Consider the following 55,690-nt stretch of genomic DNA (forward strand, 5'->3'; position numbering starts at 1 on the left):
CGGTCGATGCCGTTGCCTGGATCGGCCCCCATGACGACGAAAGCCTGGCGCTTTATAAGGTTGCGCGGAACTACTATTTTCCGGGGTGGTGGGCAGGCACCTTGCAGTTGTCCTTGTATGTGAACCAGGACGCCTATGATGAATTGCCCAAGCCGTATCAATCGGCGTTGGCGCTGGCGTGCCGGATGGCGACGGGCAATATGATCGCCAAATACGATGCCGGCAACCCGGATGCGCTACGCCGCCTGGTGTCGCGTGGCGCGCAACTGAAGGCGTTTCCGAAGCCGGTGCTGCAAGCCTGCTATGACGCCTCGTTGGCCGCCTATAAAGAGTTGAGCCTCAAAGACCCCATGTTCAAGAAGCTCTACGAAAGCATGGTCGCCTTCCGGGATAAAGAGGTGCCGTGGTTCCGTGTTGCCGAAGGCAGTTTTGACAACCTGATCGCAACGCTGGGCCAGCCGGGCGCCTGAACGCCACCGGCACGGCGGATATACTGATTTGAGACGTCGCGTTGGGCGACACAAGTGACGAGTTTCATGCGCACACGCATCAAGATCTGCGGATTGACCCGCGAACAAGACATCGAAGCCGCCGTCTCGGCCGGCGTCGATGCGATCGGCTTCGTTTTTTACGCCAAGAGCAAGCGCTGCCTGACGCCGACGCGCGCCGCGCAACTGCGCCGCACGGTGCCGGCGTTTGTCGACGTGGTGGCGCTGTTCGTGAACCCGGACCCCGCTGACGTGCAGGCGGTGCTGGATCAGGTCGGTCCTGAGCTTCTACAGTTCCATGGCGATGAAACCCCGCAGGATTGCGCCCGCTACGGTCATCGTTTCCTGCGCGCGTTCCGTGCCGGTGCGCCGGGGTTGGCCACTGCGGAAGATCTCGCCACCAGTTGCCGCGCCTACGGTGAAGCGGCGGGCTGGTTGTTCGACAGCTACAGCGCCGGATACGGTGGCAGCGGCCACGGCTTCGACTACGCTTTGCTGGACGACGTGCGCGCGGACCCCGTGTCACGCCCGCTGATCCTCTCAGGCGGATTGACCGCCGAAAGCGTGGGTCAGGCCGTCCAGTTGATCAGGCCTTGGGGGGTCGATGTCAGCAGTGGCGTCGAGGTCGAGCAAGGAATAAAAAGTTCTGCTAGAATCTCGTTCTTCGTTGAAGCGACGCAAGAAGCCGATACGAAATTGAAGGCAAGAAAGTAGTGCGGAAGTGAATGAACTGAAGTGAATTTATTGCGGCAGCCGGCGCGAAAGTGCATTAGAACTGCATTGAAGCCCAACGCAATAAAAACAGCGAAAAGTCCTTTAAGACGATTTGCACAGTTCAAAAAAGCACTATATAATTCTTCTTCTTTGCAGGCGGTTAGCTCAGTTGGTTAGAGCGCCACGTTGACATCGTGGAGGTCGTTGGTTCGAACCCAATACCGCCTACCAGATTCCTGCAAAGCAGTGCCAGGCACTGCTCCGAAAGCCGCATAAGTCCATGACTTTGCGGCTTTTTTGCATTCTGCGCCGCCAGCAGCTGCCTAGGGGGGGGCCAGGGATCCAAGAGCAGGAATGAGGGTAGGGCCGAACGGAATAAGAGTACGCCCCCAAAGGTACGCCCCCAAAGGTACGTCCCCGAAGGTAGGCCCCAAAGGTAGACCCTCAAAGCCCTCATTTCACCGCCTTGGCTGCGCAATCATCGAGATAATCCGACCACCACGGCATTAACTGCCGACGCTTGTCCAAATACTCGGCGTGGTTATAAGCACGGCGGATCAAGTTGCGCTCCTTGTGCGCAAGTTGGCGCTCTATAACTTCCGGCCATGCGCCGCTACGTTCATTCATGATGGTCGAAGCCAGGCCGTGGAAGCCGTGGCCAGTTTGCTCACCCTCGAACCCCAAAATCTTGAGTGCCTTGTTGATGTTCTCGGCGCTCACGGGCGTATTCGCCGGATCTCGTAGACCTGGGAACAGCAGCCGATACCGGCCTGTGTATTTGTCCAACTCGTCCAGCAGTGCCTGCACTTGCCGCAACAACGGGACAAAGTGGTCAGCCCCAATTTCTTTTGATATCAGGGCGCCTTTCATCCGGGCCACCGGTATCCGCCATCGGGCTTCGCCACGGAAAAATTCAGCGCGCATTTGGGACCATTTCTTGCTATGGACACTTGCGGCTATGTGGCCGAGTTAGATGAAGAACATGACGACACCCCTTCCCAACCCACCCGACGATCCTCGGAGCATGGATTCTCCAAAAACGACGGATCACGCCGGGCAAACCATTGATGAATCGCCACCCGTTGATGAGGACGAGGAGCCCGGAGAGTCAGACGAGCTGGATCCGGAGGAGCCAGTTGGTACCCCTGCATCCAACCAGCCGGTGCCGTAATTAGTTGTCCAATTGTCGGCTCGTACTGGGGCCGTCGCCTTACCGCGTCGATCGCAGGAGGATCATATGGCTAGCAACAAGACTGGTGACATTGAGCGTATCCATGATTTGCTCTACCAGGCACTGGAAACCGAACTGGGAGGAATTAACGTCTACACGGCGGCTCTGTCCTGTGCGACAAATGAAGATCTGGCGAAAGAGTGGGAAAGCTATCTCGGCGAAACCAAGACTCATCGGCAGGTATTACTTACCGTGTTTGAAGAACTCGGCCTTGATCCGAATAAGCGGGTGCCCAGTCGGGAAGTGGTGAAGCATCATGGTGACGCTCTTGTGGCGGCCATTTCTTTGGCGAAATCGCACGGTGACCCGGCAGCAGCTCAGGTCGTGGCCGCAGAATGTGTCGTCTTGGCCGAAACGAAAGACCACCAGAATTGGGAGCTGATTGGTCTTGTCGCTGACAAGATCAAGGGCAAAGAAGCCAAAATTCTCAAAAAAGCCCATGAAGCGGTGGAACAGGATGAGGACCACCACCTCTATCACACAATGGGCTGGACAAGAGAGCTTTGGATTGAGGCTCTAGGCTTCCCAGCAGTCCTTCCACCGCCCGAAGAAGTCAAGAAAGTCGAGACGGCTATCGGTGCGGCCCGCGCCGAACAGGCCCGGGACAAGATGCTTTAAGACAGCTGGTTCTCCGCTTCTTGCGGATCGGCCCCACTCTGGGGCCTTTTTTGTGGCCATGGCGTGTTGCATTATGGACGCCTAGCTGGTGGTGATGCGGTCGGCTATTGTTTTCCCGGAGGCTTGACTGCGGCGGCATCCTCTTGCGCAGCTCATCCCGGTCATAAACAAACGCCCCTATACGGGGCGTCTTGATGCAAATCAGTTGCGCAAGCGTTGGGCTACGCGCGGCACATATCTGACCGTGCCGCCCGGTGGCTTCCAGGACTTTTTCTCTGCCATCCATCCGGCCTCCCAAGCCTCTACCTTTTCGCGCCATTCAACGATCGACTCCCCGGTGTGTCCCGGCATCACGTCTGCCCGATAGTAGGGGCAATCCCACAACGTCAAACCTTCGCGCGCGGCATGGGCGCCCAGCCTTTGGATGTCATCGCGGTGCATTGCAGTACCCTCCAAAAGTAGATGATGGGGGAATCAGTATTCCGCAACTTTGTGGGTGTTTGCAATAGTGTTGCGGCACTACTTGGAGTAGCTTATTTTGCGGGCGGTCCCCGAGTGATCCCAATCTTGTGACATTTTTTCATCGGTACTACATGTTTGGGAAATTTCCGACATTGCTCTCGGGGGTGGCCGATAGCGGACTGCGGCTAGATGCGTAGGATGTGGCCATTCCCACTCAACTGACAGACCAAGCCATTGCATCATTGCGCTCGCATTCGTGAATGCAGCCTTGCACAAGCTTAGCCGCGTACATCTTCCCTATGTCCATCTGCTTGTCCAATCTAGCCAGAATTCTGGCTTTTGCGCTTCTTTGCATCACGTGGAAATCAGTCGACGCATTCTCCTATCCCGTCACAACGCATTTGGCAGTCGCTGGCGACGGGAGTAGCTTTAGCGTTGAAGTGACGACCTCGTTCCAGGAAGTACATACCGTTCCGGACCTGACTTTTGTACCCAAGGGATACATCATGCAGCCGGCCTCTTGGGTAGCTAATAGTCCGAGCCATGTATGGGCTGTCACGCCGGTCAACGATTGCAGTTGGTATTGCATTCGATCCAACGGGGAAGCAATAAGCGCATTCGCTAGAAGGTGGCGCAGCATGAGTTGGGTGTCTAGCGAAGTGGCGCCGCATTTTCCCGGCGACATGGTCTGTTCCGGCATCATCATTCGAGGCGACGAGGGAACCGGGTTAGTCAGCCAACTGTTTTTCGTGCCTCCGCAGACTAGTACCTCATGCACAATGTCCACGGCAAGGTGCACACTTGATCATGGGATGCTGACGCTCGCTCATGGGAGAATTTCAGACAGCCAAGCGCAGGGTCATAGTGCAAGTGCGATCCTGAAAATCACCTGCTCAACTTACATATCAGGAAAGGTGACACTACGGTCTGGCGCCGACAGTGAGCGAATCGCATTAGATAATGGTGGTAAGAGCCGCCTATATGTCGCCAATCAAGCAATGGGTTCGAAGCTGCCACTACAGCAGGGTTTGAATACGATTGAACTGACGGACAAACTTGAAATTGACAACGGTACGAAGCTTGGTCCGTTTCGGGGCAGTGCCGTCTTGGTCCTTGATATGTACTAGCACCACACCGTTCCCCAAAAAAAATCGACAGGATGACGTCCCTGCGATTGTCCTTGCCGGGCACACTGAACTCTTCAGCTGTAGCTCGGCGTCTTTCAAGGCCTGATAGTGGCTATACAGAGAGCCCTCCAGAGAGAATTTCAGTTTCGGCCAGAATCAGCGGGGTTATCCCTTCGAGAAAATGCTTGTGGTACGTCGATAGTGCATCAACGGTCTCGGGCGGGGTGTCGCGGTGGCGCCTAGTGTCCATGGCATGAATCTATCCCGCGGTTTGGCAGTCCGCAATGGACTTGGGAAACTTCTCAGACGAACTTACCGGATCCAAAAAAATCTGGAGAAATAAAGGGTAGTGGGGCGGCCAATTGTCGGTTCTTTATATTCACCAGCCCATTGCCAGTAAGTTGCGCAAGTGTGATCGTCCGAAACGCTCAAGCCGCCACTGCATCCCTTCCCATGCTTGGGAAATTTCGCACAGGGTTCTCCGGCGTGCCTGATAGGCATGCCCGGCCAGATGTGTAGCATGCGGTAGTCGTCCAACTCCTACAAACGTGGCCATTGCATCAATGCATTCGCTTCTGCGATTGCAGGTTCGTGCCTGGCTGGTTGCGCATCCCTATGTCCATACGCTTTCCTGTACCAGCTAGAATTCTGGCGGCCTGGCTCCTTTGCTTTACCACGCAATCCGCATACGCATTCGTCTATCCCATCACATCGAGAGTCACAAGCGACAAAATGGGCAGGCAGATAACCGTCTACACCCAGCGGGGGGAATTGACGACCAAGCCAGACAACACCAAGGTGCCGATGGGCTTCATCATGCAGCCAGGACAATGGCACGCCGACCGGCCAAGCGAAGTCTGGGCTGCGCTGCCGGAGTGCGGCAGCGGAGCCCAGTTTTGCGTGGTATCTAACGGCGAACTGATAGGGGATTTGGCTCGCCGGTGGACCACCATGATGTGGGTCTCGCAAGTCGTCGTACCCTATGTTCCTGGTGACAAGATTTGCTCTGGGGTCATCATTCGCGGTGAGTGGGCAGAGGGGCTGGTCTCTACTATGTTTTTTCAGCCGCCACCAGCAGAACACGCATGTGTCCTTACCAAAGCGGCATGCCAGTTTGAACATACACAGGTGACGCTGGCGCACGGGAATTTCTCGGAGAGGCAGGCAAATGGCCATAGTGCAAGCACGAAGCTGAATATCACCTGCGATTTCGTCGTCCAAGGAAAAATGACGCTTCGATCTGGCGCCGACTCGCAGCGGGTGGCACTGAACAATGGCGGTAAAAGCCGTTTGTATCTTTCCGGCATGCGGTTGGGTTCGACGCTGCGATTAGCGCGAGGTCTGAATAGTCTGGAACTGACGGATTCGCTTGAGTTCAATGGGACCACGAAGCTTGGCCCATTCAAGGGCAGCGCTGTTTTGGTCTTGGACCTGGACTAGGCAGACGAATAGGGAGTGCCGGGTGTCATGAGCGCGCACGTTCGCATGATGAACGGCCTACATTGCGGCCACTATGATTCCTGCGCGTGGTTGAGGGGGCATCTGCTATCTTTGGGCTGTCTCCAACACGTCCAGAAGCATGCAAAAACTCTCAATAGCTATCCTGCCGCTTTGCTTCCTGGCGCTGGCGGGTTGCGTGGCCAAGCCGCCGCCCGCCGTCCAAACGCAGGCGCGCGTGGATGAATTGCCCATGTACGGCGGGATGGACCGGTCATCCGCCGCTGAACTCCAAGCCAGCGACAAGAAGCTGATTGCGGATGCGACGCAAGCATTCGGCTCCGCCGAAAAAGCCTCGAAGGCCTGGGTTGGTCAGGGCTACCGCTTCTATCAAGCCGACCAGCTTGGCATGGCGATGCGGCGATTTAATCAGGCGTGGCTGCTGAATCCCGATAATCCCGAGGTATATACAGGCTTTGCTGCGGTATTGCATGACCAGGGAAAATTCTGCGAAGCCATGAGCATGATGGATCAGGCTGTCAGCCATGACCCTCCCACGACTCAGGGAATTTATGCGGATGCCGGGCGCATTGCTGCTCGTTGCGCGGCCGAAGACAAGACCTTGCCTCCCGAAGCCAGGGTTGCGGCCACAGCGCGGTCGGACGAGTGGTACCGGAAAGGGGAGGCCGTGGAGCCGGACAAGGGCTATCTGTATTCGTCCTGGGCAACGGCCTACTACTGGCGCGGCCAGTACGACGAAGCGTGGGCGATGGTCGTCAAGGCGCACGCGGCGGGCGGTACGCCGGGGCCAAGATTCCTGAACATGCTGCGCGCCAAGATGCCCGAGCCTCGGACTTAAGCCTTGCGCTGCATCAGCCGATCCGGCTCAAGCCCGGCATTTGCGATATTCTGCTGACCATCATGATCAAAGCGCTATGGTTGGCGTTGGGCTGCGTGATGCTGGCATTGGGCGTCATCGGCGCATTTCTGCCGGTCATGCCGACGACGATTTTCTTGATTCTTGCCGTGGGCTGCTTCTCGCGGTCTTCTCCACGGCTGGAAAAATGGCTATTGAATAGTCCCACCTATGGACCTGCGCTGCGCACCTGGCGGGAACAGGGCGCCGTGTCGCGCAAAGGCAAAACCTATGCCTGCCTGGGCATGGCGGTGGGTTATGGCCTGTTTTGGTGGAGCGCGCATCCGTCGTGGCCGCTGGCCACGGGCGTAGGCCTGTTTTTCCTGGCCAGCGCGGCGTACGTACTCAGCCGGCCCGCACCGAAAGCGGTTGATGCCGAAGGCGCTGGTGACGCGCATCCCCACGAATGACGCCACGGGTCGGCCGGCAGTCGGCAGGACGAGATCGAACGTTTATTCAGCCCGGGTTTAGCCATTGTTTAGCCAACATTCAGGCGGTTGATACGCCCCTGAAAGACTCGGGCCGGGCGTAACGCGCAGAAACGGTTGCGTCGGAAATCCACGGTCGGAATGGACGCCTTCTCTGATGTAATGGGCCGCAGCAGGGCTATTCAAGCCGCCGCGCGTCGTTGCCGTCGCGCCATCAGCCAGCAAGGATCATTCATGGCGAACAAGCGTCGAGAACTTCTATTTGCCGCCATGTCCGGTGCGGCGTTTGGGTGGACCAGCCCATCGGCCGCGGCGGCCAGCGCCTCGTCGCCCGTCCAGGAAACCCTGGATCTTTGGCCCGGCAATCGGCCGCCCCAAGGGCGCGGGCCCGATGGCCCCGAGAAGGTCAGTGCCAAGGGATCGGTGACGCAGGTATCTCGGCCCCGCTTGGTCGTCTATCGGCCAGCACAACCCAATGGCACGGCGGTGATGGTGATTGCCGGAGGCGGTTATGCGCATATCGAGCGGGGGACGGAAAGCACGCCCGCCTGCCTGTGGCTTCAGGCGCAAGGGGTGACGGCGTTTGAATTGATCTACCGGCTGCCGGGCGAACATTGGCCGGCAGAAGCTCCGTTGCAGGATGGGCAGCGCGCCATGCGGGTGATCCGTTCGGTGGCGGGGCGGTTCGGGCTGGATACCGGGCATGTCGGCGTCATCGGGTTTTCGGCGGGCGGGCATCTGGCGGGCTTCACGGCAGCGACGGCTACCGTGCCGCGCTATGCGCCGGTGGATGCCGCGGACAGCCTATCGTCGCGTCCTGATTTTGCCGGGCTGATTTATCCGGTGCTGACGTTCATGCCGCCGTTTGACCACACGCACGCGCGGCGGGAAATCGTGGGCGAACATCCGACAGCGGCGCAGAGCGCCGCGTTCTCAGTGGACCATCTGGTGACGGCACAGATGCCACCCGTATTTCTGGCGCAGGCGCAGGACGATCCGATTTCGCCCGTGGACAACAGCCTGCTGATGTTCAACGCGCTGCGTGCGGTGGGCGTGCCGACCGAGATGCATATCTTTCCCCAAGGCAAGCATGGCTGGGGTTTGGGCAAGCCCGACACGTTGGTGCATGCCTGGCCGGGGTTGTTTACCCAGTGGGCCGCATTCAACGGATTCTTCGCTGCGGCCAACTGAACGCGGTATACGGCCGGGCGCAGCCGTATACCGACCAGGCCGGTTCATGCGCCGGCTAATGCGAATGCCGGGGATCACCCCGAGTTTCGATGACCTTCAAATACAGCGTTGCGGGTTCCAGGCAGCCGCCCGTGGATAGCTGACCGACCAATTGCCGGTATAGCTCCTGCCAGGGGGTTTGCGAGGCGGGTGGCTGGTAGGCGGGTTCCTGTTTGCGCCTTTCCATTTCTGCATCATCCACCAACGCAATCACGCTGCGTTGATTCAAGTCGACGCGGATCTTGTCGCCGGTGCGCAGCAGTGCCAGGCCGCCGCCAGCGGCAGCTTCCGGTGACATGTTCAGGATGGAGGGACTGGCCGAGGTGCCGCTTTGGCGTCCATCACCCAGGCAGGGCAGGGAGTCCACGCCGCGTTTGATCAGGTGTGATGGCGGGGCCATGTTGACGACTTCGGCGCTGCCCGGGTAGCCCAGCGTGCCGGCGCCACGGATGACCAGGATGCAATGCTCATCGATGTTCAACGTGGGGTCTTCAATGCGCGCGTGGTAGTCCTCGGGGCCATCAAACACGATGGCACGGGCTTCGAAGGCGTTCTCCGAACCGGGTTCCGACAAGTAGGCGCGGCGGAACGATTCGCCCACCACCGACATCTTGATGATGGCGCTGTCGAAGAAATTCCCCGATAGCACGATGAAGCCCGCGCGGTGTTTCAGCGGAGCGGCGCAACTGCGGATGACGTCGGCATCGTGGGTCTTGGCGCTTGAGGCGATGTCGCCAATGGTCTTGCCCGACACGGTGGGACAATTGGCGTGCAGGCGTCCGGCCGCCAATAGTTCATGCATGACCGCCGGCACGCCACCCGCGCGGTGAAAGCCTTCGCCCAGATGTTCTCCGGCCGGCACGCAGTTGACCAGCAACGGCACGTCTTCGCCGAGCCGTTGCCAGTCATCCAGGCTCAGGTCGATGCCGGCATGGCGCGCCATCGCGATCAAATGGGGCGGGCAGTTGGTGGAGGCGCCCAGCGCGGACGCCACGACGATGGCATTTTCAAATGCCTCCCGTGTCAGGATGTGGGAAGGGCGCAGGTCTTCACGGACCATGTCGCAGATGCGCATGCCGGTGGCGTAGGCCATTTGAGCGCGTTCGCGGTACGGGGCAGGAATGCTGGCGCAGGTGGGCAGCGACATGCCCAGCGCCTCAGCCAGCGAATTCATCGACAAGGCGGTGCCCATCGTGTTGCAGTGGCCAACAGAGGGCGAGGACGCGGTGGCCAGCGTCATGAAACCCTCGTAGTCCAGCTTGCCAGCCGCCATCAGATTGCGTGCATGCCAGATGACGGTGCCGGATCCGACGCGCTGGCCGTCGTGCCAGCCGTCCAGCATCGGGCCGCCCGACAGCACGATGGCGGGCAGGTCGACCGTGGCGGCGGCCATCAGACAAGCGGGCGTGGTCTTGTCGCAGCCGGTGGTCAGCACCACGCCGTCCAAGGGATAGCCGTGCAGGATCTCAACCAGGCCCAGATAGGCCAGGTTGCGATCCAGGGCGGCGGTGGGCCGCCGGCCTTGTTCAGCCAGCGGGTGCACCGGAAACTCCATCGGGATGCCGCCCGCGTCGCGGATGCCCGCTTTGATGCGTTCCGCCAGCGCCAGGTGGTGGCGGTTGCAGGGCGCAAGATCGCTGCCTGTCTGGGCGATGCCGATGATCGGCCGTCCGGATTGCAGTTCTTGGCGCGTCAGGCCGTAATTAAGATAGCGCTCGACGTAGATGGCCGTCATATCGGCGTGCGACGGATCGTCGAACCATTTCTGGCTGCGCAACTTGCGGGGTGTCTGAGACATGGGGGCTCGCTTGCTTCGATGGGACCGCGCTAGTTGCGCGCTTTCTGGATCTCGTCGTTCAACTGCTTGATGAGCTCGGGTCCGAGTTCCTGCGTGTACTTGTCCACGACGGGCTGCACCTTTTCCCGCATGCGCGCCACTTCCTCGGGGCTGACGGTATTGATCTTCATGCCGGCCTGTTCAAGCGTGGTCATGGCCTTGGCGGAATCGGCGCGGCTGTCCTTGCGTTCAAAATCGCGCGATGCCGCGGCGGCCTGACGGATCAGCTTTTGCTCGTCGGGAGACAGGGTGTCCCACCATTTCTTCGAGGCCAGCACTACCCACGGGGTGTAGACGTGGCGGGTGATCGTCAGGAAAGGCTGCACTTCGTAGAACTTGCTGCTCTGGATGGTGGTGATGGGGTTTTCCTGGCCATCCACCGTGCGGGTTTCCAGCGCCGTGAAGAGTTCCGAGAACGGCATGGGAACGGCGTTTGCGCCCAGCGTGTTGAAGACGCCCAGCGCGATCTGGTTCTGCATGACGCGCAGCTTGATGCCTTGCAGGTCCTCGGCGCGGTTGATGGGACGCTTGGAATTCGTCATGTTGCGGAAACCGTTTTCCCAATAGACCAGGCCGATCAGGCCACGGGCTTCCAGTTTTTTCAGCAGGTCTTGGCCTAGTTGTCCGTCCAACACCGCATCGGCTTCCTTTTCGCTGTTGAACAGGAAGGGCAGGTCGAACACACCGAATTCCTTGACCATGCCGGCCAGCGGCGCGGTGGAACCCACCATCATTTCCTGCGCACCGCCAGCCAGCGCGCCTTGCATCTGTTCGTCCGACCCCAGATTGGCCGAGCCGAACGTCTTCATCTTGAGTTTGCCGCCGCTGATTTTTTCGAGCTCTTGTGCCAGGAAGCGCGCGGCGCGGCCCTGGACGCTTTCGTCGTTCAGGCCATAGCCGAAGCGGATCAGGCGGGGTTTGACATCTGCGGCCGCGGCGACGCCGGCAACGGTGCAAGACAGTACGGTCGCCAGCACCAGCAAACGAGTTTTGAGTCGGGTGATCATGGTGTTCCTCCTTGGGGTTTCTCTATGCCGCTAGTGCATCCAGCGTGCGGGTACGGTGATCAGTTCAGGGAAGATCACCAGCAGGACCAGCAAGACCGTGTAGGCCACCACGTAGCGCCACACGCCCTTGCAGATGGTTTCCATATTGATGCGGGCCACGCCGCAGACCACGTTCAGCACCGTGCCGACGGGCGGGGTCAACAGCCCCACGCTGCCCACCATGACGAACATGACGCCGAAGTAGACGGGATCGATGCCGGCTTTGATGACGACGGGCATTAGCACCGGGCCCAGGATCAGGATGGTGGGCGTCAAGTCCATGACCGTGCCCACGAGCGTCAGCAGGATCAGCAGCGCGAACATCAACAGCTTGGGCTGGTCCATCACGGGTTCCAGCAGGGCGATCAGGTCCTGCGGCATGTCCGCCAGCGTGATCATGTAGGACGAGACCATCGCAGCCGCCACCAGGAACATGACGACGGCCGTCGTGCGCGCGGCGTTGGCGAACAACTGCGCCAGGTCGCGCAGGCCGATCTCGCGATAGACGAACAGGCTGACCAGCAGCGCGTAGACGGCGGCCACCACCGCGGCCTCGGTGGGCGTGAAGATGCCGCCGCGCAGGCCCCCGATGATGATGACGGGCAGCATCAGGGCCCAGAGCGATTCACGAAGCGCCTTCAGGCGGTCGCGCCACGGCACGCGCGGCGACGGTTTGATGCTGCCGTGCTTGCGCGCCACCCATGCCCAGACGGCAATCAGCGTCAGGCCCATCATCAGCCCGGGGGCGATGCCTGCGAAGAACAGCTTGGTGATCGACACGTTGGTCGCCACGCCGAAAATGATGAAAGAGATCGAAGGGGGAATGATGGGGGCGATGATGCCGCCGGCGGCGATCAGCCCGGAAGCCTGGCCCGCTTCATATCCCTTTTCGCGCAGCATCGGGATCAGCAACGATCCCAGGGCGGCGGCATCAGCCACGGCGGAACCCGACAGTGAGGCGAGCAGCACGCTGGCGAAGATGGCCACATAGCCCAGGCCGCCCTGGATATGGCCGACGAAGGAGTTGGCCAGATTGACGATGCGGCGCGATATGCCGCCAGCGTTCATCAGTTCGCCCGCCAGCATGAACAGCGGCACGGCCATCAGCGTGAAGCTGTTGGCGCCTGACAGCATGTTTTGCGCCAGGATCTGGGTATCGAAGAAGTCCAACTGGAACATCATCGCCAGCGCGCTGAGCAGCAGCGCGAATGCGATGGGCATGCCCAGGGCGATCAGCCCCAGCAGCACGAGCAGGAAAATGGTCAGGATCATTCAGGGCATCCGGGGGAGGGGGTGGGGTCAGGCCAGGAAGTCTTGGGGTTCAGACCAGCGGGTCTTCAGGGCTGGACTCCATCGGCAGGGGGCCTCCCGCCAGCACACGGACCAGATCGACCACCGTCAGGATGCCCATGGCCACCGCCGCGTACAGCGCCGCCGTGTTGAACACCGCCAGACGCATGCCCGTCACGGGCAGCACGGTGTCCATGCCGATGACGGTTTGCACCCAACTGCCTTCTGCCATCAGCCACAACACCCACAGCACCAGTAGCTGGCAGAACACATGGGACACGCGGCGAGCCGCCGGCCCAAAGCGCTCCACCAGCATGGTGACGCCGATGTGCTGGTGCTCGCGCAACGCAATGACGGCACCCAGGAAGATCATCCAGACGAATGCCAGGCGGGACACTTCGTCAGACACGTTGATGCCGGAATTGAACAGATAGCGCAGCGTCACGTTGCCGAACAGCAGCACGACCATCACGATCAGACAGGCCACCATCAGCCAGGTCTGCAATGCGAAACACCAGTCGGCGGCGCGGGCCAAAGGCGTGCCGCCTGGCCGGCCCGAGGGGCGAGCTTGCATCGTTGTCTCCTATCCGTTTCCCGGAATTTTCTGGATTATGCTTTGGCGAATGTTAGCGCTAACATTTTGGGTTTGGCAACCCCCCGTTTTTTGCGTCAGACTACGCGCTTCCGACTCCATCGCGAGGGCCAATGTCCGTCCGTAAACCCCGAAGCACCCGTGCCGGCCGCGTCACCATGCAGGATGTCGCACGCCGCGTGGGCGTCAGTGCCATTACGGTGTCGCGCGCGTTGCGCACGCCGGACAAGGTGGCCGAAGCCTTGCGCCTGCGCATTGCCCGGGTGTGCCAGGAACTGGGATACGTCCCCAATCACGCGGCCAGCGCGCTGGCGTCGGCCCGATCGCAAACCATCGTGGCGTTGATCCCGTCGTTAAGCAACGTGGTGTTCGTAGACATCATCACCGGGATCAAGGACGTGCTGGACCGCCAGGGCTATCACATGCTGATTGGCGTCACGGGGTATTCGCCGGATGAAGAAGAGGCGCTGCTGCGCAAGTACCTGCAACATTCGCCCGACGGATTGATCTTGACCGGCATCGACCACCATCCAGGCGTGTGGGATTTGCTGCGTGCGCAGCAGATCCCGACGGTTCACACGATAGAAACCCTGCCCGGCGGCGACGATATGAGCGTCGGATTTTCGCAGTTCGATTCCGGCTATGCGGCGGGCAATCATCTGGTGGAACAAGGCCGTCGCCGCATCGGCATCGTTGGCGCGCAGTTGGATCCGCGTTCCCTGCGGCGCTGCGAAGGCGCCCGGCAGGCGCTGCGGGATGCGGGTTGCTATGACCCCGCGCTTGAAATCATGACGCCTGAAAAGTCGTCGATCAGTCTTGGGGCGTCTTTGCTGGAAGACCTGCGCACCCGTCATCCCGATTGCGACGCGGTCTTCTTCTGCAACGACGATTTGGCCCAAGGCGCGGTGTTTCAGTGCGGGCGCCTGGGCGTGCGCGTGCCAGAGCAGATGGCCATCATCGGTTTCCACGATCTGGCCGGTACCGCCTGGACGACGCCGCCCCTGTCGACGATTGCCACGCCGCGCTACGAGATTGGCGCGACAGCGGCCACGTTGCTGATGCGGCATCTGGCGGGCGACATGGTCGCCGAGCGGCACGTGGACCTGGGTTTCACTCTGGTTCGGCGCGAAACCAGCTGACCCGCGCGGTCACGTCACGTCACGCGGCGCGGCGCATGGCCAGGAATACACCCGCAGCCATGATGAGGACCATGCCCGCCAGCGCCAGGCCATCAGGCGGGCGCTGAAACCAAAAGGTGCTGAATAGCACCGCCAGCAGCAGCTGAAAGTAGTTCAGCGGAGCCAGCGTGGCGGCCGATACCCGTTGGAACGCGGCAATCAACAGAATCTGTGCCAGGCCGCTGCACGCGCCCAGGGCAATGATCAAGGCGGTGTCGGTCAGGTTGGGCCACGGATCGGGCAAGAAAAACGGGGCGGGCAGCGCGGTGACGATCAGGCAAATGATCGCGGTGTAGGCATATTGCACCGGCCCTGGCACTTTGCCGGACAGCTTGCGTGTCAGCACCTGGAAGATGGCGTAGCTGACGGCGGATACCGCCATCAGCACGGTGCCCAGCAACGGCAGGTCCGAACCCGGGCGCACGATCAGCAGCATGCCTGCAAATCCGGTCGCAACCGCCGCCCACTGTACTGGCCGCACGCTTTCACCCAACAGCCAGGGAGACAAGGCCACCATGATCAGCGGCGACGTGAAATAGATGGCCGTGGCTTCGGACAGGGGCATCCAGATCAACGCGGTCATGAAGCACGAGGCCACCGTGGCCAACATGATGCCGCGCAGCACCAGCAAGGGCTTTTCGGGCGCGTCGCGTAATCGCATGCCCCGGCCGTGCCGAAAGAGCATTGCGATCGCCAGGATGATCACGGCCAGGTACCGCATCACATTCAGGAAGGGCGCGGGGTAGCGCTCCAGCATGTGCTTGGATCCGGCGTCAAAGGTGGCGAACGCCACCAGCGCCGCGAAGAACAGCAGGATGCCGGCGTTGCGGGTGGCGGTGGACGAGGGCAGGACGGCTGAGGGAACGGAGGACATGGTGGAAGCCGTGCCTCAGGCGCCGGCCTGTCCCATGCCTTGCAGAAATGCGTCCAGCGCGGGGCCGATCGCCTGCACCATGTAGCCGCCTTCCTGCACCACGACGGTGGGCACGCCCAGACTGGCGACGCGCGCGCCGATGTCGCGGTAGGCGTCGATGTCCAGCTTCAGCACGCTGATGGGGTCGTCTTTGTATGTGTCGAAGCCCAAGGCCAGCACCAGCGCTTCGGGCCTGTAGCCGGACAGGGCGGTTAGCGCCGTGTCCAGCGCGGCCAGGAAAGGATCGTTGCCGGAGCCGTGCGGCAATGGCAGGTTCAGGTTGTAGCCTTCACCCGGGCCTTGTCCTCGCTCATCCGCATAGCCCGTGTAGAAGGGGTAATAGGCGCTGGGGTCGGCATGCAGCGATACCGTCATGACGTCGGCGCGCTGGTAGAAAATGTTCTGGGTGCCGTCGCCGTGGTGCGCGTCCACATCCAGTACCGCGACTTTGGACCAGGTCTGCAAGAGCCGGCTGGCTGCGGCGGCGCTGCTGTTCAGATAGCAGAAGCCGCCGGCTCGGTCGCGGTGTGCATGATGGCCCGACGGCCGACACAGGGCATAAGCCATGCCGCCGGTGTTGGCCACGTGATCGGCAGCCGCCACCGCGCTATGGGTGGAGCGTAGCGCCGACCGCCAGGTCTGGGGGCCAATGGGGCAGGACAAGTCGCTCAGGTAATAGCCCGTCTGCGCCACGATGGACGGCGACGGGCATGGCCCGCGGCCCGCCTGTTCGATGCGGCCGTTGTAGTAGGGAGACAGGTTGGGCAGCACTTCTGGGCCCGGGTCCACGCCGGGCGCCTTGAGCGATTGCCAGCGGCTGTAGGCGGTTTCCAGATAGTTCAGGTAGTCGGCGCTGTGTATGTTTTCCAGCGGCTTGCGGCCGTAGTCGGCCGGCGCTTCGACTTTGATGCCCCTGGCCGCCAGCGCGCCTTGCAGGCTCTCTGCCCGTGATGGCAGATCGGTGGGCGCGCTTAGGCGGCCCAACCGCATGAACTGCTGCGGGGTGTGCAGCAATTGTTCTTCCGAGAAAAACGCCTTCATGATGATCCTCGCTGACGCTTCAAGCCTGCTTGAGTTCGATCTCGACAAAAACGAATTCGGTGTCGCTGGGGTTGATGACGTTGTGCTCGACGCCAACGGGACGATAGTAGGCGATACCCGTGGTCAGCTGGCTTTCGATCTGGCCGTTGGGCGTGTCCAGCAGCAACGGGCCGGTGGTTTGCGGCACCACCACGTAGTTCATGCCGTGGCGGTGCCAACCCGTTTCCCCTCCCGGCGGAAAGCGCCATTCAGTGACGGTGACGAGTTCATTGTCGATCTGCACGGTGGGGACGGCTGCGGGGCGTTGCACGGTGGTCTCTCCTGATGTTGTCATGACGTTCTGTTGGGGTCAGGCCATTGTGGCCTGGGTTGGATCCCAGTGCTGGCCGGGCACGGCGGCGATGAGTTGCCGCGTGTAGGCGTGTTGCGGGTTGTCGAAGATCTGCGTGGGGGAGCCGTACTCGACGACTTTGCCACGATGCATGACCAGCACGGAATTGCAGATCTGCGCGGCCACGCGCAGATCATGGGTGATGAACACCAGCGCGATCTTCAGGCGCTGCTGCAAATCATGCAGCAATTGCAGTACCTGGGCTTGCACGGACACGTCCAGCGCCGACACCGATTCGTCCGCGACCAATACCTTGGGTTCAAGCGCCAGCGCCCGTGCAATGCCGATGCGTTGTCGCTGGCCGCCCGAGAACTGGTTGGGATAGCGGTCGAAGGCGGACGGGTCCAGCCCCACCAGGGCCAGCAATTCGCGCACCCGGGCCTCAGCCTGGGCACGCGGCATGCCGTTGGCGACAGGGCCGTCGCTGACGATGCGTCCGACGGTGTGGCGCGGGTTGAGCGAGGCGAACGGATCTTGGAAGATCATCTGGATGTCGTGGCGCATCGGCCGGAAACGCGACTCCGACATGGCGGCGATATCCTGCCCGTTGAAGATCAACTGGCCGCCATTGATGCCCACCAGTTTCAGCAGGCATTTGCCGATGGTGGACTTGCCCGATCCGGATTCGCCCACGATGCCCAGCGTTTCGCCGCGCCGCACGGTGAAGCTGACGCCGTCCACCGCATGCACTTCGCGCTTGCCGCCCAGCCAGCCGTGGCCGATCACGTACGTCTTCTTCAGGTCTTTGACTTCAAGCACGGGCGTGTCGCTTTCGGAGGCGATGCGTTCTTCGCCACGTCGGTGCGGCACGGCGGCGATCAGGCGTTGGGTATACGGGTGGCGTGGGCGGTTCAGCACCTCATCGGCGGGGCCCTGTTCCACCAGCACTCCCTTTTCCATGACGGCGACGCGGTGGGCAATTTCGGCCACCACGCCGAAGTCGTGCGTGACGAACATCACGCCCATGCCTTTTTCCTTCTGGATGCGGGCGATCAGCGCCAGGATCTGTGCCTGGGTGGTGACGTCCAGCGCGGTGGTCGGCTCGTCGGCGATCAGCAACGCTGGCTCAAGCGCCAGCGCCATCGCGATCATCACGCGCTGGCGCTGCCCGCCGGACAGCCGGAACGGGTAGACGTGGTACAGGGTGGCGGGGTCCGGCAGGCCCACGAAGGCCAGCAGTTCCAGTGTGCGCTTCAGGCGTTCGGCGCCCGGGTAGGCGTTATGCACGCGCATCACTTCGCTGATTTGTTCGCCCACCGTCATCAGCGGGTTGAGCGCCGACAAGGGCTCTTGGAAGATCATCGCCATGTCCTTGCCGCGCATGGCTTGCAAGGTGGCTTCGTCTTGTTGCAGAAGGTCCTTGCCGCGGAACAGAATGCGGCCTTGCTGCGGCGTCAGGTAGTCGGGCAGCAACCCCATGATGGCATTGGCGCTCATGGACTTGCCCGAACCGGACTCGCCGACGATGCACAGGATTTCTCCCGCGTTGATGGTGTAGGACACGTCCTGCACGGCAAAGGGGCGGTCGCCGCCGCGGGGCAGGGCGATGCTCAGGTTCTGGATGGAAAGCAGAGGCGTGGCTTCGGTCATGTCGGCCTCCTATTCGCCGCGCTTGCGCAGTTGCGGGTTCAGGGCGTCGTTCAACCCTTCGCCGATCAGGTTGATGGCCAGCACGGTCAGCAGGATCGCCACGCCTGGCCAGACGCTCATCCACCAGGCTTCGCGGATCATCGTGCGCGCGGCGCCGATCATGAATCCCCAGCTCATCAGGTTGCGGTCGCCCAGCCCCAGGAAGGACAGGGACGATTCCGTCAGGATGGCCGTCGCCACCATGAACGAGGCCGACACGATGATGGGCGACATGGCGTTGGGCAGGATCTGGGTGCTGACGATGCGGGCAGGCGTCTGGCCGATGACGATGGCAGCCTGCACGAATTCGCGTTGCTTGAGCGTCATGAATTCCGATCGCACCAGGCGGGCGGCCGGTGGCCAGGACACCACGGCGATGGCCGTCATGATGGAATAGACCGACGGGCTCAGGATGGCCACCAGCACGACCGCCATCGCCAATTGCGGGATGGTCTGGAAGAACTCGGTGAAGCGCATCAGTGCGTCGTCCACACGGCCGCCGCAGTAACCGGCCACCGACCCGATCAGGATCCCGAACAGCAACGCCACGGCGGTTGACAGTAGACCCACCATCAAGGACACCCGGGCGCCCCAGACCAGGCCCGCCGTGATGTCTCGGCCCAGCATGTCGGTGCCAAAGGGGTAGTCGGCGTTGGTAAAGGGCGGAATCAGCGGGTCAGCCACCATCATCCAGGGGGAATCCTGATACAGCAGGGGCGCGGCCAGCGCCACGACGACCACGATCAGCATGATGATCAGGCCAGCCACCGCGCCGTAATTGCGCATGTACCGTTGGGCAAATGACTTCATGCGGCGGCTCCTTGCTGCGCACCGGCGCCGATGCGGGGATCTATCAGGCGGTACAGCACATCGGTCAGCAGGTTGAACACCACCACCATGATGGACGTGACCAGGAATATGCCCAGCAGCAGTTGGTAATCGCGTTGCAGCAGGGCGTCGAACATCAGGCGGCCGATGCCGGGCCATGCGAAGACGGTTTCGGTCAGCACGGCGCCGCCCGCCATCTGGCCCAGCTGGATGCCAGCGAAGGTGATGACGGGCAATAGCGCGTTGCGCAGTACGTGGGCGCGGATCACGCGGCTGGGGCTGACGCCCTTGGCGCGCGCGGTCTTCACGAAGTCCATGCCGATCACTTCCAGCATGGACGCGCGCGTCAGCCGCACATACACCGCCATGAAGAAGCAGCCCAGAGTGACGGTGGGTAGCACCAGGTGTTGCGCGATGTCCGCCGCGCGGGCCAGGCCGGTCAGTCCGGAGCCCACGGTTTCCATGCCGAAGGCGGGCAACCACCCCAGCACGACCGAAAACAGCAATATGCCCATCAACGACAGCCAGAACAGCGGCGTGGCATACAGCAGCAGGGCGCCCGTCATGACCGAGCTATCGATCCAGCGGCGCTTGTTGCGGTAACGAGCCTTGGCCGCGACGACGCCCAGGAACACGCCCAGCACGATGGAAAAAACGAAGGCGCAGGACATCAGCAGGAAGGTCGCCGGCAGGCGTTCCACGATCAGGTCCAGCACTGGCACATGGTTGCGGTAGGAAAAGCCCAGGTCCAGCTGGACGACGCCCTTCAGGTACAGCATCAGCTGTGTCAGGATCGGCTTGTCCAGGCCGAAGGCCACGCGCAATTGGTCAACATAGGCGGCATCGCCCGCGCCGGCCTGACCCGCGAGCACGGCGGCCGGGTCGCCGGGCGCCAGGCGGATCAGGAAGAAATTGATGATCACCACACCCAGCACGACCACCAGGGCCTTGCCAATGCGGGAAACAAGGAAAGACAGGAATTTCATGCTGTGGGTCCTCTCAGGACGGGCGTGGACTGCGTGAGCAAGGTCCGTTCGCACGGCCGGGATCCGCCGCCGCGGGGGGCTCCGCGGCGGCGTTTTGTTGCATTTACTTTTCGATGTAGACGTCGTCGAACGATTCGTTCAAGCCAATGGCGGTCTTGACCAGGTTCTTCACGTTCGTGCGATACAGCGTGGGGAATTCCATGTCCACCAGGAAACCGTTGGCGACCTCATTGACCAACGTCGTCTGAAGCTTGGTGTAGAGCTCCTGGCGCTTGGCGGGATCGACTTCGGAAGCGGCGGTCTCCCACTGCTTGTCGGTCTCTGGGTTGCTATAGCCCTGCACGTTGGCGAAGGGCGAACCCTTGACGATGTTCGACGTGATGTACAGGCGCTGCACGCCCAGAGCGGGGTCGCCGTACTGGTAGGTGAAGGTCGTCGTCATGTCGAAATCCCAATTGCCCGTGCGGCTGGCCCAGCCGCCCGCGTCGGTCGACTCCAGATTGACCTTGAATCCCAGTTGCTCCAAGGCCTGCTTGGTGTATTCGCCCAGGCGATCCCAGGTCGAACCGTAGGGGAAGCTCAACTGGCGGATCGTATAGTCCTCGGGTTTGATCCCCGACTCCTTGATCAGCGCGCGGGCCTTCTTCATGTCGAACGGCATGGCCGGCATGTTCTTGTCATAGAACATCTCGGTCGTCACGAAGGGGCTGGTCGACACCTTGCCCAGGCCGAAGAAAATATTGTTGACGACCATGTTGCGGTTCATCGCCGCCATGACCGCCTGGCGCACCTTCAGGTTGTCGAAGGGCGGCTTGCGCATATTGAAGATCAGATAGGCCTGCGGCGAGAACATTTCCCAGCCCGCAGTGGTGTATTCCACCTTCGGCAAGGCGCGCAGGCGCTTGATGTCAACGTTGTCCACGTCGCCACCGCGCAACACATCCACGCTGCCACGTTCAAACGCCACCGCGCGCGAGGCCGCATCGGGGATCACGTTGAACACCAGTTCGTCCAGGTACGGCATGCCCGGCTTCCAGTAGTCGGGGTTGCGCGTCAGCTTGATGTATTCGCCGCGCTTCCATTCCTTGAACATGAACGGCCCCGTGCCCACCGGCTTCTGGTTGGCCGGATTGGTCATGTAGTCGGTGCCGGCGTAGAGGTGCTTGGGCATCATCGGCGCAAAGCCGGGTTCAAACATCAGCATGAATGCCGGGAAGGGCGTCTTCAGTTTGATGACGACAGTCTTGGCGTCGGGCGCCTGCACCGAGTCGACGAATTTATTCAGGATGACGCGGGCGCGAGCATGCGTCTTGGGCAGCATGTCCGCCAGCGAGAACACCACGTCTTCCGAGGTGAACGGTTTGCCGTCGTGCCACTTGACGTTGTCTTGAAGATGGAAGGTGTAGGTCAGGCCATCGGCGGCGGCTTCCCAGGATTTGGCCAGGCCCGGTTGCGGCTTCAGGTCGGTGGAGTAGGTCAACAGGCTTTCGTAAATCTTGCCGGCGACGAATTGCGTGGGGCCCTGTTGGTTGATGGCCGTGACGATGACGGGCGGCTCAGGCTGAACGATCATGTTCAATGTGCCGCCCTTGGTCTGAGCCAGGGCTTCTGTGGCGGGCAGCGCGGCCGCCAGGACCAATGCGCTGAGCTTCAAGGAGAACCATTTATTCGATTTCACTGCGAGCCTCCGGGCTGGAAAGGGACTGACAGGTGACCGCCGTTGCGCGGCGGATGCCGGGCAATAACAAGCAAACCTCGTGCCACCTGCATTTCTCAGGGGTACTACGGGTGAAGCCGCTACAACCATGCTTCATACAGGTGCTGGGTAAGGCGGCCGCGCACCATTGCGGCGAAATCGGTGGTGCTAGCGCGTGCTGTTGGCCCGCGCCACCATGGCGTCCAGCAGGACATTGCAGCCGGCTTCCAGATGCTCGGGCTGCGCGTCTTCAATCTCGTTGTGGCTGATGCCGTCCTTGCAGGGGACGAAGATCATCGCCGTGGGAGCGACTGCGGCCATGTAGACCGCGTCATGCCCCGCGCCGGTCACGATGTTCATGGCTGGCAACTGGCGGCTGGCGGCGCCCTGGCGAACCTTGTCCACCAGGTCGGCATCAAAGGGCGTGGGGCGGAAGTACTGCACGTCCTTCAGATCCACCTGCACGCCGTGCGCAACGGCGATGTCGTCGCAGGCGCGGCGCCACGCCTGATCCATGCGCGTGAGCGTGACTTCGTCTTCGTGGCGCAGATCGGCCGTGAACCGGACCTGGCCAGGAATGACGTTGCGCGAACCCGGATGGGCGTGGATTTCACCCACGGTGCCGCGCCCGTGCGGCTGGTGTGAATTCGCGATGTTGATCACCGCCTGCAACAGGAAACTGGCGGCGAACAGGGCGTCGCGGCGGATTGCCATCGGTGTGGGGCCCGCGTGCATTTCCATGCCTGTCACGGTGATGTCGTACCAGCGCAGGCCCAGCGATCCCGTCACGACCCCGATGACTTTTTCTTCATGTTCCAGGATCGGCCCTTGTTCGATATGCGCTTCAAAGTAGGCGTCGACGGGCCGCCCGCCAACGGGGTCCGCGCCCGCGTAGCCGATGGCCTGTAGTTCGTCGCGTACCGTGATGCCCTGCGCGTCGCGGGCGGACAGGGCGGTGTCCAGCGGAAACTTCCCCGCGAATACGCCGGACCCCATCATGACGGGCACGAAGCGCGATCCTTCCTCGTTGGTCCAGATGGCCACTTCCAGCGGCGCCTCGGTCTCGATGCCGGCATCGTTCAGCGTGCGCATGACTTCAAGTCCAGCCAGCACGCCGTAACAGCCATCGAACTTGCCGCCGGTGGGCTGGGTGTCAATGTGGCTGCCCGTCATGACGGGAGGCAGCTCGTTGTTGCGGCCGTTGCGCCGCGCGAAGATATTGCCCACCTGATCCACACGTACCGTCATGCCGGCCTCGCGCATCCAGCCGGTGACCAGATCGCGGCCCTGGCCGTCCAGCGCAGTCAGCGCCAGACGACAGTTGCCGCCCTTGGGCGTGGCGCCGATCCGCGCCAGATCCATCAGTGATTGCCACAGCCGCTTGCCGTTGATGGACAGGGAAGACGATGTCATGGGTAGCCTCGAAGGTCGGTGAAGGAATCGAAGTCTTCGCGCAAGCGCGCCAGGATGCCCAGCAAGTGCGTGTGCATGGCATGGCGCGCACGGATCGGGTCGCGCGCCGCGATGGCGGTCAGGATGCGCTGATGTTCGGCGTGGGCCGCGGCCCACGCCTGCGTGGTGACGAAGTAATCCTGCATGCGGCTGTACACCGGGCTGGCTTGGCTCAGGTTCCACAAATGGGCCACGGCCGAGGCCAGCGCGGCATTGCCGCAGGCGGTGGCGATGGCGCTGTGGAACTCGCGGTCGTGCCGGCCAGGGGAATCGGTCAAGGACATGTCCGCATGCGCGTCGCGGATGGCGGCGATCTGCGCTGGCGTGGCCTGGTGCGCGGCAAGCGCTGCGCATTCGGGTTCGATCAGCATTCGGGCTTCAAGCAGGTCGAAGGGGCCGATATCGTCCCGTTCCGCGGCACCCAGGCCGGCTGGGCCAGCAAGCGGCGGAAAGCCCGCGCCGTCGGGGGAAATGGTGACAAACACCCCCGAGCCGACGCGCACCTCCACATATCCCTCGATCTCCAACGCGATCAAGGCTTCGCGGATCGACGCCCGGCTCACCTGCAATTGTTCCGCCAATTCCCGTTCCGAAGGCAGCCTGGCGCCGCGGGCAAAATCGCCCGCCCGGATGCGGCCGGCGATCTGGTCGGCAATCATCCGATATAGACGGGTAGCAGCGACAGCCTGGAAGGTGCTCATGGTGTGATGGGCGGGATCATGGCCTGGTGGTCAGGCCACCAATATAGGCATGCTGTCATTGAAATAGAAGGGAAATATCGGGAATTCAGGGAAAACGATCTCAGGGATTCCACGTCTTCCTATCAAGTGGTCAGGCCAGTTAGGAACGTGTGGCGTGTCGCCCGCGCTTTACAGTTTTTGAACAATTGCCGAACAAAACCCTCGGCCCTGCCTTCCTGCCCAAATCGATAATTCCCCGGCCCAATGTCGGGCAGGCAAGGCGGCCCCGCCAGAGATGATGGTGCGGGCGCGGGGAGATGCGGGTGGGGATGCGTGCGACAAGAGCGATCCGGCGGGATGGGTGGCGGATCAGCGTGGGATTGCTGGTGTTCGCGCTGTTGTGGCTGCTGTTGCTGGATCGTGGAACGCTGGCTCCACCCACCGACAATATCGAGCAACTGACCTGGGTGCGCAGCCTGGAATGGGGCTACTACAAGCACCCACCCTTGCCAACGTGGCTGCTGTGGCCGGTGGTGCGCGTTATGGGGTGGTCGCCCTGGGCGACCTATGTCGCCGGCGCGTTGTGCACGCTAGGGGCCTTTGCACTGTTATGGCGTTTCCTGCGCGAACTGCGCGGCCGCACCTACGCCGTGACCGCCTTGTTGGCGGGGTTGTGCGTCACCTTCTATAACGGCCGGCTGTACTTCTACAACCATGAGATCGTGCTGATTCCGTTGGTGGTCGGCTGCGCGGTGGGGTGCTGGAAGGCCTACACCACGCGGCGCATCGGCTGGTGGATTGTGCTGGGCATCTGCCTGGGGCTGGGGGCATTGGCCAAATACCAGATCGTGGTGGCGGGCGTGGCGGTGCTGGTCTTCTGGCTTAGTCAGCGGGGCTGGCGCGATCCCATGCAGGTGTTCGGTCTGCAAGTGGCGGGATTGACGGCGCTGGCGGTGTTCTCGCCGCATCTGGTCTGGCTGGTTGCCCACGACTTTGAATCCTTGGGCTATGCCATGTCGTCGTCATTGGCGGCCAGTTTGACCTGGCCCGCCCGCGTGCACGAGGTGGCACGGTGGTGGGGCGACCAGATGCTGAATCGCGCCATGCCTGCATGGGTACTGCTGGCGGTGTTGTGGCTGCTGGCACGGTGCAGGCAGTCCGCACCAGTCCACCCCGGTGTACCGGCGGGCGCACCCGCCGACCCAAGCCGCGCGTTTCTGTTGATCTTTGGCTTTACGCCATTGGTCTTCGTCAGCGTCATGACGCTGGCCACCGGGTCGCACATTCAACTGCATTGGGGCACGCCTTATCTGTTGTTCGTGGTGCCCGCGGTGATGGAGCTTTGGCGGGGTTGCGCAGGGTGGAGACAGATCAGGCCGCGCGAAGCCGTGGTGGTTTTCATGCTGATTCAAATGCTGCTGATGGCGCGCGTGGAATTGACCTCGCCTACGGGGGCGGGCCTGGCGCGGCGAGCGGCGGATTGGCGGTACTTCGATTCCCAGGCATTGGCGCAGATCCTGCATGACCCCGCAATGCGCGAGCTCGGTGGGCCGATCAGGGTGATATCGGGGCCTTGGGCCGAAGCGGGGGCGCTGGCTTTGCGGCTGCCCGAACAACCTTTTGTGCTGATTGACGGGCAGCCCTGGACCAGTCCCTGGGTGCCCGCCGGGCTGGCGAGGGCGTGTGGGGTGCTGGAACTGAGCCTGAACAACCGTCTTGAAGGTTTTGCGCCGGTTGGCGCGGCATTTCCCGCGCTGTACTGGCGGGTGCTGGCGCCCGGCGGGGCGTGCCAGACGGGTGGGTAAGCGTGGCTTACTGCGCGTCGCTGCCGGGTTCGGGTGTTTGCGTGAAGGCGCGCACCAGGCGGGCAATGCCGTCCAATTCGTCGCGTGCGCCCACGACCCATTCCGGCGTTTCAAACGGGCTGTCGGATGGCGCCTGATCCATGCCGGCCTTCAGGTCGTTCAGCAGTTCCAGCGCCATGTCGGTCGCCTGGGGGCTGCTGCGGGTGGAAAGAGCGATGGCAATCGCCAACGCCTGGCGCATGGCCAGCAAGCGGCCGTCCAGTTCAGTGTCCATGAGGTGTGTCCTTGTTTCGCATCGTGAATGAATGCATTTTAAGGGTCGTACCGCCGTGCGCATGCGCTGGGGGCAAGGTTTGCGCAAGATCAAGGTGGCCGGGGCGGCACAGGCGAATAATTCAGGGTATGCAAGCCGCCCTACGCCCTCTCGTTTCAGATTCGCCGGCTCCTGCCGCCGCCGAGCCCTTTTTTCCGCCCCAATTGCTGGCCAGGCTGGATAAGAACGGGCCGCGTTACACCTCTTATCCCACGGCTGATCGCTATCACGGCGGCTTCGGAGAAGCGGACTACCGTCGGGCCTTGCAGCAGCGGCGCGCGACAAGCCCACAGGAACCCTTGTCCCTGTACGTGCATATTCCGTTTTGTGAATCAGTCTGCTACTACTGCGCCTGTAACAAGGTGGTGACGCGCCATCATGAACGGGCGGCCCGCTACCTCGATGCGCTGGCGCGAGAAATCGCGTTGCATGTGCAGGAACTAGGCTCGGGTGTGCCCGTGTCGCAACTGCACTTCGGCGGCGGTACGCCCACCTTCCTGTCCGACGAGGAATTGAGCCGGCTGATGCAAGACTTGCGGGAAGGCTTCCGCTTTGAGCCGGACGCGGAAATCTCGATTGAAGTCGATCCACGCACCGCCACCCCCGCGCGCTTGGCCCATTTGCGCCAATTGGGCTTCAACCGGCTGAGTTTCGGGGTGCAGGACTTCGACGAAAAGGTGCAAGTGGCGGTGCATCGCGTGCAGTCCTTCGACGACGTTCGGACGTTGATGCAAAGTGCCAGAGCGCTGGGCTATGACTCGATCAATGTGGACTTGATCTACGGCCTGCCTTTGCAGACAACCGAATCGTTTGCGCGCACGATTGCGCAGGTGGTGACGCTGCGGCCTGACCGCATCGCGTTGTATGCCTACGCGCATCTGCCGGAGCGCTTCAAGCCGCAGCGTCGCATCAATGAAGCGGACTTGCCCGATCGCGCGACTCGTGTCGGCTTGCTGAGCTCGGCCATCGACGGCTTTTTGCAGCAGGGTTACACCTATATCGGGATGGACCATTTCGCGCTGAACACGGATGCGCTGGCCGTTGCCAGGCAGCGGGGCGAACTGCACCGCAACTTCCAGGGCTACAGCACGCAGCCCGATCGCGATCTGGTTGCGCTGGGTGTGTCGGCGATTGGCCGTATAGGCAATACCTACAGCCAGAATGCCAAGGTGCTGGACGAGTATTACGCCGCCATGGAAGCAGGGCGCTTCGCGGTGGAGCGCGGGCTGGCACTCAACGCCGATGACTTGGTGCGGCGCGAGGTCATCATGGACATCATGTGCCAGGGCCGCGTGGATTTTGCCAGGATCGAAGAACGCCATGGCCTGCGCTTCGGCGACTATTTCAGCCGCGAATTGCTGCAAATGGCCAACCTGGCCGAATTGGGCCTGGTGAACCTGCGCACGAGCGAAGTCCAGGTGACCGGGCTGGGTTGGTACTTCGTGCGGGCCGTTGCCATGGCCTTTGACGGGTACCTGGGCAGTGTCAGCAGTGGCGCCAGCTATTCCCGCATTATCTGATTCTGAACCTTGAGCCCTGAGCCCTGAGCCTTGAGCTCAGAGCTCTGGGCTCTGGGCTCTGCGCCTTCGCCACCGCGTGGGCGTCCGGTCATTCGGCGAATTTTTCACGCAAGTACAACGCCAGCGACAGGTCGTCCACCAGTTGCAGCTTGCGCATGGCGCGGCGCTTGTGCGTGCTGATGGTCTTTTTGCTGCGCATCAGCCGTTCCGCGATTTGCGTCACGGACAATCCCTGGCTGATATGGCGCAGGATTTCGACTTCCGATGTGGTCAACAGCGCGTGCGGGTGTGTGGGCTGAAGGGGGGTTATCTTGCCCTCAACCACCGACAGGAAGGCATCCTTGCCGCTCAGCACGCCGCGGATCATGTCCGGCAGCAGATACATGCCCCACTGTTTTGCCAGATAGCCGTTAGCGCCCGCGCGAAAGGCGGCATATTGTGTTTCGTGGCGGTTGCCGGCTGAAAACGTGATGATCGCCAGCGTAGGGTGGTAACGGCGCAGACGGCGCAGAAGATTGACGCCATCCCAGGGTTCCTGCGGCAGGTAGAAATCAATCAGGGCCACGTCACAGGGTGAATGGCTTAGCTTTTCCAGCAGGGAGCGGGCCGATGTTTCCCGATGGATCACGCGGAAATCCGGCCGACTTTCCAGGAACGCGGCGACGCCCAGCGCCACGACCGGATGGTCGTCCAGAACGGCCACCCGGATGACCGGAGGCGGGCGCGACAGCAGCAGGTGCCGACGGGCGCCAGGGCGATCACCGCTGTCGGCGCCCCGTGGGGGAGCTGAAAAGAATGACGCCTTGGTCACAGGCGTTGAAACAGGTTTCATCGATGCCCCACCAGCCGGTAAAAGGAACGTAGGCGACGATTTCGGCCGGTTGAAGGCGAAATCGGGCGCAAGCGTCGCCGTTAGTCTGAAATTTGCGAGGGCAGATTACGTTTTCGTATGGCTGTAGGGTGCGGAAACGCGCCAAAATCAGACCGTTGCACCCTTGGCCTGATAATGAGCACACGCATGCCCAAGAAGATTCTGGTGTTAGGCCGCGATGGCCAACTGGGCTTTGAGCTAAGGCGCAGCCTTGCGCCCCTGGGCGATGTCGTGGCGGTGGGCCGGAGCGAATGCGACCTGATCTATCCGTTGCAACTGGCGCGGCTGGTCCGTCGGGAAAAACCCAACGTCATCGTCAATGCCGCCGCGCTGACGGCGGTGGAGCGCGCTGAGGAAGATGTGGTGCGAGCCATGCGGATCAACGGTGAGGCCGCGGGTGAGCTTGCGGCCCTGGCGGCAAGCCGGGGTGCGCTGATTGTTCATTACTCGTCCGACTACGTGTTTGATGGCACCAAGCCGGAACCCTATGTGGAGACGGACGTGCCCGCGCCCTTGAATGCCTATGGCCGTAGCAAGCTGGCAGGTGAGCGGGCCGTTCAGGCCATGAACCCGGCCCATCTGGTGTTCCGCACGTCGTGGATATACGGCGTGTTCGGCAACAGCTTCCTGAAATCCATGTTGATGGCCTTGCGTCAGCCGGAGCCCTTGCGCGTCGTCAGCGACCAATATGGCGCCCCGACCGGGGCGGCATTCATTGCCGACGTGACGGCGTTGGCCGTGGCGCGCTATTTATACGAAGAGGCCAGTTTCCCGTTCGGGCTGTACCACTTGGCGGCTGCGGGCCGGACGACCTGGCACGAATACGCTTGTTATGTGGCGCAACAGGCGCGGACAGCGGGCCTGCCCATCACGCTGACGCCGGCTGACATCCAGCCGGTTCTTTCCAACCAGTATCCGGGCACGGCGCGCAGGCCCTTGAACTCCTGCCTGGATACCGGTCTGCTCACGCAGCATTTTGGAATTCGCTCCCCGCCATGGCAGGACGGCGTTCGGCATGTGCTGGCTGCCATCGCGGGGAGCCGTAACCTTGCGTGAAACGCGCGGCTTGTCTCGCTTAAGCCACGAAAAGGACACAAATGGTGCTACAATCAGCAACGATAAACGCAATTAGTCCGTAGGCCTTGATTGCGCAACATTGCTCCGCGCCGCCTCGGGCGCGTACCAACAGGCTTAGAATCATGTTTTTCCCGCTGGCACGAACTACGACCCGGAACTTTCGCCCTATGTCGCGTTAGTTTTTCGTGCGTCGGGTTTCACCGTGTCAGGTCAGCGGTAGGACTCAGCAAGACAACCAATAGAACGCGGCTCTCAGGCCGCGTTTGTCGTTTCTGTTTTTCGTTTTTTAGTTCCAAGAACCCCAGGAAGCACTCCCGATGGTACAGATCACATTGCCCGATGGTTCGCAGCGCCAATATCCGGGACCGGTAACGGTTGCCGAAGTGGCTCAATCGATCGGTACGGGCCTGGCCAAGGCCGCCTTGGGCGGCCGCGTGACGGTTGAAGGTTCGGAATCCAAGCTGGTCGACACCAGCTTCCGCATCGAAGGCGATGCGCGCCTGGCAATCGTGACCGCCAAGGACGCTGACGGCCTGGATCTGATCCGCCACTCCACGGCTCACTTGTTGGCCTATGCCGTCAAGGAGCTGTTCCCGGACGCCCAGGTCACCATCGGCCCCGTGATCGACAACGGCTTCTACTACGACTTCTCGTACAAGCGCCCGTTCACCCCTGAAGACCTGGTCGCCATCGAAAAGAAGATGGCGGAACTGGCCAAGAAGGACGAAGTCGTCACGCGCGAAGAATGGTCGCGCGACGACGCCGTTGAATTTTTCAAGGGCATTGGCGAAAAGTACAAGGCCGAGATCATCGCTTCGATTCCCTCGAACGAGCCGCTCAGCCTGTACCGCGAAGGCGACTTCGTCGACCTTTGCCGCGGCCCTCACGTGCCGTCCACGGGCAAGCTGAAGGTCTTCAAGCTGATGAAGGTGGCCGGCGCCTATTGGCGCGGCGACAGCAAGAACGAGATGCTCCAGCGCATCTACGGCACCGCCTGGGCGACCAAGGAAGAACAGGAAGCCTACCTGCACATGCTGGAAGAGGCCGAGCGCCGCGACCACCGCAAGATTGGCCGCGAACTTGACCTGTTCCACTTCCAGGACGAAGCCCCGGGCCTGATTTTCTGGCACCCCAAGGGTTGGGCCTTGTGGCAGCAGGTCGAGCAATACATGCGCGCCGTCTACAACAACAACGGCTACCAGGAAGTCAAAGCGCCGCAGATTCTTGATCTGTCGTTGTGGAAGAAGACGGGCCACTGGGACAACTATCGTGAAAACATGTTCACGACGGAGTCCGAGAACCGCGTTTACGGCCTGAAGCCGATGAACTGCCCGGGTCACGTGCAGATCTTCAATTCTGGCCTGCATTCCTATCGCGAGCTGCCGTTGCGCTACGGTGAATTCGGCCAGTGCCACCGCAATGAACCCTCGGGTTCCTTGCACGGCATGATGCGCGTGCGCGGTTTCACGCAGGACGACGGCCACATTTTCTGTACCGAAGAACAGCTTCAAGACGAATGCGCCGACTTCACGGCCTTGTTGCAGAAGGTCTACCGCGACTTCGGCTTCACCGAAGTGCTGTACAAGGTGGCTACCCGTCCTGAAAAGCGTATCGGCTCGGACGAAGTTTGGGATACGGCCGAGCAGGCGCTGATGGAAAGCTTGCGCCGCACGGGATGCGAATTCGAGATTTCGCCGGGAGAGGGCGCGTTTTACGGCCCGAAGGTGGAATACACGCTGAAGGACGCCATCGGCCGTCACTGGCAATGCGGTACGATCCAGGTCGACTTCTCCATGCCCGTGCGCCTGGGCGCCGAGTACGTGGACCAGAACGACCAGCGCCGCCCGCCGGTCATGCTGCACCGTGCAATCCTCGGTTCGCTTGAGCGTTTTATCGGCATGTTGATCGAAAACCATGCCGGCGCCATGCCTCCTTGGCTGTCCCCGGTGCAAGCTGTCGTATGCTGCATTTCTGAACCTTCGGCCGATTATGCGGCTGAAATCACACAAAGCCTGAAAAAACAAGGCTTTAGAGTAGAGTCCGATTTGCGTGGTGAAAAAATCACTCGTAAAATTCGGGAGCACAGCCTGCAAAAGGTGCCGTACATTCTTGTCGTCGGCGACAAGGAGAAGCAAAACGGCACCGTAGCCGTACGCGGTCTGGGCGGATTGGACCTTGGCGCCATCGCATACGACGAGTTCGTCGCGCGATTGTCCGAGGATGTGTCCACCCGTCGCGACGTCAATCAACCTGATAGCAGTGCTGCTTAACATTTCTAGGAGCTTTCAACATCGCCACTGAAAAAGCCAATCGCATCAACGGTGAAATCCGCGTCCCCGAGGTGCGCCTGATAGGTCTGGAAGGGGAACAACTGGGCATCGTCAAGATCGCCGATGCGTTCCGTCTTTCCGAGCAAAGCGACGTGGATCTGGTGGAAATCGCGCCGAACGCCGAGCCGCCGGTCTGCCGTTTGATGGACTACGGTAAGTTCAAGTACCAAGAGCAGAAGCGCCAAGCCGAAGCTCGTTCCAAGCAGAAGGTCATCCAGGTCAAGGAAGTCAAATTCCGTCCGGCCACCGACGAGGGCGACTACCAAGTCAAGCTGCGCAACCTGCGCCGCTTCCTCGAAGAGGGCGACAAGGCCAAGGTGACGCTGCGTTTCCGTGGCCGTGAAATGGCTCACCAGGAACTCGGTATGCGGGTGCTTGAACGTGTGCGCGACGATCTGCTGGAACTTGCCCAGGTCGAAGCCATGCCGAAGCTCGAAGGCCGTCAGATGGTCATGGTGCTGGCGCCCAAGAAGAAGGTCGTGCCTGTTGGCAAGCCTGAATCCGCGGCCTGAGTTCCAGCCTTAGCCTTCCCTGCAAGGCTGGGCCGCTCCGCTTCCCACCCGCCGTCCATTCTGTGTTCGGCGGGTTCGCTTATTGGGCGGCTCTGCGCTACGATGTCATAAAGCCGCCTTCCCGCCAGGGAAGGCGGCGTACGTTCGGGGTGTCGCGATGCATGTTTTGTTCGTTTTGGATCCCTTGCCGCTGCTAAAAGCGTACAAGGACAGTTCTGTCGCCATGATGCGTGCCTTGGTGGCGCGCGGTCACACGCTTAGCGTGGCCATGCAGGGTGACCTTTACATCGAAGCGGGCGTCGTCAAAGCCGTCACCACGCCGATCGCGCTGGTGGCCGATGCCGACCTGCACGGCCATGACTGGTGGACGGAATCTCCCGCCCAGGATCTGCCTTTGGCGGATTTCGGTGCGGTGATCATGCGTAAAGACCCGCCTTTCGACATGGAATACGTGTATTCCACGCATCTGCTCGAATACGCCGAAGCGCAAGGCGCCCGGGTGTTCAACAGCGGCGCGGCCATTCGCAACCATCCCGAAAAGCTGGCCATCACCGAGATCAGCGAGTTCACCGCGCCCACGCTGGTGACCCGCAACATGGCTCGTCTGAAAGCGTTTCACGACACCCATCACGATGTGATCGTGAAGCCGCTGGACGGCATGGGCGGCACGGGTGTGTTCCGCTTGCAGCCCAAGGATCCCAACCTGAACGCCATCCTGGAAACGCTGACCGACAACGGCGCGCGCACCATCATGGCTCAGCGTTATATCCCCGATATCGTGAAGGGCGACAAACGCATCCTGCTGATTGGCGGCGTGCCGGTGCCGTACTCGCTGGCGCGCATCCCGCTGGCCGGCGAAACGCGCGGCAATCTGGCCGCTGGCGGTCGTGGCGTTGCGCAGGAGCTATCCGCGCGCGACCGTGAAATCGCCGAAGCCGTGGCGCCCAAGCTGGCCGCGCGCGGCCTGCTGCTGGTCGGCCTGGACGTTATTGGCGATTTCGTCACTGAAGTGAATGTCACCAGCCCCACCTGTTTCGTAGAGATCGCCGAGCAGACCGGTTTTGATGTCGCGGGCATGTTCGTCCAGGCGCTTGAAAGCGCCGTGGCGACCACTGCCGCCGCGGCCTGACCCACCAGGATTCCTGTCATGACCACGGGTATTGTCATCGTCGTGCACGCGCCTTTGGGCGCGGCGATGCGGGAGTGCGCCAGCCACGTCATGGGCAACCTTGACGGCATGCTGACCATTCACGATATCCAGCCCGAAGACCTGCCGGATGATCTGGCGCCGGATGTCTTGAAGGACATCCTTGAGCAGGATCACGGCGCGGGGGTGTTGGTGCTGACGGACCTGATCGGCGCCACGCCCGCCAATATCTCCAAGCGGGCCGTGGCCGATGCCCAGGCGCAGGGCATTCAGTGCTGCGTGCTGGCGGGCTTGAACACCCCGATGCTGCTGCGGGCACTGACTTATCGCAACTTGCCCTTGGCCGAAACCCGCGAGAAGGCCTTGGCCGGCGGGGTGCAGGGCGTGTTGCGTGTAGACTGACGGGCAGGAATTTGTCCTATTATGTCGGCTGATAATTCAAGCCGAAGAGCAGTTGGCGGTTTGGCGTTTTGCTGTGATCAACACTGCGGCGTTAATCCGCGGTCATAATATTTCCTATGCCTACTACAGACATCGTCATCAGCAATAAACTGGGTTTGCATGCGCGGGCAGCCGCCAAGCTGACACAACTTGCCAGCAAGTTCTCAAGCGAGATCTTCATCTCGCGTGGCGCGCAGCGCGTGAATGCCAAGAGCATCATGGGTGTCATGATGCTGGCGGCGGGGCTGGGCGTGACGGTCAAGCTGGAGGCTTCTGGCGGCGACGCCGAGCAAGCCCTTTCCGAAATCGAAACTCTGTTCGACAGCAAATTCGGTGAGCAGGAATAGAACCACCTCAGAATCAGCCGGCCTGAGCGCTGCCCGGGCCGGCTCGTCCACGACCCTGAATCACGCTCACGACGGAGCTGGCGCTGCCAGCCCCGTCGTTTGCCTTTACGGCAAGGGCGTTGCCAAGGGATATGCCATTGGCCGAGCGGTCGTCATGGGCGCCGCCGCGCTGGAAGTCGCGCATTACCGGATATCGCCGGAAGACATCCCCGCGGAAAGCACCCGTCTGACCGACGCCCTGGCGTCGGCGCAGTACGAGCTTCGGCAACTGGCGGACACCTTGCCAGCCGATGCGCCGCGCGAGCTTGGCGCCATGCTCAATGTGCACAGCCTGCTGTTGGGCGACCCGTTGCTGGCGGAGCAGACGCTCGCGTTGATCGCTGAACGCCACTACAACGCCGAATGGGCGTTGACGACGCAAGGCCAGATCCTGGGTCAGCAGTTCGACGCCATGGAGGACGAATACCTGCGCGAACGCGGTGCGGACGTCCGTCAGGTCATCGAGCGCGTGCTGCATGTGCTGGCAGGCACATCAGCCATCCTGCCGGATATGTCTCACATGGGCGGGGATGATGCGCTGGTGGTGGTGGCGCATGACATCTCGCCAGCGGACATGCTGCGCTTGCGCGGTGGGCGCTTTGCCGCCTTCGTGACCGATCTGGGCGGCCCGACCTCTCACACGGCCATCGTGGCTCGCAGCATGGGCGTGCCTGCCGTGGTTGCCATGGGCAACGTGCGCGAGCTGGTCCGTGACGGCGACATGCTGATCATCGATGGCGCGGCCGGCGCCGTGGTGGTCAACCCGTCCGACCGCATCCTTCAGGAATATCGTCGACGCCAGGCCGCCTATGCGGACGAACGCGCCGAACTGGGGCTGTTGCGCGACGAGCCCTCGGTGACGCTGGACGGCATCGATATCGTCCTGCACGCGAACATCGAATTACCCGAAGAGGCCGCCCTGGCGCTGGCCTCCGGCGCGGACGGCATTGGCCTGTTCCGCAGCGAATTCCTGTTCATGGGCCGTCCCGACCTGCCCGGCGAAGAAGAGCAATACGAAGCCTATTCCTCGGTCGTGAAAGTCATGGCTGGCCGGCCTGTCACCATCCGCACGCTGGATATCGGTTCGGACAAGACACTGGACGGCGAGGCTACCGTGGCCACCAACCCCGCGTTGGGGCAACGTGCGATCCGCTACTGCCTGGCGCGTCCCGAAATGTTCGCGACGCAGTTGCGGGCCATTCTGCGGGCCTCGGCCCACGGGCCGGTGCGCCTGCTGATTCCCATGATCGCCCACATGCATGAAGTGGTGGCGACCAAGGCGGCCATCGAGTCGGCTCGTCGCGAGCTGGATGCGCGCGGGCAGGCGTATGCACCGCAAATGGAAGTGGGCGCCATGGTGGAAGTGCCCGCCATCGCGATCGCGATCGAGCCCTTCGTCCAGGCACTGGATTTCCTGTCCATCGGTACCAACGACCTGATCCAATACACCCTGGCGATCGATCGCGGCGACCACGATGTGGCGACGCTCTACGACCCCTTGCATCCCGCCGTGCTGCGCCTGGTGGCCAACACCATCAACGCCGGCGAACGGGCAGGCAAGCCGGTTGCCGTCTGCGGTGAAATGGCGGGCGATTCACGCATGACCCGGCTGCTGCTGGGCCTGGGCCTGACCGAATTTTCCATGCACCCTCAGCAGTTGCTGGATGTGAAGCGGGAAGTACGCCGGGCGCATTCCAATGCGTTGCGAATCAAGGTGGCCACCGCGCTGAACCGCGCATTGCCCGTCGACCTGGACGCACTGGACCCGGCTTGATCCGGCCTTTTCTGGCATCGAGATCCGGCCAGGCCGCATGAAAAACGCCCCTGTCGGGGCGTTTTTTTTAAAGACGCAAATAGCCCGCGGCACAATGGAAAACGGCGCCAGGATGAGACTCCTGGCGCCGTTTTCGTTCCTGCCCGTTGCGTTGATGCATTGGGCAGGGAACCCGCTTTTAGCTGTGATAAGCCGATTCGCCGTGGCTCGTGACGTCCAGGCCTTCGCGCTCCTGGTCTTCCGGCACACGCATGCCGCACAGGGCATTGGCGATCTTGTAGGCAATCCACGCCACCACGCCGGACCAGACGATGGTCAGCAGCACGCCTTCCAGCTGGACCCACAATTGGTGGGCGATCATGCCAGGTTCAGCCAAGCCGGGACCACCCAGGATTTGTGCGTTGAAGACACCGGTCAGCAGGGCGCCGACGATGCCGCCCACGCCGTGCACGCCGAATACATCCAACGCATCATCGGCACGCAGCAGGCGCTTCAGGCCATTCACACCCCAGACGCAGACGATACCGGCGATCACGCCGATGACCAATGCGCCCACCGGGCCAACCAGTCCGGCGGCGGGGGTGATGCCCACCAGGCCGGCGATCGCACCCGACGCAGCGCCCAACATCGAGGGCTTGCCCTTGACGGCCCATTCCGTGAACAACCAGGCCAGAACGGCGCCCGCGGTGGCGATCATCGTGTTGAAGAAGGCCAGGGTGGCGTTCTCGTTGGCGGCCAGAGCCGAACCGGCGTTGAAACCGAACCAGCCCACCCACAGCAGGGCGGCGCCCACGAAGGTCATCGGCAGGTTATGCGGTTGCATCGCTTCGCGGCCGTAGCCCACGCGCTTGCCGACCACATAGGCGCCCACCAGGCCGGCCACGCCGGCGTTGATGTGCACGACGGTGCCGCCAGCAAAGTCCAGCGCGCCCTTGGCGTTCAGCAGGCCCGGCGCCGTTTCGGACGCGAACCACACCATGTGGGCAATCGGCACATAGGCGAACGTGAACCAGATCACCGTGAACACCAGCACTGCCGAGAAGCGGGCGCGTTCGGCGAAGCTGCCAACGATCAGCGCGCAGGTGATGCCGGCAAACGTGGCTTGGAACGACGCGAACAGCAGCTCGGTCAGCGTGTTCGACATGGCGAACTTGCCGTCAGCCGGTGTGAACATGCCGGAGAAGAAGGCGCGCGACAGGCCGCCGAAGAAGGCATTGCCCTCAGTGAAGGCAAGGGAGTAGCCGTAGATGAACCAGAGAACCAGGCCCAGCACGAACGTGCACAGTACTTGCAGCAACACAGAGAGCACGTTCTTGCTGCGTACCAGGCCGCCATAGAACATCGCCAGACCGGGTACGGCCATCATCAATACAAGCAGGGTAGAGACGAGCAACCAGGAGATATCTGCTTTATCCATTTTTAGGCTCCAATGAGTCTTTCTTTATTTATTTACAGCGCAGCTTCGCCAGCTTCACCCGTGCGGATACGGATCACCTGTTCCAGGGGGGCGGCGAAGATCTTGCCGTCGCCGATCTTTCCGGTGCGGGCGGCTTGTTCGATCGCTTCAATGACCTGATCGACAAGGTGGTCAGGCACCGCGGCTTCAACCCGCAGCTTGGGCAAAAAGTCGACGGCGTATTCGGCACCGCGATACAGCTCGGTGTGACCCTTCTGGCGTCCAAATCCCTTGACTTCGGTAACAGTCAGACCTTGGACGCCGATCCCGGATAGAGCCACCCGCACTTCGTCGAGCTTGAAGGGCTTGATGATGGCGATGATGAGTTTCATGGCATTTCCTCTCATGGTTGCACGTTGGCCTCGTCTATCAAGCAAGTTCCATGCCATGTCGGTTGAACCCGGGGGTGCGGGAGTGCAGGCGCACGAGTTGTGCCTGTTTGCACCAATGTAGTGCGATATGCACTGCATGCCGGCCTCAACTTGGTGCGTAATGTGGGGAATGTGCCGCTTGAAACGAAATATGTTTCAGCGCCGCCATTTGTAGCGAGTTGATGCTGTCGCTGTTGCGGTTTGTATTCAGATTTGGAGCCGGCCACGGCATGGACGTTCGCACCGTGTCGGCCCGCACAGCGTTACAGGCCGTGGTTGTAAGCCGAATCGAGGGGCAGTTCAGCCGCCCGCAAGTTGCCTGGCAGGCCTCTGAAAATGGGCGAGTGATTGATACGGGGGTTTACACGCATAAGCTTGTTGCCAGCGGTGCACTGAAGAAGAATCAGCATCAGCTCATGGCTTATTCAAATGCCAGGGCAAATCGGGCTGCTGGAGGGGTTCCGGTGTAGCGGTCCATCCAAATAATAAGCAAGAACGGAAAGAGGAAGACATGAAGATTCAACACAAGATAATCGGCATCCTGGCGCTGGCTGCGTCGGTGGGTGTGCTGGCTGGCTGCAACAAGAGCGATGAAAAGCCGGTGCCGCCGGCCGCTTCCACGGCGCCTGCGACACCGCCCGCCACGACACCCGCTCCCACGACGCCCGCACCCTCGGCGACCACGCCGCCGGCCACGGGTTCGACCGCATCCGTTCCGGCGGAATGCGAGGCGTATCTGGCCAAGGTCAGCGCTTGCATGGATAAATTGGGCAGCAGCAATCCGGCGGCGGCCAGCATCAAGCAACAGCTTGATTCGGCCAAGTCGCAGTGGGCGGCCATTCCGGATAAGACGCAATTGGCTGCGCAGTGCAAGCAGTCGTCGGACCTGTTCGCGCAATCCGCAACCCAAATGGGCTGCCCGTAACGATGTTGGTAGGGGGCTGCCGCCATGGCAGCCCGGTTTTCTCCTGTGCTTTGATGGGCGGTCACCGCATGCGGCCCGCCCTTTTTTTGCCTGTTCGTCCTGCATCGCAGGGGCCGAAGCACTACACTTGAGGCATCAAGAACACCGAGAGGCCGCTATGAACAATCGCACCCAGTGGATGGAAGACATCCAGAAGAATATTTCCGACCTGATCGCCCGCAGCCCGGCCGCGGACGTTGAAAAGAACGTGCGCGCGATGATGGCTCAGGCCTTCACCAAGATGGATCTGGTCACCCGCGAAGAATTCGACGTGCAGACGGACTTGCTGGCGCGTACCCGCGCCCGCGTGGATCAATTGGCGGCCCAGGTGCAGCAGCTGGAAGAGCGGTTGTCTGCCCTGGACAAGTAGGAGCGCGCAGCACGGCGCTGACATCACAACGACCGCCTGGAGCGGTCGTTTTCCATTGGGTGCTGCCTTCTGGGGGTATCGCATGCAGCGGGTGTTGTGGACGGGGGCGTGCTTGCTGGCCGGATTTCTGGCGTGGTTTGCGATCGTGGCTGGCAGCCGTATCGGCCATTACGCGGATGGCGATGAGACCGTCCGGGTCACGATTGATCATCCGGGCGGTGGCAGCACAACGTTTGCCGTGCCACCGGAGATGCGCAAGTGGTCGGGCACACAGGCGTTCGTGTTGGATATACCGCTTGATGGGCCGGGTACCCGAGCATCGGCGCGGCACAGCGCTTATGCGGTTGTCCGATCACTACCCGTAAACGGGCATTCCTATGCAGCCCAGCTTCTTGCGGGAAAATTGAGCAACACCACCGAGGTCGGTCAGGTGAACGGGGTTCGGTTTTTTGAGCGCAACGTGGCGGGAATGGGGGAGACATTCTTGTTGTACGTGTTTGCAGATCGGGGCGGCAATCCGGTCTTGGTCGAGAATTGGGGCAACATCAGTTACGCCTACAGCATCTATCACGACGTGCCAGGCCGATTCATCGTGAAGGTGGGTTATCCCAAGGCGCTGGGAGACGATTTCGCTGCGATGGATGAAAAGGTGATGCGCATCATCGAGGCAATGATCGTCAGCACACCTTGAGCGCGAGCTGTTTTTGTCACGGCTGCGTGTTTGGGGCAGGCTGCAATTGCCGATACTGACGGCCTTGTTCCCTTCGGGAGAGCGTCGTGACGCTTGCCGTTCTAGCCAGCCGGGCACTCAGTGGGTTGCATGCGCACGCCGTCCGGGTTGAAACGCATCTGGGGCCGGGGTTGCCCAGCTTCAATGTCGTCGGATTGGTCGACACCGAGGTGCGCGAAAGTCGTGAGCGCGTGCGCGCCGCCATTCTCAATAGCGGCTTCGAGTTTCCGCCGGGCCGCATCACGGTGAATCTGTCGCCCGCTGACATTCCCAAGGAATCGGGCAGGTTCGATCTGCCCATCGCGCTGGGGTTGCTGCTGGCCTCGGGCCAGTTGGCCGCGCCCACCGACGGCGGCGATCCGGATCTGCCTGCACCTGACCCTTCCTTGGCTGGCCTGGTGCTGGCGGGTGAGTTGTCCTTGACCGGCGCGCTGGTGCCCGTGGCGGCCCCCTTGGTGATTGCGCTGAGTGTGGCGCGCGAGGCGCCGGACGCCACCCTGATCCTGCCGGCGGGCAGCGCGGAGCAGGCCGCTTGGGTGCCGGGGCTTAGCGTGCTGTCGGCTCGAAGCCTGGCGGACGTGGCGGCACACGTCACGGGTGCCAGCCGGTTGCCGGATGCGGTGCCCAAGGCGTGGCCGGTGCCACCGCCAGCACCATGCCTGTCGGACGTTCGGGGTCAGCCCGGCGCGCGGCGAGCGCTGGAGGTGGCGGCGGCCGGCGGCCATAGCCTGCTGATGATCGGGCCGCCCGGGGCGGGCAAGAGCATGCTGGCGTCCCGCCTGCCGGGGCTGTTGCCGCCCTTGGAACGTAGCCAGGCGCTGGAGGTCGCCGCCGTGGCCGCGCTGGCGGGGTTGCCCGAGGCGCTGATGGGCCATCCCCCGTTCCGGTCGCCGCACCATTCGGCGACGGTCGCGGCGTTGGTCGGCGGCGGCAGCCGTCCGCGTCCGGGCGAGATCAGTCTGGCCCACCACGGGGTCCTTTTTCTGGATGAGCTCCCGGAATTCAGCCGGCGCACCTTGGAAGCGCTGCGCGAACCGCTTGAGTCGGGCAGGGTGGTGATTGCCCGGGCGCTGCACGCGGCGCAATTTCCTGCCCGCTTTCAGCTGATTGCCGCCATGAATCCTTGCCCTTGCGGCTGGCGCGGCCATCCGGCGCGTGCTTGTGCATGCACGTCGGATCAGGTTGCGCGCTATGTGGGCAAGGTGTCTGGCCCCTTGCTGGATCGCATTGATCTGCATGTTGCGCTGCCGCCATCCGACCCCGAATCCATGAGAGGACCGCCCGGCGAGGCATCTGGCCCCGTTCAGGACCGCGTGATGCGTTGCCGCAGCCGCCAGCAAGACAGGCAGGGCAAGCCCAACGCCGATTTGGCAGGGGCGGAACTGGAGCGGTTTTGCGTGATGGACAGCGAAGCGCAGGCCTTGCTGTTACAGGCTATGCGCCGTTTGGCGGGGTCGGGGCGGGCGCTGCACCGGGCGTTGCGGGTGGCGCGCACCATCGCCGACCTGGACGGTGAGGACGTGCTGGGCGCAAGGCATGTTGCGCAGGCGGTACAGTACCGGCGTCCGGGCGTATCATGAGCGCCTGAATCCCCTGGCTTGGGGCCTGGTTCGATCTGCTTCGCTTTTTGCGCTGGCCGACTCGACAAAGACCAGGAAATCACCATATAATCAAAGGCTTTCCCGGATCTCGGCCACTTTTTTGCCAAGAACCAGGAGAGGCCCGTGTCTGGCAGCAATGTCTTTCGTCGGGAGAGGTGCTGGAAAGTAGTGTCCCAGTAGTACCGCCAGCGATGCCTCAGCAATACCCCAGCAATACCCCAAGAAGTGGCAACAGGTTTACAAGTTTTGCCGTTGTTCGGTGCTAGCCCTCGGGCTTTTTGCCAGCAACGCCCAAGCACCTCGCGTCATGTCAAATCAACTACGAGTTTTTAGTTTAGGGAATCATCATGCCCAAGATGAAAACCAAGAAAAGCGCCTCCAAGCGCTTTAAGGTTCGCGGCAGCGGCTCCATCAAGCGTGGTCAGGCGTTCAAGCGCCACATTCTGACCAAGAAGACCACCAAGGCCAAGCGTCAATTGCGCGGCTCGACGGCGGTTCATGAATCCAACGTGGCCTCCGTCAAGGCCATGATGCCTTTCGCTTGATAAGGGAGATCTAATATGCCTCGCGTCAAACGCGGCGTAACTGCCCGCGCACGTCACAAGAAAGTCATTGCCGCCGCCAAGGGTTACCGTGGCCGCCGCGGTAATGTGTTCCGTATTGCCAAGCAAGCAGTCATGCGCGCTGGCCAATACGCCTACCGCGACCGTCGTAACAAGAAGCGCACGTTCCGTGCTCTGTGGATCACGCGTATCAACGCAGCTGTCCGCGAACATGGCGTTAGCTACAGCGTGTTCATCGCTGGTCTGAAGAAGGCTTCGATCGAACTCGACCGTAAGGTCCTGGCCGATCTGGCCGTGCGCGACAAGGCCGGCTTTGCCGCCATCGTGCAGCAAGCCAAGGCTGCCTTGGCTGCCTGATCGCGCGCTTTAACTCACGCGCATCGCTGCAAACGGGGCTGTAATGGCCCCGTTTGCGTTTTGAAGGCTGGATTTCATGACTCTATTGGTTGACGACCTGGTCTCCCAGGCGCAAGAACGGTTCGCCGCGGCTACGGATGCCGCCGCGCTAGAGAACGCAAAGGCTCGATTCCTGGGGAAGGAAGGCGCACTGACCGTGCTGCTGAAAGGCCTGGGCAAACTCGATCCCGAGCAGAAGCGCGAGATGGGCGCCCGGATCAATCAGGCCAAGCAAAAAGTCGAAGAGCTCCTGAATTCGCGCCGCGCCGCATTGGTGCAGGCGGAACTGGATGCCCGACTGGCTTCTGAAACCATTGACGTCACCTTGCCGGGCCGCGGCCGCGTGCCGGGCGGCATCCATCCGGTGATCCGGACCTGGGAACGTGTGGAAGCCATCTTCCGTTCCATTGGCTTCGATGTGGCCGACGGCCCCGAAGTGGAAAATGACTGGACCAATTTCACCGCACTGAACAACCCGCTGGATCATCCGGCGCGTTCCATGCAGGACACGTTCTACGTCGATATGAACGACGCTGACGGCCTGCCGCTGCTGCTGCGCACGCACACCAGCCCCATGCAGGTGCGTTACGCCCGCATGCACAAGCCGCCCATCAAGGTCATCGCGCCGGGGCGCACCTATCGCGTCGACAGCGACGCCACGCACTCGCCCATGTTCCACCAGGTGGAAGGGCTGTGGATCGCCGAGGACATCTCGTTTGCCGATCTGAAGGGCGTGTACACCGATTTCCTGCGTTGCTTCTTTGAAAGCGACGATCTCGTCGTGCGCTTCCGTCCGTCGTTCTTCCCGTTCACGGAGCCGTCCGCCGAAATCGACATGATGTTCACCTCGGGTCCCAACCGTGGCCGCTGGCTGGAAATTTCCGGCTCGGGCCAGGTGCACCCTGAAGTGGTGCGGAATTTTGGTCTTGATCCCGAACGCTACATCGGCTTTGCCTTTGGTTCCGGACTGGAGCGCCTGACGATGTTGCGCTATGGCGTCAACGATCTGCGCCAGTTCTACGAAGGCGATTTGCGCTTCTTGCGCCAGTTCAACGAATAACAGACGGCTGATCATGCAATTTCCCGAATCCTGGCTGCGTACGCTGGTCAACCCTCCGATCGCAACCGATGAACTCGCGCACCGGCTCACGATGGCCGGCCTGGAAGTCGAAGACACCGCGCCCGCCGCACCCGCCTTCACCGGCGTGGTCGTGGGCCATATCGTCGATATCGCGCCGCACCCTGACGCGGACAAACTGCGTGTCTGCCAAGTGGACGACGGTTCCGGCGAGCGCCTGCAAATCGTGTGCGGTGCGCCCAATGCGGCCGCTGGCCTGAAAGTGCCGCTGGCCCGCGTGGGTGCGGAACTGCCCGGCGGCATGAAGATTGGCGTGGCCAAGATGCGCGGCGTGCAATCGTCGGGCATGTTGTGCTCGGCACGCGAACTCGGCCTGTCGCAAGATCACGCCGGCTTGCTGGAACTGCCCGCCGACATGGTTCCCGGTCAGTCCATCCGCGAAGCGCTGGATCTGGACGACACGCTCTTCACGCTCAAGCTCACGCCGAACCGCGCCGACTGCCTGTCGATCCTGGGCGTGGCGCGCGAAGTGGCTGCTCTGACGGGTGCGCCGCTGTCCGTGCCCACGGCCGTTGCCGTGCCCGTGACGCTGGACGAGCGCCTGCCCGTCAAGATTGAAGCCCCCGATCTTTGCGGCCGTTTCGGCGGCCGTGTGATTCGTGGCGTGAACGCCCGTGCGGCAACGCCGGACTGGATGAAGAGCCGTCTTGAGCGCGCCGGGCAGCGTTCGCTGTCGGCGCTGGTGGACATCTCCAACTACGTCATGCTGGAGCTGGGCCGTCCGTCGCACGTGTTCGACCTGGACAAGATTGGCGGCGATGTCAGCGTGCGTTGGGCGCATGAAGGCGAAACGCTTGAACTGTTGAACGGCCAGACCATCACGCTGGACCCGAAGGTCGGCGTGGTGGTGGCAGGCGATCAGGTGGAAAGCCTGGCCGGCATCATGGGTGGCGAAGCCACCTCGGTCACGCTGGATACGCAGAACATCTACCTGGAAGCCGCGTTCTGGTGGCCGCAAGCCATCGCTGGCCGCGCGCGCCGGTACAAGTTCAGTTCGGAAGCCAGCCACCGCTTTGAACGCGGCGTTGACTACGCCAGCATCCCTGAGCATCTTGAATTCATCACGCGCCTGATCATCGACATCTGCGGTGGCCAGGCGGGTCCGATCGACGACCAGATCGTCAACCTGCCGGCTCGTCCGCCCGTGCGCATGCGCCTGGCTCGTTGCCATCGCGTGCTGGGCGTGCCCGTCACGCAGGAACAGGTTGCCAAGATCTTCGGCAGCCTGGGTCTGGAATTCACGGTTGAAGGCGATGACTTCATCGTCAGCCCGCCTTCGTATCGCTTCGATCTTGAGATTGAAGAAGACCTGATCGAGGAAGTGGCCCGCATCTACGGTTTCGAGAGCATTCCCGACGTGCCGCCGATGGCGCGCGCCAAGATGTTCTCGCAGCCCGAAGTGCATCGCGGCGCACATGCGCTGCGTCGCCTGATCGCTGCGCAGGACTATCAGGAAGTGGTGAATTACAGCTTCGTTGAAGCGGATTGGGAGCGCGACTACGCTGGCAACGATACGCCGGTGCGCCTGGTGAACCCGATTGCAAGCCATCTGTCGGTCATGCGTTCCAGCTTGATTGGCAGCTTGGTGGCCAACATCCGCCACAACGCCAACCGCAAGCAATCGCGGGTGCGCCTGTTTGAGTTGGGCCGCGTGTTCTTGCGCGATGCCTCCGCTCAGGACGGCCCGCTGGAAGTCGCTGGCGTTCGTCAGCCGATGCGCTTGTCGGGCGCGGCCTGGGGGCCGGCAGTGGAAGAGCAGTGGGGCGCCGCAACGCGCCAAGTGGATTTCTACGACGTGAAGATGGATGTCGAGGCGCTGTTCGGCGCACGCGGCCGCCGTCTGCGTTTTGATGCCGCGGCCCATCCCGCGCTGCATCCGGGCCGCAGCGCCCGTATCGAACTGGACGGCAAGCAAGTCGGTTGGATCGGCGAACTGCACCCGCGTTGGGCGCAGCAAGCGGATCTGGCGCATGCGCCTGTCGTGTTTGAATTGGACGTGGACGCTTTGTCCGAAGGCGAATTGCCGCAGGTGCGAGAACTCTCGCGCCAGCCGGTGGTGGTGCGCGATCTGGCCTTGTGGGTGGATGCTCCCGTGTCCACGCAAGCGATGCTGGACACCGTGGCCGCTGCCGTCAAGGCGGATGCGCAACTGGCCGTGGTGCAGGACGTGCGCGTGTTCGACGTGTGGCGCGAGAAGGCCCACGGTAGCGAGCCCGTCTCCGAGAAAAGCCTTGCTTTCCGTTTCTGGCTACAGGACACTGAGGTCACTCTGGACGAAGCCCGTGTGGCGGATTGCCTGTCCCGCATCAAGGATGCATTGGTCAGTGCTCACGGCGCGCGCCAGCGTGCTTGAACCATGGGGAACAGTATGCTTGCTGCCGAGCCGCGCACGTTGACCAAGGCTGAGCTGGCCGAGCTGCTCTTCGAGCGGGTCGGCCTGAACAAGCGCGAAGCCAAGGACATCGTCGACACGTTCTTCGAGGAAATCCGCGATGCCCTGGCTCGCGGAGACTCGGTCAAGCTTTCGGGCTTTGGCAATTTCCAGGTGCGCGACAAGCCACCCCGTCCGGGACGCAATCCCAAGACTGGCGAGACCATTCCCATCGCCGCACGCCGCGTGGTTACGTTCCATGCGAGTCAAAAACTCAAGAGTGTGGTGGAGCAGGCGACGCCCACTGCACCCGACGCCGAGGAGTGATACGCTTTGTCGGTAATTGTTATCGGCATCCGGCACCCTCGCGGCATAAAATTCGCTTATGACACGTACTGAACCCACCGTTACCTTACCGCCCATTCCCGCCAAGCGTTACTTCACCATTGGTGAAGTCAGCGAGTTGTGTGGCGTCAAGCCCCACGTCTTGCGGTACTGGGAACAGGAATTCACGCAGCTCAAGCCGGTGAAGCGGCGCGGCAACCGCCGCTACTATCAGCATCACGAAGTGCTGCTGATTCGCCGCATCCGTTCCTTGCTGTACGAGCAAGGCTTCACGATCAGCGGCGCGCGCAATCGCCTTGGCGATGCACGCGATATGCCGCATGATCAAGACGCCGCCGTGCGCTTGTCGGGCGCCGAGATGCAAGCCTTGCGCAATGAGCTTGGCAACGTGTCGACGATGCTGGCCGACGCCTTGGGCCTACCGGCAAACGCAGGTACCAATGCAAGCGGCGCCAGCGTCGGCTCTACGGTCTAAGCGCTGAATTCATTGTTGTCCAAGATCATTTGATCGAATGTAGTACCCGCGACGCACGTTGCTCTTGAAGCGATAGGCGTTGCGGGCAAGCAGTACGTTGTGCCGGGTGCGCCGGTTTGCATGAGGTTGGTGCAAGCGACGAACATGGGGCGCAAATTATTTTGAGTATTCAGCACTTTTTTTGCACCAATGCGTGCAAACTAAAATTTGTTCTGCTATACTCTTTTTCTTTCGGGGCGTAGCGCAGCCTGGTAGCGCACTTGCATGGGGTGCAAGGGGTCGTGAGTTCGAATCCCACCGTCCCGACCAGAAGTTCCAAGGCCGTTAGTGAGAAATCACTAACGGCCTTTCTCATTGGTTTTTTGGTTTTTGCACGTTGCTGTGGGTCGTGTGGTGGTTGTCTGTGTTGTGGTCGGTCGAGGTCTAGCGTTACGCCGAAGGTTTTCTACGGCGCCGCGTTCCGGACCTTGCGCGCGAACACCACGCTTAGCGATTGATCCGCGGTTTGCTTGAACGTCACATCGGCGTTCGCACGGCCCAGCGAGGCCGCCGCCAGGCACAGTACCCACAAGCTGCCAAGCAGCGGGATTGCGGCAATCATCTGGCTTGGCACACTAGCAAACGGATTGGAAGGCGCATTCAAGTACCGATGCGTCAATCCTGCGTGCGCAAGCCAGGCATAGGCCATTTGCAAGGTGCCATTCATGTCGCTCACGTTCTCAAGGAAAAAGTCCTTGCGCGCGCTGAGCAGGGCGGCCAGATCCCCTTCATTCATCCGATTCAGAAAGTAGGTCCGCGAAAGCGTCATAGGAGCGTCCTTGAGATGCCGCGTCGTCGTAGTTCAGCGAGCCCTGGCTTGTCGTGCATTTTGTTGCCGTGTACTTTCTTGCCTTGAATGCGGCAAAGCCAGATGCTGGTATAACAGACCGCCCACATTTTCGAGCAAAGGTACGCTGTGTCCCGCACACTCACTGCAAGTCGTCTTATTGCGTTGACGGTACAGGCTATCAGGCGGCAGGGCGGCCAGATGTTGACGGCCGCGCCGTGCTCCCTGGCCGTGTTTGTCGTGACGTTGCCGGTCGCCTTGATTCTTACCCGGTATGCCGGGTCGTACTTGCCCCTGTTTCTGTTGCTGGCCGTGCTCAATATGGTGGCCCTGGCGCGCGTGACATTGGCTTGGTATCGAATGACGATCCTGGAAGGGGCGGTCTATGCCTGGACACCATGGGGAGGCCGTGCTCGGGCCAGATATCTGATCGTGCTGGTACTGCTTATCGCCGTGGCGGCCGCCTTGCTGCAAACGACAGGCGACATCCCATATATGGTTTATGTCGTGCTGAGCGAGAACAGCGAAGTCCTGTTTTACTGCGTGCTGTTCGTCGTGCTCGTGCTTGTGTGGACGCCTTTCATGTACTTGGGCTCGGTAGGTTTGCTGAGCTTGGCGCACATGGCGGTAACGGGCAAGCTTGAATACGCGAGCATGCGCCCGTCGATGCGATTCAAGCGTTGGCCGTTGATGGCGGCGTTATGCCTGCTGATGGCTTGCGCTGGCGTGACGCGCTCAATGCTGACCGATTACGGGAAGATCTGGTCCACCGATAATCTTGGCTATGGGGTGTTGGGCATGCTGCTTTGCATCATCCTGGCAGGCGTGGTGACCGTGATGAGTGCGGTCGCTTATCGCGAATCCAGGCGCGTGGCGGCGCTGGAATCGGTATGACCACGGCGGATGAGTCCGCATCTCTTGCGTAAAGGAATCTTGTGTCGACCAAACTTAAAGCAAGCCGTTATCTCGCCTTATCGGCAGCCACGCTCAAGCAACGGGCGGGCGACCTGTTCAGGGCCGCCCCGTGGGCGTTTGGCGTGTTTGTGCTGACGTTGCCGCTGACGCTGCTATTGCCGCATCTGAGCTTGGTCGCCACGGGGTTTTTGCTGGTAGGCGTCATCAACGTGCTGGCCTTGGCGCGCATATCGGTTGCGTGGCATCGGGATATCCTCTCGGACGGCCGGAGCGGCAGGGCGGGGTGGCGATTGGACCGGGCCGAGTGGAAGTATTTCGCGTTGCTGGCGCTGTTTATCGCGGTGGTGTTGGCCGTGGTGTATGCCACCAGCCGAGTGCCAATCCTCATTTACTTTTCATTGAACCGCGGTGGCGATACGGTGTTCTTTATCAGCCTGTTCCTGGCGCTCGCAGCGATTTGGGGGCCCGTGCTGTATCTGGCCGCGACCTTTGCGCAAAGCCTGCCCAGGGTTGCCGTATCGGGCACGTATGAATTCTTGCGGGTGCGCCGAGCCAGTCGCGTCAGCGCGTGGCCGCTGATGAGCATGCTGTTCCTGCTGGCGGTATTTCTGGCGTTCACGGGCGGCTACTTGTCCGTGGGCGTATCCAAGATGTCGGCGACTGCGATTGCGCTGGGCATATTGGGCATCTTGGTTTGCACCGCGCAGGTGATGATGACAACGGCGATGTGCGCTGTTGCCTATCGCGAATCGACCGTAAACGTCGCCAGCGCCGGAAGCTAGTCTCCCAGCAGCTCACGCAATTCGTCGGCTCTTTGAATATTGAGCAGCATGGGGCAATACCCGAACATCGGTGAGCCCACATACGACGTGGCCAGATCACACTGACCATTGCGGTAGACCAGCCAGGCCTTCTGGGTTTGTTCCAGCTTGTCGGCGTCTTCCTGCGATTGCTGCGCCAAGCGCGCGTGCAATTTGCCATACAGCGCGTTGATTTCCGACTTCACGGATGCCGACACCGAACTGGAGCAATCAAGCACCGAGGTGTTGTTGGTGGCGCCGGCGTCCGACAGGCATTGATCGTATTGGGCGCTGTAGTCTTTTGCGTTGGCGGCCGTGGCCGTGGCGGCCATCAGCATCAAGGAAAGGGCGGTTAGCGTGCGGATCATGGGCGTCTGTGGTGGGGGTTGTGCTGGATATCAGTTTCCCATGCGCGTGTCGTGTTGTGGGCGGCAAGGGTATATTGTTCGCATCGATATTTTCATGGCCAACTGCTGACCGTCATGGGTTCCTTACATCAGATCCAGTCTGGCCGGGCCGTGTTGGCCGCAGAGGTCATCGGTGCCGGCGACCCGGTCATCTTCCTGCATGCGAGCATTTGCGATCGCCGAATGTGGCGGGCGCAAATGAACGCGGTTGGCGCGACGCATCAGGCCATCGCCTACGATCGGCGAGGATTTGGCGATAGCCGCGCGGAAGCGGAAGACCACTCTGCGGTGGCCGACTTGCTGTCGGTGATGGATGGCTTGACGGACGGCAGGCCTGCGACGCTGGTTGCGTGCTCGCAGGGCGGGCGTATCGCGCTGGATGCGGCGTTAACGCATGCTGCCCGGATTCGTGGCCTGGTGCTGATAGCCCCGACCGTGCCCGGTGCGCCAGCGGCGGTTTATCCGCCTGCCGTGCAGGATCAGATGGCCGAGTTGACGCAGGCGGAGGCCAGTGGGGACTTGGATCGCGTCAATGCGATGAAGGCCCGGCTTTTCCTGGATGGCCCGTTGCAACCCGAAGGGCGGGTCGCGGGCGAGGCCAGGCAGTTGTTCCTACAGATGCATGACACCGCACTGCGTTCGGCGCCCGCGGGAACGAGCGTGGATGCCATTCATACGTATGCTCGATTGGGCGAGATCGCGGTTCCGACGCGGGTGATATGGGGCGATTTTGACTTTCCCCATATCCAGGAAAGGTCCCTGCGGGTGTCGACGCTGATCCGGCAGGGGGAGGGCCGGGCAGTGGCCGGCGGCGCCCACCTACCCAGCCTGGATCAGCCGGACGCGGTGTCGCGCCTGCTGCGAGACGTCATCTAGCGCCGCTTGTCGTTGCGGCGCGGCGCGGAGGGCAGCGGATTGCCGACGTGGCTGGCCAGCCAGTGTTCGATCTTGTCATCGCGGCGGGCGGCCCAGTCGCGGCCGAGCTCCAGGACCAGCATGTTGCGGGTATCGCCGTAGTCCTGTCCTGGTTCCTTCTGGAACATTTCGCGCCAGATGTCCGAGGCGACCAGATCTGTCGTCAGCAGGACGCCGATGCCCTTGGCATCGATCCATAACGGCGCGGCACGTTCATCGACGTGTTTCTTCAGGTTTTCAAGCAGCTTCTGGGCGAGCGAGGCGTTGTCTTTCGATGCCGAAATCAGGACCAGATATTGCCGGTGGTCGCTTGAAGGCTCGTCGGAGTCGCCAAAAGGGTTTTCCATGGTGCATTCCTTTCGGATAAACGTGCGTTGGGGCGCAAATGCGGCCTTGGAAGATAGGGTACTCGACAGGGGCGCTGGGCCGGGGCATTTGGTACACTTCAGCCATCTTTGGGGAGTAGCCTGCTTTCCGCCCTGCGGAAAGAGTTTGCGTCAACATTCTTGACCTTTCGGTCATGGCGCAGCGGCCGGTTCGGCATGGCGAGACCACGGACTTTTCCGTAGCCTTGTCCGGGCGATATGGAAGAGTCTGTGCGTGTCGCCCGGACGGAGCCATCCAACAGTGAATCCCCTCTCTACCCTTATCCTGGCCTTTGCCATGTCGACCGATGCGTTCGCCGCCGCGGTGGGCAAGGGCGCGTCCCTGCATAAACCCCGCTTGTCCGAGGCGCTGCGCACGGGCCTGATTTTTGGGGTCATCGAAGCCATTACTCCCGTGATTGGTTGGGCGCTGGGCTCCGTCGCGGCAAAGTTCGTTGCGGACTGGGACCATTGGATCGCGTTCTGTATGCTCTGCGTGCTGGGCGGCATGATGATCCGCAACGGCTACAAGGAAGACGTCGAAGAGGCCGCTCCGGTCGTGCGTCATTCATTCTGGCTGCTTGCCGCCACGGGCTTTGCCACCAGCATCGACGCAATGGCCGTGGGCGTCAGCCTGGCCTTCATCGACAACAACATCTTTGTGACGGCAGCGGCCATTGGCTTGGCCACCATGCTGATGGTCACGATTGGCGTCATGGTCGGACGCCTGGTGGGCAGCGTCGCGGGCAAGCGCGCCGAAATACTGGGCGGCATCGCGCTGATCGGCATCGGCGCAACGATCCTGTACGAACACCTGACAGCCTGATCGACCGGGGGGATGGCGCGGGGGCGGTGGCCGCAAACGCTGCCCCCCCGGCGCTGTTATGGCGCAAGTTGTTCGGTTCTGTGCCTGTCGCGCGTGGGCGGCATGCTTGCATACTGCGTCCTTTCACCCGGACAAGAGAAGCTTGCATGCGCTACCGATACGTCACCGCCGATGTCTTCACCAGCCAGCCCTATAGCGGCAACCCGTTGGCGGTTGTGCTGGACGCCCAGGGTCTGGATACCGCGCAGATGCAGCGCATCGCGCGCGAATTCAATTATTCGGAGACCAGCTTCGTGCTGCCGCCGAAGGACGCCGCGCATACCGCTTGGGTACGGATCTTCACGCCCGACCGTGAAGTGCCTTTCGCCGGGCACCCGAACGTGGGTACCGCTGTGGTGCTGGCGCGCGAGATGACCACGGCGGGGCGGCCGGCACCCGAGGCATTTGTTTTTGAAGAGGCAGCGGGCCTGGTGCGGATCTCGTTGAAGACGGGCGACAAGGGGGTGGAGAGTGTCGAGCTTCTGGCGCCCCAACCCTTGTCGCGCGCCAGCGAGGCGTCCGTGGCCGCAGTGGCTCGGGCGTTGAAGCTGGAGCCGTCCGATATCGATACGTCCGAGCATGCGCCGCAAGTGGTGTCGGTCGGGCTGATATTCCTGGTTGCGAAGTTGAGCAGCCGCGATGCCTTGCGCCGTGCGGCGCCAGACGCTGATGGCTATGCCGCGCTGCTGCCGTTGGATGGCGCGAAGTCCATCTACGTCTACACCACGGAGACGAATGGGGATGTGGTGGATGCGCCAACCGATATCCAAGCCCGGATGTTCACGGGACGCATGACGGAAGATCCGGCCACGGGCAGCGCGACGGCGGCGATGACGGCATTGCGTGCGGCACTGCGCGATGCGGGAACCTTGCGGTTGCGCGTGGGACAGGGCGTGGACATGGGGCGGGCCAGCCTGTTGCTGGCGCATGCCGAGCCTCGTGCGGATGGTGTCTGGGCGGGCGTGGCGGGCCAGGCGGTCATCGTCATGGAAGGGACGCTGCCTGCGCCAGCGGCATCCTGATTCTGTCTTGTCTGGTGCGCGGGGGCTCGTGTATGCTCTTTCGCATGAACGCAATGCCCTTTGCGCCCGCATGCCGGGCAGATAACCGACGAATCACTCGACGTCTACGTTGAGTGGCAAGTCACGTTCAGGCGCTGAGTCTTCAGCGCTACATCCTGAAGGCCACGATACCCCTCGTGGCCTTTTTGTTTGTGCTTCATCTGCTTCCCTCCGCGAGGCGTACCGCCAGGCCTTCGTTTCCCTTTGTCAAAGGAACGAAGCATGTCCCAGCATTTACTGGCCATCCGGCCTTACCATCCCTCCGACGAGTCCGCCATCATTCAACTGTGGCGCGATTGCGGCTTGACGCGGCCGTGGAACGACCCGGTGAAGGACATCGCGCGCAAGCTGACCGTGCAGTCCGATTTGTTCCTGGTGGGAGAGGCCGATGGCGTGGTGGTCGGCACATTGATGGGCGGCTATGACGGCCATCGCGGCTGGATCAATTATCTGGCTGTGTCGCCCGCGCATCAACGGCGCGGCCATGCCACCGTGCTGATGCGGGCAGTGGAGCGTAAGCTGCTGGAGAGGGGATGCCCCAAGATCAATCTGCTGATCCGTTCGGGCAATGTCGCGGTGCGCGGCTTTTACGAATCGTTGGGCTTTCAGTGCGACGAGGTGATCAGTCTGGGCAAGCGCCTGATCCCTGATCTTTGATTGCGACAGATCCGGCACGCGCGCGTGCCGGATCGGTGATGCGCGCCATCAGGCGCGATGGGCGGTGGAGCTTAGATCGCGACGGTCAGATAGACCGCTTCGCGGCCGACGATCGGCATGCGGGTCGGCATGAAGATCATGCAGTTGTCGCACGGTGAACGGATTTCCTCGGTGCCGTTCATGGCGATCAACTCGTCTTTTTGGAAGATCTCGAAGCCGAGGACCGGGCGCGTAAAGCGGAACTCCTCGGACTTCACCATATGCACTTCCAGCAGGCGGTAGCGCTGCGGCGCGGGCGGCGGCGCGGCATCGGCCGGCGCATCGATCAAGCCGGTGTGCGCCAGGAACCGCAGGGTGACGTCGGTTGCCAACGCGGCGGCGGACTGGGCGAAGTGCTGGCCGCATTCCACCACCAATGCACCACCGCTGTCGGACAACGGGTCGCCGTGGTGGCCATAGCCCATGACGCCCGTGCCCGGGAATTTGTGCTGTGGCATGACCAGGTGGACCAGCGGCGCACCGACGGCCGCGGCCAGCGCGGTGTTGCGGTCCATCTCGTTGTAGACCCAGAACGGTTGCACCGGGGCGCGCGTTGAATGGATGTCCAGCACGAAATCAGCGGCGTCCAGCACGGGGCGCAGTTCACGGGCGCGGCGCAGTTCGGGGCTGTCTTCCGTGCCGTCCAGCATGGCGGCCGACCAGATGCGGTTCAGGTTGTGGACCAGCTGGCGGTTTTCGTAGGGCTGGTTGATGTCGAAGGCCTCGTAGGCCTCGACGTGCGCGAAGCTGACCGTCAAGGTGCCGATCTTGGGGCGCACGCCGGTGTCCAGCAGGTGGGTCGCGGCGACCATTCCACAGATTTCGTTGCCGTGGGTGATTGCGTTGATCAGCACATGCGGGCCGGGCACGCCCGACTCGAAGCGATGGACATAGGGAATGCCGGTGTTGCCCTCACGGTAGGCCGAGAGGTCACGAGGCAGGACTTCCAACGGGGCGGTGTCGGGTTCAAACGCGGGATTTTGCATGGGGTGGGGCCTATTCTGGACGGATGCCGGCGCGGTCAATCAGGTCTTTATACAGCGCCAGGCGTTCAGTCATCATGGTGGTGAACTGTTGCGGAGTTTGGTTATCTGGCGGCAGCGCGCCGGCTTTCTCCAGTGCTTGTGGCAGGCCGTCCTGGCCGGCCACGGTGCGCACCGCGGTCAGCAGGGCCTGGATGATGTCCTCGGGCGTGCCGGCGGGCGCGGCCAGGCCGATCCACGACATGGCGTTCAGCACGGGGTAGCCGAGTTCAGCAAACGTGGGCACGTCGGGCAGCGCATCCAGGCGCTTGGGCGCGGCGACTGCCAGGGCCCGCATTTTGCCGACCTGGATGTGGGGCAGGAAGGGCGCCAGGTTGTCCAGCGCGAACTGCGCCTGGTTGGACAGCAGGGCATTGATCAGCGGTGCACCGCCGCGATACGGCACGTGCATGGCCTGCACTTGCAGTGTGTTCTTGAATAGCTCCGCGTTAAGTTGGCCCATGCTGCCGATGCCGGCCGTGGCGTAGTGCAGTTCGTCCGGGCGGGACTTCAGCAGCGCAACGAATTCCGCGAGGGTCTTGGCGGGCACGTCGATGTTCGTCACCAGCACATTGGGGGTGCGAGACAACTGCGTGATGGACGCGAAATCCTTGATCGGGTCGTAGCCCAGGTCGCTGCGCATCAGCGGATT

At 61.9% G+C, this 55,690-nt stretch carries 59 protein-coding genes, 2 tRNA genes and 1 riboswitch (2 of these 62 running past the window's edge); of the genes, 37 read left to right on the forward strand and 24 right to left on the reverse strand.

The annotated features are described in order from the left end of the window. From HV753_RS22585 to HV753_RS22595, 3 genes are all read left to right on the forward strand, one after another. A protein-coding gene (locus HV753_RS22585; RefSeq protein WP_175176818.1) for a TRAP transporter substrate-binding protein crosses the window boundary here: on the forward strand, positions 1-470 show its 3' portion. Its footprint begins 628 nt before the window's first position; 470 of the gene's 1,098 nt are visible here — the last part of the coding sequence; its start codon lies beyond the left edge, outside the window; its stop codon occupies positions 468-470. 54 nt (positions 471-524) lie between these two features. After that, entirely contained in the window at positions 525-1,202 is a 678-nt protein-coding gene (locus HV753_RS22590; protein WP_281370985.1) for a phosphoribosylanthranilate isomerase, read from the forward strand. A 154-nt stretch (positions 1,203-1,356) separates the two neighbouring features. Beyond that, positions 1,357-1,433: transfer RNA gene (locus HV753_RS22595), tRNA-Val, on the forward strand. Between the two features lie 222 nt (positions 1,434-1,655). On the opposite strand, the gene HV753_RS22600 is transcribed toward HV753_RS22595, so the two are convergent. Beyond that, positions 1,656-2,126 (reverse strand): tyrosine-type recombinase/integrase, encoded by a 471-nt coding sequence (locus HV753_RS22600; RefSeq protein ID WP_175176820.1) that lies wholly within the window; start codon positions 2,124-2,126, stop codon positions 1,656-1,658. Positions 2,127-2,439: 313 nt separating this feature from the next. On the opposite strand from HV753_RS22600, the gene HV753_RS22605 reads away from it, so the two are divergent. Next, positions 2,440-3,051, forward strand: a complete 612-nt coding sequence (locus HV753_RS22605; protein ID WP_175176821.1) for a ferritin-like domain-containing protein — start codon at positions 2,440-2,442, stop codon at positions 3,049-3,051. Between the two features lie 201 nt (positions 3,052-3,252). On the opposite strand, the gene HV753_RS31330 is transcribed toward HV753_RS22605, so the two are convergent. Further along, the gene (locus HV753_RS31330) at positions 3,253-3,492 is read right to left on the reverse strand and encodes a CrpP-related protein (protein WP_343056552.1); all 240 of its coding nucleotides are present in this window, start codon (positions 3,490-3,492) and stop codon (positions 3,253-3,255) included. A 659-nt stretch (positions 3,493-4,151) separates the two neighbouring features. On the opposite strand from HV753_RS31330, the gene HV753_RS22610 reads away from it, so the two are divergent. The 5 genes from HV753_RS22610 (at position 4,152) to HV753_RS22630 (ending at position 8,612) form a co-directional block, all read left to right on the forward strand. Next, the gene (locus HV753_RS22610) at positions 4,152-4,640 is read left to right on the forward strand and encodes an MrpH family fimbial adhesin (RefSeq protein WP_175176822.1); all 489 of its coding nucleotides are present in this window, start codon (positions 4,152-4,154) and stop codon (positions 4,638-4,640) included. A 732-nt stretch (positions 4,641-5,372) separates the two neighbouring features. Continuing rightward, a complete protein-coding gene (locus tag HV753_RS22615; protein WP_175176823.1) occupies positions 5,373-6,080 on the forward strand; it encodes an MrpH family fimbial adhesin in 708 nt (235 codons plus the stop codon). A gap of 139 nt (positions 6,081-6,219) precedes the next feature. Continuing rightward, positions 6,220-6,936, forward strand: coding sequence for a tetratricopeptide repeat protein (locus HV753_RS22620; protein WP_175176824.1), 717 nt, complete (start codon positions 6,220-6,222; stop codon positions 6,934-6,936). Between the two features lie 62 nt (positions 6,937-6,998). Further along, entirely contained in the window at positions 6,999-7,403 is a 405-nt protein-coding gene (locus HV753_RS22625; protein ID WP_217481491.1) for a YbaN family protein, read from the forward strand. A gap of 252 nt (positions 7,404-7,655) precedes the next feature. After that, positions 7,656-8,612 carry an alpha/beta hydrolase gene (locus tag HV753_RS22630; protein ID WP_175176825.1) on the forward strand — a complete coding sequence of 319 codons (957 nt, stop codon included), beginning with the start codon at positions 7,656-7,658 and terminating at the stop codon, positions 8,610-8,612. Between the two features lie 55 nt (positions 8,613-8,667). On the opposite strand, the gene HV753_RS22635 is transcribed toward HV753_RS22630, so the two are convergent. Genes HV753_RS22635 through HV753_RS22650 form a run of 4 tightly spaced genes read right to left on the reverse strand, consistent with a single transcriptional unit; the run spans position 8,668 to position 13,398 of the window. Continuing rightward, positions 8,668-10,449: an IlvD/Edd family dehydratase gene (locus HV753_RS22635; RefSeq protein WP_175176826.1), complete on the reverse strand. Its 1,782-nt coding sequence runs from the start codon at positions 10,447-10,449 to the stop codon at positions 8,668-8,670. Between the two features lie 29 nt (positions 10,450-10,478). Continuing rightward, positions 10,479-11,495, reverse strand: coding sequence for a TRAP transporter substrate-binding protein (locus HV753_RS22640; RefSeq protein WP_175176827.1), 1,017 nt, complete (start codon positions 11,493-11,495; stop codon positions 10,479-10,481). Between the two features lie 30 nt (positions 11,496-11,525). After that, complete coding sequence (locus HV753_RS22645; protein WP_175176828.1) at positions 11,526-12,806, reverse strand: TRAP transporter large permease; 1,281 nt, start codon at positions 12,804-12,806, stop codon at positions 11,526-11,528. A 49-nt stretch (positions 12,807-12,855) separates the two neighbouring features. Then, positions 12,856-13,398: a TRAP transporter small permease gene (locus tag HV753_RS22650; protein ID WP_175176829.1), complete on the reverse strand. Its 543-nt coding sequence runs from the start codon at positions 13,396-13,398 to the stop codon at positions 12,856-12,858. 131 nt (positions 13,399-13,529) lie between these two features. On the opposite strand from HV753_RS22650, the gene gntR reads away from it, so the two are divergent. Continuing rightward, the gene (gntR, locus tag HV753_RS22655; RefSeq protein ID WP_175176830.1) at positions 13,530-14,555 is read left to right on the forward strand and encodes an HTH-type transcriptional regulator GntR; all 1,026 of its coding nucleotides are present in this window, start codon (positions 13,530-13,532) and stop codon (positions 14,553-14,555) included. 19 nt (positions 14,556-14,574) lie between these two features. Here the strand turns inward: gntR and HV753_RS22660 are convergent, their stop codons facing one another. From HV753_RS22660 to HV753_RS22700, 9 genes are all read right to left on the reverse strand, one after another. Next, positions 14,575-15,468, reverse strand: coding sequence for a DMT family transporter (locus HV753_RS22660; protein WP_175176831.1), 894 nt, complete (start codon positions 15,466-15,468; stop codon positions 14,575-14,577). A 15-nt stretch (positions 15,469-15,483) separates the two neighbouring features. Further along, positions 15,484-16,548: a histone deacetylase family protein gene (locus tag HV753_RS22665; protein ID WP_175176832.1), complete on the reverse strand. Its 1,065-nt coding sequence runs from the start codon at positions 16,546-16,548 to the stop codon at positions 15,484-15,486. A 19-nt stretch (positions 16,549-16,567) separates the two neighbouring features. Further along, a complete protein-coding gene (locus HV753_RS22670) occupies positions 16,568-16,858 on the reverse strand; it encodes a cupin domain-containing protein (RefSeq protein ID WP_175176833.1) in 291 nt (96 codons plus the stop codon). Positions 16,859-16,897: 39 nt separating this feature from the next. Beyond that, complete coding sequence (locus tag HV753_RS22675) at positions 16,898-18,529, reverse strand: ABC transporter ATP-binding protein (RefSeq protein ID WP_175176834.1); 1,632 nt, start codon at positions 18,527-18,529, stop codon at positions 16,898-16,900. Positions 18,530-18,538: 9 nt separating this feature from the next. Continuing rightward, positions 18,539-19,378: an ABC transporter permease gene (locus HV753_RS22680; protein ID WP_175176835.1), complete on the reverse strand. Its 840-nt coding sequence runs from the start codon at positions 19,376-19,378 to the stop codon at positions 18,539-18,541. Then, positions 19,375-20,382 carry an ABC transporter permease gene (locus HV753_RS22685; RefSeq protein ID WP_175176836.1) on the reverse strand — a complete coding sequence of 336 codons (1,008 nt, stop codon included), beginning with the start codon at positions 20,380-20,382 and terminating at the stop codon, positions 19,375-19,377. Before HV753_RS22685 ends, HV753_RS22680 begins: the two co-directional genes overlap by 4 nt. Positions 20,383-20,485: 103 nt before the next feature. Then, entirely contained in the window at positions 20,486-22,060 is a 1,575-nt protein-coding gene (locus HV753_RS22690) for an ABC transporter substrate-binding protein (RefSeq protein WP_175176837.1), read from the reverse strand. 186 nt (positions 22,061-22,246) lie between these two features. Next, complete coding sequence (locus HV753_RS22695; RefSeq protein ID WP_175176838.1) at positions 22,247-23,491, reverse strand: Zn-dependent hydrolase; 1,245 nt, start codon at positions 23,489-23,491, stop codon at positions 22,247-22,249. Then, complete coding sequence (locus tag HV753_RS22700; protein WP_175176839.1) at positions 23,488-24,231, reverse strand: FadR/GntR family transcriptional regulator; 744 nt, start codon at positions 24,229-24,231, stop codon at positions 23,488-23,490. The genes HV753_RS22695 and HV753_RS22700 overlap by 4 nt, the downstream gene beginning before the upstream one ends. A 308-nt stretch (positions 24,232-24,539) precedes the next feature. Between HV753_RS22700 and HV753_RS22705 the strand changes: the two genes are divergently transcribed. Further along, complete coding sequence (locus tag HV753_RS22705; RefSeq protein WP_175176840.1) at positions 24,540-26,015, forward strand: glycosyltransferase family 39 protein; 1,476 nt, start codon at positions 24,540-24,542, stop codon at positions 26,013-26,015. A 7-nt stretch (positions 26,016-26,022) separates the two neighbouring features. Here the strand turns inward: HV753_RS22705 and HV753_RS22710 are convergent, their stop codons facing one another. After that, positions 26,023-26,289 (reverse strand): hypothetical protein, encoded by a 267-nt coding sequence (locus tag HV753_RS22710; protein WP_175176841.1) that lies wholly within the window; start codon positions 26,287-26,289, stop codon positions 26,023-26,025. Between the two features lie 128 nt (positions 26,290-26,417). Here HV753_RS22710 and hemN point away from each other — a divergent pair, with 128 nt between their 5' ends. Next, the gene (gene hemN, locus HV753_RS22715) at positions 26,418-27,848 is read left to right on the forward strand and encodes an oxygen-independent coproporphyrinogen III oxidase (protein ID WP_175176842.1); all 1,431 of its coding nucleotides are present in this window, start codon (positions 26,418-26,420) and stop codon (positions 27,846-27,848) included. Between the two features lie 88 nt (positions 27,849-27,936). On the opposite strand, the gene HV753_RS22720 is transcribed toward hemN, so the two are convergent. Further along, the gene (locus tag HV753_RS22720) at positions 27,937-28,680 is read right to left on the reverse strand and encodes a response regulator (RefSeq protein ID WP_175176843.1); all 744 of its coding nucleotides are present in this window, start codon (positions 28,678-28,680) and stop codon (positions 27,937-27,939) included. A gap of 186 nt (positions 28,681-28,866) precedes the next feature. On the opposite strand from HV753_RS22720, the gene rfbD reads away from it, so the two are divergent. The 7 genes from rfbD (at position 28,867) to ptsP (ending at position 36,386) form a co-directional block, all read left to right on the forward strand. Continuing rightward, positions 28,867-29,775, forward strand: a complete 909-nt coding sequence (rfbD, locus tag HV753_RS22725; protein WP_175176844.1) for a dTDP-4-dehydrorhamnose reductase — start codon at positions 28,867-28,869, stop codon at positions 29,773-29,775. A 338-nt stretch (positions 29,776-30,113) separates the two neighbouring features. Then, positions 30,114-32,066, forward strand: coding sequence for a threonine--tRNA ligase (thrS, locus tag HV753_RS22730; RefSeq protein ID WP_175176845.1), 1,953 nt, complete (start codon positions 30,114-30,116; stop codon positions 32,064-32,066). Positions 32,067-32,086: 20 nt separating this feature from the next. Further along, positions 32,087-32,638, forward strand: a complete 552-nt coding sequence (gene infC, locus HV753_RS22735; protein ID WP_175176975.1) for a translation initiation factor IF-3 — start codon at positions 32,087-32,089, stop codon at positions 32,636-32,638. A gap of 157 nt (positions 32,639-32,795) precedes the next feature. After that, positions 32,796-33,767: a glutathione synthase gene (gene gshB, locus HV753_RS22740; RefSeq protein ID WP_175176846.1), complete on the forward strand. Its 972-nt coding sequence runs from the start codon at positions 32,796-32,798 to the stop codon at positions 33,765-33,767. An 18-nt stretch (positions 33,768-33,785) separates the two neighbouring features. Next, positions 33,786-34,187, forward strand: coding sequence for a PTS sugar transporter subunit IIA (locus HV753_RS22745; protein WP_175176847.1), 402 nt, complete (start codon positions 33,786-33,788; stop codon positions 34,185-34,187). 116 nt (positions 34,188-34,303) lie between these two features. After that, a complete protein-coding gene (locus HV753_RS22750) occupies positions 34,304-34,573 on the forward strand; it encodes an HPr family phosphocarrier protein (RefSeq protein ID WP_006226962.1) in 270 nt (89 codons plus the stop codon). Between the two features lie 55 nt (positions 34,574-34,628). Then, positions 34,629-36,386: a phosphoenolpyruvate--protein phosphotransferase gene (gene ptsP, locus HV753_RS22755; RefSeq protein WP_175176976.1), complete on the forward strand. Its 1,758-nt coding sequence runs from the start codon at positions 34,629-34,631 to the stop codon at positions 36,384-36,386. A 178-nt stretch (positions 36,387-36,564) separates the two neighbouring features. Here the strand turns inward: ptsP and amt are convergent, their stop codons facing one another. After that, positions 36,565-37,803: an ammonium transporter gene (gene amt, locus HV753_RS22760; protein WP_175176848.1), complete on the reverse strand. Its 1,239-nt coding sequence runs from the start codon at positions 37,801-37,803 to the stop codon at positions 36,565-36,567. 32 nt (positions 37,804-37,835) lie between these two features. Beyond that, positions 37,836-38,174 (reverse strand): P-II family nitrogen regulator, encoded by a 339-nt coding sequence (locus HV753_RS22765; RefSeq protein ID WP_006218735.1) that lies wholly within the window; start codon positions 38,172-38,174, stop codon positions 37,836-37,838. Positions 38,175-38,395: 221 nt separating this feature from the next. On the opposite strand from HV753_RS22765, the gene HV753_RS22770 reads away from it, so the two are divergent. The 12 genes from HV753_RS22770 (at position 38,396) to HV753_RS22825 (ending at position 47,475) form a co-directional block, all read left to right on the forward strand. Further along, complete coding sequence (locus HV753_RS22770; protein ID WP_175176849.1) at positions 38,396-38,683, forward strand: hypothetical protein; 288 nt, start codon at positions 38,396-38,398, stop codon at positions 38,681-38,683. Positions 38,684-38,724: 41 nt separating this feature from the next. Next, positions 38,725-39,138, forward strand: coding sequence for a DUF5339 family protein (locus HV753_RS22775; protein ID WP_175176850.1), 414 nt, complete (start codon positions 38,725-38,727; stop codon positions 39,136-39,138). A gap of 157 nt (positions 39,139-39,295) precedes the next feature. Continuing rightward, positions 39,296-39,547 carry an accessory factor UbiK family protein gene (locus HV753_RS22780; protein ID WP_175176851.1) on the forward strand — a complete coding sequence of 84 codons (252 nt, stop codon included), beginning with the start codon at positions 39,296-39,298 and terminating at the stop codon, positions 39,545-39,547. An 82-nt stretch (positions 39,548-39,629) separates the two neighbouring features. Further along, a complete protein-coding gene (locus HV753_RS22785) occupies positions 39,630-40,238 on the forward strand; it encodes a hypothetical protein (RefSeq protein ID WP_175176852.1) in 609 nt (202 codons plus the stop codon). A gap of 86 nt (positions 40,239-40,324) precedes the next feature. Further along, positions 40,325-41,857 (forward strand): YifB family Mg chelatase-like AAA ATPase, encoded by a 1,533-nt coding sequence (locus HV753_RS22790; protein WP_175176853.1) that lies wholly within the window; start codon positions 40,325-40,327, stop codon positions 41,855-41,857. A 368-nt stretch (positions 41,858-42,225) separates the two neighbouring features. Beyond that, positions 42,226-42,423: a 50S ribosomal protein L35 gene (rpmI, locus tag HV753_RS22795; RefSeq protein ID WP_006218740.1), complete on the forward strand. Its 198-nt coding sequence runs from the start codon at positions 42,226-42,228 to the stop codon at positions 42,421-42,423. A gap of 15 nt (positions 42,424-42,438) precedes the next feature. After that, positions 42,439-42,798, forward strand: a complete 360-nt coding sequence (gene rplT, locus HV753_RS22800) for a 50S ribosomal protein L20 (RefSeq protein WP_006218741.1) — start codon at positions 42,439-42,441, stop codon at positions 42,796-42,798. 76 nt (positions 42,799-42,874) lie between these two features. After that, positions 42,875-43,897: a phenylalanine--tRNA ligase subunit alpha gene (gene pheS, locus HV753_RS22805; protein ID WP_175176854.1), complete on the forward strand. Its 1,023-nt coding sequence runs from the start codon at positions 42,875-42,877 to the stop codon at positions 43,895-43,897. 13 nt (positions 43,898-43,910) lie between these two features. Then, positions 43,911-46,328 (forward strand): phenylalanine--tRNA ligase subunit beta, encoded by a 2,418-nt coding sequence (gene pheT / locus HV753_RS22810; RefSeq protein WP_175176855.1) that lies wholly within the window; start codon positions 43,911-43,913, stop codon positions 46,326-46,328. Positions 46,329-46,331: 3 nt separating this feature from the next. Then, positions 46,332-46,673, forward strand: coding sequence for an integration host factor subunit alpha (locus HV753_RS22815; protein WP_175176856.1), 342 nt, complete (start codon positions 46,332-46,334; stop codon positions 46,671-46,673). Between the two features lie 58 nt (positions 46,674-46,731). Next, on the forward strand, positions 46,732-47,166 hold the full coding sequence (locus tag HV753_RS22820) for a MerR family transcriptional regulator (protein ID WP_175176857.1): 435 nt from the start codon (positions 46,732-46,734) through the stop codon (positions 47,164-47,166). A 232-nt stretch (positions 47,167-47,398) separates the two neighbouring features. Further along, positions 47,399-47,475, forward strand: a tRNA-Pro gene (locus HV753_RS22825). A gap of 136 nt (positions 47,476-47,611) precedes the next feature. On the opposite strand, the gene HV753_RS22830 is transcribed toward HV753_RS22825, so the two are convergent. Further along, positions 47,612-47,974, reverse strand: a complete 363-nt coding sequence (locus HV753_RS22830; protein WP_175176858.1) for a hypothetical protein — start codon at positions 47,972-47,974, stop codon at positions 47,612-47,614. Between the two features lie 219 nt (positions 47,975-48,193). Here HV753_RS22830 and HV753_RS22835 point away from each other — a divergent pair, with 219 nt between their 5' ends. Continuing rightward, the gene (locus HV753_RS22835) at positions 48,194-48,886 is read left to right on the forward strand and encodes a hypothetical protein (RefSeq protein ID WP_175176859.1); all 693 of its coding nucleotides are present in this window, start codon (positions 48,194-48,196) and stop codon (positions 48,884-48,886) included. Between the two features lie 41 nt (positions 48,887-48,927). Beyond that, a complete protein-coding gene (locus HV753_RS22840) occupies positions 48,928-49,689 on the forward strand; it encodes a hypothetical protein (protein WP_175176860.1) in 762 nt (253 codons plus the stop codon). Here the strand turns inward: HV753_RS22840 and HV753_RS22845 are convergent. Continuing rightward, on the reverse strand, positions 49,686-50,075 hold the full coding sequence (locus tag HV753_RS22845) for a lysozyme inhibitor LprI family protein (RefSeq protein ID WP_175176861.1): 390 nt from the start codon (positions 50,073-50,075) through the stop codon (positions 49,686-49,688). The genes HV753_RS22840 and HV753_RS22845 overlap by 4 nt on opposite strands. A 114-nt stretch (positions 50,076-50,189) precedes the next feature. Here HV753_RS22845 and HV753_RS22850 point away from each other — a divergent pair, with 114 nt between their 5' ends. Further along, a complete protein-coding gene (locus HV753_RS22850; RefSeq protein WP_175176862.1) occupies positions 50,190-50,990 on the forward strand; it encodes an alpha/beta fold hydrolase in 801 nt (266 codons plus the stop codon). On the opposite strand, the gene HV753_RS22855 is transcribed toward HV753_RS22850, so the two are convergent. Next, positions 50,987-51,376, reverse strand: coding sequence for a hypothetical protein (locus HV753_RS22855; protein ID WP_175176863.1), 390 nt, complete (start codon positions 51,374-51,376; stop codon positions 50,987-50,989). The two genes, HV753_RS22850 and HV753_RS22855, sit on opposite strands and share 4 nt — an antisense overlap. 98 nt (positions 51,377-51,474) lie before the next feature. Next, a riboswitch (yybP-ykoY riboswitch) is annotated at positions 51,475-51,652 on the forward strand. A 4-nt stretch (positions 51,653-51,656) separates the two neighbouring features. Between HV753_RS22855 and mntP the strand changes: the two genes are divergently transcribed. The 3 genes from mntP (at position 51,657) to HV753_RS22870 (ending at position 53,977) form a co-directional block, all read left to right on the forward strand. Beyond that, complete coding sequence (gene mntP, locus HV753_RS22860) at positions 51,657-52,220, forward strand: manganese efflux pump MntP (protein ID WP_175176864.1); 564 nt, start codon at positions 51,657-51,659, stop codon at positions 52,218-52,220. Positions 52,221-52,366: 146 nt separating this feature from the next. Then, entirely contained in the window at positions 52,367-53,281 is a 915-nt protein-coding gene (locus tag HV753_RS22865; protein WP_175176865.1) for a PhzF family phenazine biosynthesis protein, read from the forward strand. A gap of 261 nt (positions 53,282-53,542) precedes the next feature. After that, positions 53,543-53,977, forward strand: coding sequence for a GNAT family acetyltransferase (locus HV753_RS22870; protein ID WP_175176866.1), 435 nt, complete (start codon positions 53,543-53,545; stop codon positions 53,975-53,977). Positions 53,978-54,048: 71 nt separating this feature from the next. Here HV753_RS22870 and HV753_RS22875 read toward each other — a convergent pair whose 3' ends face one another. Together HV753_RS22875 and HV753_RS22880 are read right to left on the reverse strand one after the other, a co-directional pair. Beyond that, positions 54,049-55,002, reverse strand: a complete 954-nt coding sequence (locus tag HV753_RS22875; RefSeq protein ID WP_175176867.1) for a M14 family metallopeptidase — start codon at positions 55,000-55,002, stop codon at positions 54,049-54,051. A gap of 10 nt (positions 55,003-55,012) precedes the next feature. After that, positions 55,013-55,690 carry the 3' portion of a Bug family tripartite tricarboxylate transporter substrate binding protein gene (locus HV753_RS22880; protein WP_175176868.1) on the reverse strand. It continues 321 nt past the right edge of the window, so 678 of the gene's 999 nt are visible here — the last part of the coding sequence; its start codon lies off the right edge, out of view — the gene reads right to left on this strand; its stop codon occupies positions 55,013-55,015.

Source organism: Achromobacter pestifer, assembly GCF_902859625.1.
Classification (GTDB): Bacteria; Pseudomonadota; Gammaproteobacteria; order Burkholderiales; family Burkholderiaceae_B; genus Achromobacter; species Achromobacter pestifer.

Bases quoted from the DNA above. Each gene is read 5' to 3' on its own strand.
- pheS (WP_175176854.1), top strand. From the start codon at position 42,875: ATGACTCTATTGGTTGACGACCTGGTCTCCCAGGCGCAAGAACGGTTC.
- HV753_RS22765 (WP_006218735.1), bottom strand. From the start codon at position 38,174: ATGAAACTCATCATCGCCATCATCAAGCCCTTCAAGCTCGACGAAGTG.
- HV753_RS22875 (WP_175176867.1), bottom strand. From the start codon at position 55,002: ATGCAAAATCCCGCGTTTGAACCCGACACCGCCCCGTTGGAAGTCCTG.
- HV753_RS22850 (WP_175176862.1), top strand. From the start codon at position 50,190: ATGGGTTCCTTACATCAGATCCAGTCTGGCCGGGCCGTGTTGGCCGCA.
- HV753_RS22640 (WP_175176827.1), bottom strand. From the start codon at position 11,495: ATGATCACCCGACTCAAAACTCGTTTGCTGGTGCTGGCGACCGTACTG.
- rplT (WP_006218741.1), top strand. From the start codon at position 42,439: ATGCCTCGCGTCAAACGCGGCGTAACTGCCCGCGCACGTCACAAGAAA.
- HV753_RS22745 (WP_175176847.1), top strand. From the start codon at position 33,786: ATGACCACGGGTATTGTCATCGTCGTGCACGCGCCTTTGGGCGCGGCG.
- HV753_RS22820 (WP_175176857.1), top strand. From the start codon at position 46,732: ATGACACGTACTGAACCCACCGTTACCTTACCGCCCATTCCCGCCAAG.
- HV753_RS22680 (WP_175176835.1), bottom strand. From the start codon at position 19,378: ATGAAGTCATTTGCCCAACGGTACATGCGCAATTACGGCGCGGTGGCT.
- HV753_RS22845 (WP_175176861.1), bottom strand. From the start codon at position 50,075: ATGATCCGCACGCTAACCGCCCTTTCCTTGATGCTGATGGCCGCCACG.
- HV753_RS22855 (WP_175176863.1), bottom strand. From the start codon at position 51,376: ATGGAAAACCCTTTTGGCGACTCCGACGAGCCTTCAAGCGACCACCGG.
- HV753_RS22635 (WP_175176826.1), bottom strand. From the start codon at position 10,449: ATGTCTCAGACACCCCGCAAGTTGCGCAGCCAGAAATGGTTCGACGAT.
- HV753_RS22675 (WP_175176834.1), bottom strand. From the start codon at position 18,529: ATGACCGAAGCCACGCCTCTGCTTTCCATCCAGAACCTGAGCATCGCC.
- rpmI (WP_006218740.1), top strand. From the start codon at position 42,226: ATGCCCAAGATGAAAACCAAGAAAAGCGCCTCCAAGCGCTTTAAGGTT.
- HV753_RS22620 (WP_175176824.1), top strand. From the start codon at position 6,220: ATGCAAAAACTCTCAATAGCTATCCTGCCGCTTTGCTTCCTGGCGCTG.
- HV753_RS22650 (WP_175176829.1), bottom strand. From the start codon at position 13,398: ATGCAAGCTCGCCCCTCGGGCCGGCCAGGCGGCACGCCTTTGGCCCGC.
- HV753_RS31330 (WP_343056552.1), bottom strand. From the start codon at position 3,492: ATGCACCGCGATGACATCCAAAGGCTGGGCGCCCATGCCGCGCGCGAA.
- pheT (WP_175176855.1), top strand. From the start codon at position 43,911: ATGCAATTTCCCGAATCCTGGCTGCGTACGCTGGTCAACCCTCCGATC.
- HV753_RS22830 (WP_175176858.1), bottom strand. From the start codon at position 47,974: ATGACGCTTTCGCGGACCTACTTTCTGAATCGGATGAATGAAGGGGAT.
- thrS (WP_175176845.1), top strand. From the start codon at position 30,114: ATGGTACAGATCACATTGCCCGATGGTTCGCAGCGCCAATATCCGGGA.
- hemN (WP_175176842.1), top strand. From the start codon at position 26,418: ATGCAAGCCGCCCTACGCCCTCTCGTTTCAGATTCGCCGGCTCCTGCC.
- HV753_RS22710 (WP_175176841.1), bottom strand. From the start codon at position 26,289: ATGGACACTGAACTGGACGGCCGCTTGCTGGCCATGCGCCAGGCGTTG.
- rfbD (WP_175176844.1), top strand. From the start codon at position 28,867: ATGCCCAAGAAGATTCTGGTGTTAGGCCGCGATGGCCAACTGGGCTTT.
- HV753_RS22770 (WP_175176849.1), top strand. From the start codon at position 38,396: ATGCTGTCGCTGTTGCGGTTTGTATTCAGATTTGGAGCCGGCCACGGC.
- HV753_RS22645 (WP_175176828.1), bottom strand. From the start codon at position 12,806: ATGATCCTGACCATTTTCCTGCTCGTGCTGCTGGGGCTGATCGCCCTG.
- HV753_RS22870 (WP_175176866.1), top strand. From the start codon at position 53,543: ATGTCCCAGCATTTACTGGCCATCCGGCCTTACCATCCCTCCGACGAG.
- HV753_RS22700 (WP_175176839.1), bottom strand. From the start codon at position 24,231: ATGAGCACCTTCCAGGCTGTCGCTGCTACCCGTCTATATCGGATGATT.
- HV753_RS22815 (WP_175176856.1), top strand. From the start codon at position 46,332: ATGGGGAACAGTATGCTTGCTGCCGAGCCGCGCACGTTGACCAAGGCT.
- gshB (WP_175176846.1), top strand. From the start codon at position 32,796: ATGCATGTTTTGTTCGTTTTGGATCCCTTGCCGCTGCTAAAAGCGTAC.
- HV753_RS22685 (WP_175176836.1), bottom strand. From the start codon at position 20,382: ATGAAATTCCTGTCTTTCCTTGTTTCCCGCATTGGCAAGGCCCTGGTG.
- HV753_RS22615 (WP_175176823.1), top strand. From the start codon at position 5,373: ATGGGCAGGCAGATAACCGTCTACACCCAGCGGGGGGAATTGACGACC.
- amt (WP_175176848.1), bottom strand. From the start codon at position 37,803: ATGGATAAAGCAGATATCTCCTGGTTGCTCGTCTCTACCCTGCTTGTA.
- HV753_RS22865 (WP_175176865.1), top strand. From the start codon at position 52,367: ATGCGCTACCGATACGTCACCGCCGATGTCTTCACCAGCCAGCCCTAT.
- HV753_RS22660 (WP_175176831.1), bottom strand. From the start codon at position 15,468: ATGTCCTCCGTTCCCTCAGCCGTCCTGCCCTCGTCCACCGCCACCCGC.
- HV753_RS22785 (WP_175176852.1), top strand. From the start codon at position 39,630: ATGCAGCGGGTGTTGTGGACGGGGGCGTGCTTGCTGGCCGGATTTCTG.
- HV753_RS22835 (WP_175176859.1), top strand. From the start codon at position 48,194: ATGTTGACGGCCGCGCCGTGCTCCCTGGCCGTGTTTGTCGTGACGTTG.
- HV753_RS22610 (WP_175176822.1), top strand. From the start codon at position 4,152: ATGAGTTGGGTGTCTAGCGAAGTGGCGCCGCATTTTCCCGGCGACATG.
- HV753_RS22780 (WP_175176851.1), top strand. From the start codon at position 39,296: ATGAACAATCGCACCCAGTGGATGGAAGACATCCAGAAGAATATTTCC.
- HV753_RS22775 (WP_175176850.1), top strand. From the start codon at position 38,725: ATGAAGATTCAACACAAGATAATCGGCATCCTGGCGCTGGCTGCGTCG.
- HV753_RS22625 (WP_217481491.1), top strand. From the start codon at position 6,999: ATGATCAAAGCGCTATGGTTGGCGTTGGGCTGCGTGATGCTGGCATTG.
- HV753_RS22695 (WP_175176838.1), bottom strand. From the start codon at position 23,491: ATGACATCGTCTTCCCTGTCCATCAACGGCAAGCGGCTGTGGCAATCA.
- HV753_RS22750 (WP_006226962.1), top strand. From the start codon at position 34,304: ATGCCTACTACAGACATCGTCATCAGCAATAAACTGGGTTTGCATGCG.
- HV753_RS22665 (WP_175176832.1), bottom strand. From the start codon at position 16,548: ATGAAGGCGTTTTTCTCGGAAGAACAATTGCTGCACACCCCGCAGCAG.
- gntR (WP_175176830.1), top strand. From the start codon at position 13,530: ATGTCCGTCCGTAAACCCCGAAGCACCCGTGCCGGCCGCGTCACCATG.
- HV753_RS22720 (WP_175176843.1), bottom strand. From the start codon at position 28,680: ATGAAACCTGTTTCAACGCCTGTGACCAAGGCGTCATTCTTTTCAGCT.
- HV753_RS22605 (WP_175176821.1), top strand. From the start codon at position 2,440: ATGGCTAGCAACAAGACTGGTGACATTGAGCGTATCCATGATTTGCTC.
- HV753_RS22630 (WP_175176825.1), top strand. From the start codon at position 7,656: ATGGCGAACAAGCGTCGAGAACTTCTATTTGCCGCCATGTCCGGTGCG.
- HV753_RS22705 (WP_175176840.1), top strand. From the start codon at position 24,540: ATGCGTGCGACAAGAGCGATCCGGCGGGATGGGTGGCGGATCAGCGTG.
- HV753_RS22600 (WP_175176820.1), bottom strand. From the start codon at position 2,126: ATGCGCGCTGAATTTTTCCGTGGCGAAGCCCGATGGCGGATACCGGTG.